This window comes from Dactylosporangium sp. NPDC051541 (assembly GCF_044454505.1).
Lineage (GTDB): Bacteria > Actinomycetota > Actinomycetes > Mycobacteriales > Micromonosporaceae > Dactylosporangium.
In genome coordinates this window covers 1-57,671 of sequence record NZ_JBITDU010000018.1, presented here as the reverse complement: position 1 = coordinate 57,671, position 57,671 = coordinate 1, and the positions used below count along the sequence as shown (strand labels likewise).

The 57,671-nt window shown below is 72.2% G+C and carries 32 protein-coding genes (1 of these 32 running past the window's edge); 16 read left to right on the top strand and 16 right to left on the bottom strand.

Going from position 1 to position 57,671, the window contains the following annotated elements; translation table 11 throughout:
* The 4 genes in view from ACIA8L_RS46945 to ACIA8L_RS46930 are tightly spaced (at most 3 nt apart) and all read right to left on the bottom strand, a layout consistent with a single transcriptional unit that may run on beyond the window.
* Positions 1-2,891: the 5' portion of a 5-oxoprolinase/urea amidolyase family protein gene (locus ACIA8L_RS46945; protein ID WP_395915312.1), read on the bottom strand. Its footprint begins 604 nt before the window's first position; the window shows 2,891 of its 3,495 coding nt (coding positions 1-2,891); its start codon is at positions 2,889-2,891; its stop codon lies beyond the left edge, outside the window.
* Positions 2,892-2,894: 3 nt separating this feature from the next.
* A complete protein-coding gene (locus ACIA8L_RS46940) occupies positions 2,895-3,527 on the bottom strand; it encodes an urea amidolyase associated protein UAAP2 (protein WP_395915310.1) in 633 nt (210 codons plus the stop codon).
* Positions 3,524-4,321 (bottom strand): urea amidolyase associated protein UAAP1, encoded by a 798-nt coding sequence (locus ACIA8L_RS46935; RefSeq protein ID WP_395915308.1) that lies wholly within the window; start codon positions 4,319-4,321, stop codon positions 3,524-3,526. The genes ACIA8L_RS46940 and ACIA8L_RS46935 overlap by 4 nt, the downstream gene beginning before the upstream one ends.
* On the bottom strand, positions 4,318-5,904 hold the full coding sequence (locus ACIA8L_RS46930; RefSeq protein WP_395915306.1) for an amino acid permease: 1,587 nt from the start codon (positions 5,902-5,904) through the stop codon (positions 4,318-4,320). Before ACIA8L_RS46930 ends, ACIA8L_RS46935 begins: the two co-directional genes overlap by 4 nt.
* A gap of 202 nt (positions 5,905-6,106) precedes the next feature.
* Here ACIA8L_RS46930 and ACIA8L_RS46925 point away from each other — a divergent pair, with 202 nt between their 5' ends.
* Positions 6,107-6,739 (top strand): TetR/AcrR family transcriptional regulator, encoded by a 633-nt coding sequence (locus ACIA8L_RS46925; RefSeq protein WP_395915304.1) that lies wholly within the window; start codon positions 6,107-6,109, stop codon positions 6,737-6,739.
* Here ACIA8L_RS46925 and ACIA8L_RS46920 read toward each other — a convergent pair.
* Both ACIA8L_RS46920 and ACIA8L_RS46915 read right to left on the bottom strand, forming a co-directional pair.
* The gene (locus ACIA8L_RS46920; RefSeq protein ID WP_395915302.1) at positions 6,711-8,582 is read right to left on the bottom strand and encodes a hypothetical protein; all 1,872 of its coding nucleotides are present in this window, start codon (positions 8,580-8,582) and stop codon (positions 6,711-6,713) included. The genes ACIA8L_RS46925 and ACIA8L_RS46920 overlap by 29 nt on opposite strands.
* A complete protein-coding gene (locus tag ACIA8L_RS46915) occupies positions 8,570-8,905 on the bottom strand; it encodes a PadR family transcriptional regulator (RefSeq protein WP_395915300.1) in 336 nt (111 codons plus the stop codon). The genes ACIA8L_RS46920 and ACIA8L_RS46915 overlap by 13 nt, the downstream gene beginning before the upstream one ends.
* An 88-nt stretch (positions 8,906-8,993) precedes the next feature.
* Between ACIA8L_RS46915 and ACIA8L_RS46910 the strand changes: the two genes are divergently transcribed.
* Together ACIA8L_RS46910 and ACIA8L_RS46905 are read left to right on the top strand one after the other, a co-directional pair.
* Complete coding sequence (locus ACIA8L_RS46910) at positions 8,994-9,497, top strand: SigE family RNA polymerase sigma factor (RefSeq protein WP_395915298.1); 504 nt, start codon at positions 8,994-8,996, stop codon at positions 9,495-9,497.
* Entirely contained in the window at positions 9,494-10,843 is a 1,350-nt protein-coding gene (locus ACIA8L_RS46905; RefSeq protein ID WP_395915296.1) for a hypothetical protein, read from the top strand. Before ACIA8L_RS46910 ends, ACIA8L_RS46905 begins: the two co-directional genes overlap by 4 nt.
* A 50-nt stretch (positions 10,844-10,893) precedes the next feature.
* Here ACIA8L_RS46905 and ACIA8L_RS46900 read toward each other — a convergent pair whose 3' ends face one another.
* From ACIA8L_RS46900 to ACIA8L_RS46875, 6 genes are all read right to left on the bottom strand, one after another.
* On the bottom strand, positions 10,894-11,595 hold the full coding sequence (locus ACIA8L_RS46900; RefSeq protein WP_395915295.1) for an ABC transporter ATP-binding protein: 702 nt from the start codon (positions 11,593-11,595) through the stop codon (positions 10,894-10,896).
* Positions 11,592-12,410: an ABC transporter permease gene (locus ACIA8L_RS46895; RefSeq protein ID WP_395915293.1), complete on the bottom strand. Its 819-nt coding sequence runs from the start codon at positions 12,408-12,410 to the stop codon at positions 11,592-11,594. Before ACIA8L_RS46895 ends, ACIA8L_RS46900 begins: the two co-directional genes overlap by 4 nt.
* Positions 12,407-13,372, bottom strand: coding sequence for an aliphatic sulfonate ABC transporter substrate-binding protein (locus ACIA8L_RS46890; protein ID WP_395915291.1), 966 nt, complete (start codon positions 13,370-13,372; stop codon positions 12,407-12,409). Before ACIA8L_RS46890 ends, ACIA8L_RS46895 begins: the two co-directional genes overlap by 4 nt.
* A gap of 168 nt (positions 13,373-13,540) precedes the next feature.
* Positions 13,541-13,825: a hypothetical protein gene (locus tag ACIA8L_RS46885; RefSeq protein ID WP_395915289.1), complete on the bottom strand. Its 285-nt coding sequence runs from the start codon at positions 13,823-13,825 to the stop codon at positions 13,541-13,543.
* Positions 13,826-14,047: 222 nt separating this feature from the next.
* Positions 14,048-15,823 (bottom strand): choice-of-anchor Q domain-containing protein, encoded by a 1,776-nt coding sequence (locus ACIA8L_RS46880; RefSeq protein WP_395915287.1) that lies wholly within the window; start codon positions 15,821-15,823, stop codon positions 14,048-14,050.
* Positions 15,824-16,078: 255 nt separating this feature from the next.
* A complete protein-coding gene (locus ACIA8L_RS46875) occupies positions 16,079-18,019 on the bottom strand; it encodes an amino acid transporter (RefSeq protein ID WP_395915531.1) in 1,941 nt (646 codons plus the stop codon).
* A gap of 194 nt (positions 18,020-18,213) precedes the next feature.
* Here ACIA8L_RS46875 and ACIA8L_RS46870 point away from each other — a divergent pair, with 194 nt between their 5' ends.
* Positions 18,214-18,750, top strand: a complete 537-nt coding sequence (locus ACIA8L_RS46870; protein ID WP_395915285.1) for a hypothetical protein — start codon at positions 18,214-18,216, stop codon at positions 18,748-18,750.
* A 287-nt stretch (positions 18,751-19,037) separates the two neighbouring features.
* Here the strand turns inward: ACIA8L_RS46870 and ACIA8L_RS46865 are convergent, their stop codons facing one another.
* Complete coding sequence (locus ACIA8L_RS46865; RefSeq protein ID WP_395915283.1) at positions 19,038-20,093, bottom strand: class I SAM-dependent methyltransferase; 1,056 nt, start codon at positions 20,091-20,093, stop codon at positions 19,038-19,040.
* A 32-nt stretch (positions 20,094-20,125) separates the two neighbouring features.
* A complete protein-coding gene (locus ACIA8L_RS46860) occupies positions 20,126-22,270 on the bottom strand; it encodes an alpha/beta fold hydrolase (protein WP_395915282.1) in 2,145 nt (714 codons plus the stop codon).
* A 108-nt stretch (positions 22,271-22,378) separates the two neighbouring features.
* On the opposite strand from ACIA8L_RS46860, the gene ACIA8L_RS46855 reads away from it, so the two are divergent.
* The 7 genes from ACIA8L_RS46855 (at position 22,379) to ACIA8L_RS46825 (ending at position 49,321) form a co-directional block, all read left to right on the top strand.
* Positions 22,379-22,960 (top strand): TetR/AcrR family transcriptional regulator, encoded by a 582-nt coding sequence (locus ACIA8L_RS46855; protein ID WP_395915280.1) that lies wholly within the window; start codon positions 22,379-22,381, stop codon positions 22,958-22,960.
* 52 nt (positions 22,961-23,012) lie between these two features.
* A complete protein-coding gene (locus tag ACIA8L_RS46850; RefSeq protein WP_395915278.1) occupies positions 23,013-24,230 on the top strand; it encodes a Rieske 2Fe-2S domain-containing protein in 1,218 nt (405 codons plus the stop codon).
* Positions 24,231-24,660: 430 nt separating this feature from the next.
* Entirely contained in the window at positions 24,661-27,423 is a 2,763-nt protein-coding gene (locus ACIA8L_RS46845; RefSeq protein ID WP_395915529.1) for a LuxR C-terminal-related transcriptional regulator, read from the top strand.
* Between the two features lie 109 nt (positions 27,424-27,532).
* Positions 27,533-27,742: a hypothetical protein gene (locus ACIA8L_RS46840; protein WP_395915276.1), complete on the top strand. Its 210-nt coding sequence runs from the start codon at positions 27,533-27,535 to the stop codon at positions 27,740-27,742.
* Positions 27,743-27,882: 140 nt separating this feature from the next.
* Positions 27,883-39,750 (top strand): neuraminidase-like domain-containing protein, encoded by an 11,868-nt coding sequence (locus tag ACIA8L_RS46835; protein ID WP_395915274.1) that lies wholly within the window; start codon positions 27,883-27,885, stop codon positions 39,748-39,750.
* 102 nt (positions 39,751-39,852) lie between these two features.
* Positions 39,853-47,931, top strand: a complete 8,079-nt coding sequence (locus tag ACIA8L_RS46830) for a SpvB/TcaC N-terminal domain-containing protein (protein ID WP_395915273.1) — start codon at positions 39,853-39,855, stop codon at positions 47,929-47,931.
* A 367-nt stretch (positions 47,932-48,298) separates the two neighbouring features.
* A complete protein-coding gene (locus ACIA8L_RS46825; RefSeq protein ID WP_395915271.1) occupies positions 48,299-49,321 on the top strand; it encodes a pentapeptide repeat-containing protein in 1,023 nt (340 codons plus the stop codon).
* Positions 49,322-49,395: 74 nt separating this feature from the next.
* On the opposite strand, the gene ACIA8L_RS46820 is transcribed toward ACIA8L_RS46825, so the two are convergent.
* On the bottom strand, positions 49,396-52,476 hold the full coding sequence (locus ACIA8L_RS46820; RefSeq protein WP_395915270.1) for a glycosyl hydrolase 2 galactose-binding domain-containing protein: 3,081 nt from the start codon (positions 52,474-52,476) through the stop codon (positions 49,396-49,398).
* Between the two features lie 37 nt (positions 52,477-52,513).
* A complete protein-coding gene (locus tag ACIA8L_RS46815; RefSeq protein ID WP_395915269.1) occupies positions 52,514-53,920 on the bottom strand; it encodes a B12-binding domain-containing radical SAM protein in 1,407 nt (468 codons plus the stop codon).
* A 123-nt stretch (positions 53,921-54,043) separates the two neighbouring features.
* Between ACIA8L_RS46815 and ACIA8L_RS46810 the strand changes: the two genes are divergently transcribed.
* The 5 genes from ACIA8L_RS46810 to ACIA8L_RS46790 form a co-directional block, all read left to right on the top strand.
* Positions 54,044-55,180, top strand: a complete 1,137-nt coding sequence (locus ACIA8L_RS46810) for a hypothetical protein (protein WP_395915267.1) — start codon at positions 54,044-54,046, stop codon at positions 55,178-55,180.
* A gap of 113 nt (positions 55,181-55,293) precedes the next feature.
* Positions 55,294-55,812: a SigE family RNA polymerase sigma factor gene (locus ACIA8L_RS46805; RefSeq protein ID WP_395915265.1), complete on the top strand. Its 519-nt coding sequence runs from the start codon at positions 55,294-55,296 to the stop codon at positions 55,810-55,812.
* Positions 55,809-57,023 (top strand): hypothetical protein, encoded by a 1,215-nt coding sequence (locus tag ACIA8L_RS46800; RefSeq protein WP_395915264.1) that lies wholly within the window; start codon positions 55,809-55,811, stop codon positions 57,021-57,023. The genes ACIA8L_RS46805 and ACIA8L_RS46800 overlap by 4 nt, the downstream gene beginning before the upstream one ends.
* Before the next feature lie 199 nt (positions 57,024-57,222).
* Positions 57,223-57,462, top strand: a complete 240-nt coding sequence (locus tag ACIA8L_RS46795; RefSeq protein ID WP_395915262.1) for a hypothetical protein — start codon at positions 57,223-57,225, stop codon at positions 57,460-57,462.
* A gap of 41 nt (positions 57,463-57,503) precedes the next feature.
* A partial coding sequence (locus ACIA8L_RS46790; RefSeq protein ID WP_395915527.1) for a transposase occupies positions 57,504-57,671 on the top strand: 168 nt, incomplete at its 3' end.

The following is a 57,671-nucleotide window of genomic DNA, read 5'->3' as shown; positions in this document are numbered from 1 at the left end:
CACAGGTAGGCGCCGCCGATGCCGACGGCGTTCTCCGGGGTCCAGGTCCGGGCCGGGTTGTACTTGGTGGTGACGAGCCGGTGCCGCGGGTCGAGCGGGGTCGCGACCGGTGCGCCGAGGTATACGTCGCCGAGCCCGAGGACGAGGTAGCTGGCGTCGTAGACGGTGCGGTGGACGTCGTCGACGGAGGCGAGGCCGTTGACCCGGCGGATGAACTCGATGTTCCACGGGCACCACGGCGCGTCGTCGCGGACACCGTTCATGTAGCGGGCGATGGCCTCCCGGGTGGCCGGGTCGTCCCAGGACAGCGGCAGGTGCACGGTCCGGCTGGGTACCGCCAGGTCCCGGGTGGCGGGCAGGTCGGCGTGCAGCGCGCGGAGCAGGCCCAGCAGGGTGCGCACCGGCAGGCGGGCCGGGTCGGCGTGGACCTGCAGCGAGCGGATGCCGGGGGTGATGTCGATGACGCCGTCGAGGCGCTCGGCGCGCAGCCGGTCCATCAGCGCGTGGGCCCGCAGCCGCAGGCCGAGGTCGAGGGTCATCGGGCCGAACTCGACGAGCAGGTTGTCGTCGCCGCCGCGCCGGTAGGTGACGTCCGCGTCGCGGGCCAGGACGCCGTCGTCGGCGGGCCGGATCAGGGGCGTGAAGTCGAGATCGGAGACGGGCACGAACCGGACCGTGTCGCCCGGGGCAAGCTGACCGAGCTTCCACCGCTCGGCGGTGACGACGGTGGCCGGGCAGACGAACCCGCCGAGGCTGGGCCCGTCCGGCCCGAGCAGGATCGGTACGTCCCCGGTGAAGTCGACGGCGCCGACGGAGTACGGGGTGTCGTGGATGTTCGACGGGTGCAGCCCGGCCTCGCCGCCGTCGGTGCGGGCCCACTGCGGCTTCGGGCCGATCAGCCGGACGCCGGTGCGCGCGGAGTTGAAATGCACCTGCCACCGCGCAGCGTAGAACGCGTCGATGTCCTCCCGCGTGAAGAACTCGGGGGCGGCGTGCGGCCCTTCGGTGACCTTGATCAGCCAGTCACGGCCGATCACCGGTCGCTGCGCCGCCGGCACGGGCGCGGGGGTGGCTCCGCTCGGCGGTGCGGTGCGCAGGACGTCGCCGAGGCGCAGGGTCCGGCCGCCGTGCCCGCCGAACTGCCCGAGGGTGAACGTCGCCGCGCTGCCGAGGTACTCGGGCACGTCGAGGCCGCCGGCGAAGAGCACGTAGGTGCGCAGCCCGCCGTCGCTCGCCCGGCCGATGTCGAGGACGGAGCCGGCGGGCACCCGGATCGGCTCCCATTGGGGTGCCGGCCCGCCGTCGACGGTGACCGGCATCGCGGCGCCGGTCACGCAGACGGTGGTGTCGGCGGTGAACCGCAGCGCCGGCCCGTCGACGGTGCACTCCAGGCCGGCCGCGCCCGCGGGGTTGCCGAGCGCGGTGTTGCCGAGGCGGAACGACAGGTCGTCCATGGGCCCGGACGGCGGCACGCCGACCTCCCACAGCCCAGTGCGGCCCGGCCAGTCCTGCACCGCGGTCAGCGTGCCGGCGCGTTCCACGACGATGCGCGGCTCCGTGTCGGGCACGCCGGCGAGGGTCGCGGTGCAGTGCCGGGCGGCGAGCACGTCGGCGTCGCCGGCCGCGGCCCGCAGCAGGCCGAGGTTGGTCTCGATGCCGTCGACGCGGGTGGCGGCCAGGGCGCGGCGCAGGTTGGCGAAGGCCTCGGCGCGGCTCTCGCCGGTGACGATGACCTTGGCCAGCATCGGGTCGTAGGCGGTGCTCACCTCGGTGCCGGCCGCGACCCAGCCGTCGACGCGCACGTCGGCCGGGAACGCGACGTTGGTGATGAGCCCGGCGCTGGGCCGGTGATCCTGGGTGGGGTCCTCGGCGTAGACGCGGGCTTCGACGGCCGCGGCGGCACCGCCCCGGCGAGGGGTGTCCAGCACGGTGTCGTCGCCCTGGGCCAGGCGCAGCATCCACTCCACCAGGTCCACCCCGAGGACCTCCTCGGTGACCGGGTGCTCGACCTGCAGGCGCGCGTTGACCTCGAGGAACGATGCCTGTTCGCGCTCGGCGTCGTAGACGAACTCGACGGTACCGGCCGAGCGGTAGTCCACCGACGCGCACAGCGCCGCCGCCGCGCTGTGCAGCCGCTCGCGGACCGCGGCGGGCAGTCCCGGCGCGGGCGCCTCCTCGATGACTTTCTGGTTGCGCCGCTGCAGGCTGCAGTCGCGGTCGCCGAGGGCGACGACGCGGCCGCGACCGTCGCCGAAGACCTGCACCTCGACGTGGCGGGCCCGCTGGACGAAGCGCTCGAGGAAGACGCCGCCGGTGCCGAAGCTGGCCTCGGCGAGGCGCCCCACCCGCCCGTAGGCGGCGGTGAGCTCGGCCGGTGTGTGGCAGGCCTGCAGGCCGATGCCGCCACCGCCGCCGGTCGCCTTGGCCATCACCGGGTAGCCGATCCGCTCGGCTTCGACGAGGGCCTCGTCGAGCCCGGAGAGCAGCCCGGTGCCCTCGAGCATCGGTACGCCGGCCGTGTGGGCCAGCTCCCGCGCCGTGTGCTTGGCTCCGAACGCGGTGAGCTGCGCGGGTGTCGGCCCGACGAAGACCAGCCCGGCCGCCTCGACGGCGGCGGCGAAGGCGGCGTCCTCGGACAGGAAGCCGTATCCGGGATGCACCGCTCCGGCCCCGCTGGACAGAGCCGCGTCCAGGATCCGGTCGATCACCAGGTAGCTCTGCCGGGCGGGGGCCGGGCCGATCCGGACCGCCTGGTCGGCCAGGCGCACGTGCGGGGCGCTGCGGTCCGGGTCGGAGAAGACCGCGACCGTCTTGAGGCCGAGCCGAGCGGCGGTGCGGATGACGCGGCCGGCGATCTCGCCGCGGTTGGCGACCAGCAGGGTGTCGAACACGCGCTACTCCCCGGTGACGATCATGCGGACGGGAGTGGGGTCGAAGCCGTTGCACGGGTTGTTGATCTGCGGGCAGTTCGACACGAGCACCAGCACGTCCATCTCGGCCCGGACCGCGACCCGCAGGCCCGGGGCCGAGATGCCGTCGACGATGCCGAGGCTGCCGTCCGGGTCGACCGGCACGTTCATGTACCAGTTGATGTTGCTGACCAGGTCCCGTTTGCCGAGCCCCCAGCGGGCGCCTTCGATCAGGAAGTTCTCCACGCAGGCGGGCTGGTGCTTGGTGTGGTGTCCGTAGCGCAGGGTGTTCGACTCGCGGCTGCAGGCCCCGCCGACGGTGTCGTGCCGGCCCACCTCGTCGCTGACGACCGTCATCAGCGCCCGGCCTTCACTGGAGCGCAGCACGCTGCCGGTGGTCAGGAAGATGCCGCCCTGCGCGGCGATGGTGTCCGGCGCCGAGTAGCGCTCGCTGGTGTCGTCGGCGTTGTAGAGCAGGCAGTCGACGGCCTGGTTGCCGTGCAGGTCCACAATGGTCAGGACCTGGCCGCGGCGCACCACGGCGGACCAGGGCGCACGGGCCGCGACGGTCTCGTCGAGCAGGACGCGGCCGGCGGTCGATGGGGCGATGGTGGTCATACGATCCCCCGCGCCGTGAGATAGTCGGCGGTGTTGAGCAGCGCGCGCTCGCCCTCCGGCGAGCGCGACCACAGTGCGTCGGTGGGTCCGGTGGGCGCACCGGGCCGGGCTTCCACGCGGACCGGGGTGCAGGTGTAGGCCTCGTGGGGGCTGAGCGGGTGCGGCACGTTGACCAGCAGCACGATCAGCGGCATCTCCGCCCGCAGCTCCACCGTCGCACCCGGCCCGGCCGACCCGAGCCAGGTGAACCGGCCGTCGTCACCTACGCGGACGCCCTGGAAGAACGAGACGCTCGGCGGCAGGTCCCGGCGCGTCAGCCCGTGCTTGGCGGCGGCCAGAACGAACAGCTCGCGCCCGGCCGGAGTGGCGCTGTGCGGCGCGCCACCACCGTATCGGGCGGTGTTGCCGGCGAGGGTCGAGGTACCGCAGAAGGTGTCCGACCGGCCCGGGTCGCCGACCGGCACCGAGGCCAGGACCCGGCCCTGGTCGGACAGCAGCAGGTGCCCCGCGCCGACGTACGCCTGCCACAGCACCTTCACGGTGTCGGCGACGTTGAGGCGCTCCCACGGCTCGTCGGCGTTGAACAGCAGCACCGAGACGCAGGCGTCGCCGTGCGGATCGGTCAGTCGCAGCGTGGTGCCACGGGCCAGGCGCTTGCTCGTGTAGCCGCCGCCCGGGACGGTCTCGGCCCAGCTGAGGCCGTCGGGGGCGGGGACGGTGGGCATGCACTCCACGACGGTGCCGCCCTGGGCGCGGGCGTGCTGACGCGCACCGGCGGTGGTCGCGGTGCTCATGCGGTCTCGGCGGCCGCGACGGGCGCGATGGGCGCCGTGAGGGTCAGCCCCGTGTGCAGCGCGGCGACCCGCGCGCGGTAGCGAAGATAGGCTGCGGCCCCGGCCAACAGGGCGGCGCCGACGAACAGCAGCGGGAAGTAGTGCAGGTACCAATGCGAACCGGCCGGGTCGTACACCTCCGGCCGGGGCCAGCCGAGGTTGAGGATCATGCCGATGCCGTAGACGACCGCCAGGGCGTTGACGACGATGCCGAACCGGCCGAGGGAGAACAACTTCCCGCCGCGCTCGGTGACGGCGGCGTCCGCCCGGCTGGACCAGCCCTTGCTGCGCCGGACCAGCAACGGGATCGTCACCAGGGCGTAGGCGATGTACAGCATGACGATGCAGACGCTGGTCAGGGCCGTGAACAGTGCGGGCTGGCCGATGTTGACGAGCAGGACGGCGGCCGCGCCGACGCCCACGACGATCGCCGGCCACGCCGGGGTGCCGGTGCGCGGATTGACCTTGCTGAGCGCGCCGGAGAACGGCAGCACTCCGTCGCGCGCCATCGAGAAGATCATCCGGCTGCCCGCGGTCTGGATGGCCAGGGTGCACACCGCGATGGCGATCGCCACGTCGATGAGCAGGACCCGCCCGCCGGTCTCGCCGAGGCGGCTCGTCAGCACGTAGGGCAGGCCCTCGGTGGCCAGCCGGCCGTCGGTCAGGCTCGGCGCCGCCATGAGCGCGACCAGGAGCATCAGCCCACCGCCGATGCCGGCCGCGGCCAGCGCCCGCAGGATCGTGCGCGGCGCGATGTGTCGCGGGTCGCGGGTCTCCTCGCTGAGCTCGCCGGCGCTGTCGAACCCGACCACCACGTAGGCCGCCATCAGCGCCGAGACCAGGAACGGGCCGACGTAGGACAGGCCGCTGCCCATCCCGCCGGTGTCGAAGACGACGCCCGGCCCCCGCTCGACGTTGAACAGCAGCAGCACCACCACGGCCGCGACACCGATGATCTCCAGCGTCACACCGGTGCTGTTGATGATCGCCATGAACCGCACGCCGATGATGTTCACCAGCGTGGTGAGCGCGATGAGGATCGAGCCGAGGACGACGGCGTTGGTGGCACCGCTCGTGGAGGTCAGCGCGGGATCGCCGCCGACGAGCTGGAAGCCGGACCAGATCTGCGGCAGCACGACCTGCAGCGCGATCGCGGCGGCGGAGACGGTGACGATCTGCGCCACGATCATGACCCAGCCCGCGAACCAGCCGACCGTGGCGTTCGACAGCCGCCGCGACCACTGGTAGATGCAGCCCGACAGCGGGTAGCGGGCGGCGAGCTCGGCGAAGTTGAGCGCCACCATGAACTGGCCGGCGAAGACCAGCGGCCAGGTCCAGAAGAAGGCCGGTCCGCCGAAGGAGAACCCGAACGCGAAGAGCTGGAACACCGTCGTGAGAATCGAGACGAACGAGAACCCGGCGGCGAACGACGCGTAGCTGCCGATACTGCGGCGCAGCTCGGGTCGGTAGCCGAAGCCGCGCAGGTCCGCGGCGTCGGCCCGGTCGCTCACCGGCGGTGTCGTCAGGGTGGGGGTAGTGGACACGACCGCCTCCTCGATGCAGGCGGCGGCGGGTGCTGGCTGCCCCGCCGCCTGAATACCTGTCGCGTGACAGATTTGTGGAGGAGGCATCGACCGGCGTTTCCCGGCCGTAAATGTTGCATTGCCACTCGTGTCGGACTGATTACGTCGGCCCCGCATCGGCCGGACGTCGACCGTGAGATCGGCCGCGTGGGACGATGCGGGAGTGAGCTCCGCACCGTCCGTCGGCCGTCCCCGCTCCGGAGCCCGGCGGCTGCCCGCCGGCACTGCCCGCGAGGAGATCCTCGACGCCGCGGCCGAGCTCTTCTCCGAGCGCGGCTACGCGGCCACGTCGACCCGCTTGATCGCCGAGATGGTCGGCGTACGGCAGGCCTCGCTGTACTACCACTTCAGCACCAAGGACCAGATTCTCGCCGAGCTGCTGGAGTCCACCGTCCGGCCGTCGCTCACCTACGCCGGGCAACTCGCGGCCCAGCCCGGCCTGGACCCCGCCGAAGCACTGCACGCGCTCGTCCGCTACGACGTGGGGGTCCTGCTCGGCGCCCGATGGAACGTCGGCATCCTCTACGGCCTACCGGAGATCGCCACCGAACCGTTCGCCCGCTTCCGCGCCGAACGCGAGCAGCTCAGGTCCGCCTACCGCCGCCTGGTCGCCGCCGTCGCCACCCCCGCCGAGGCGGCCGCCGACGTGACCGGCGACCTGGTCTTCGGGCTGGTGGAGAGCGTCATCGGCATGCGCCGCGACCTTCCGGCGCGGCCGCCGCCGGAGCGGCTGCAGCAGTCGGTGGCCGCGGCCGCCATCCGCCTCGTCACCGGCCGGCCGTTCCACGAACGGTGAGGAGCAGCAGCCGGCCCAGGACCAGTCCGCAGACCACGGCCGGCATCGTGAGGATGTAATCGTCGAACGCTTCGGGTCTCGTCGGCCGGCCGGCCAGGGCGGTGATGACGGGGCCGATGCCGAGGAACCGGACGGCGATGATGGTGAGCAGCCCGACCAGCGGCACGATCAGGAGTGCGGTGGCCGCCGCGGCCGGATACCGCAGCCATTGCCATGGCCGCTGCGGGCGCGGCCCGGCCAGGGCCACGGCGCACACCGTCAGCAGCACGGTGAGGCCCAGCACGTGCAGCAGGCGGTCCGAGTTCGTCGGCAGGATGTGCCGCTCGCGCAGCAGCCAGGGTGTCGCGACGGCGACCGCGCTGCTCAGGCAGTAGAGCGTGAACCGGAGCCGGGAGGCGCGGGACGCGACGCTGAACGCGGCCCCGACCGCGATGAGCCCGAGCGCGCCGCTGACCACGGCGCTGCCCACATGAAAGGTCGGCTCGTCCGGGGACGACGGTTCGGCCAGCAGGTTCAGACCGGCCAGCACGGCGGCGACACCGGCCACGACGACGAGCGTGGCCCGGTGCGGGGTGCCCCGGCCGGCGATGCCGCGGTAGGAGCCGAGCACGGCCACGCAGGCCGCGGCGACCGCCAGCGGGGCGTTGGCGTGGGACAGGTCGGCCCGGTCGAGGGCGATGTCGGCGGCCAGCCAGACCAGCCCGCCGACGAGCGCTTCCACGGTCACCCGCCGCCGCCCACGGGCGCAGGCGATCACCGCGAGGACCACCGCGACGATCGCGTCCCAGCGCAGGTCCCGCGCCCAGTTGGCATCGCTGCCATCGGTCCACAGGTTGATCGCCCAGAGCCCCGCGACCCCCGCGGCCGCCGCCGCCAGCACCGCCGGCACCGTCGGCACTGCGGTGAACCGCCGGTCCCGGACCTCCCCGGCCGGCACCGGCCGCCCCGCGGTGGTGGCCGTCATGGCGTCACCCGGAACGAGCCCGGCCGGTCGCGGCCGTGCCGCGGCCCATCCGAATGCCACCGCGCACACGGCCGGCGGCAGCAATTGGCAGGCGAACATCGCGAGCTGCCATCGGGCCGGGGCGGAGCCGCCGAGTGTCGTGCGCGGCATCGCCGCCACGACGGGTAGGACGGCCGCGAGCAGCACCCCGGCCAGACCGGCGCCCCAGCCGAGGCCGAGCTGCCCGGCCGCGACCCGGCCGGTCACGACGACGGCCACAACGAAGGTGACAAGCACCCAGGCCAGGATCATGGTCGAGAGATGCTCCGAGCCGTCCGCGGAGAACCGGGTGTGCAGGCCGGGCGTCCACACGACAAAGGCGGCGCCGAGCGCGACGGCGGCGAGGCCGGCCCGTCCCCAGTTGCCCGCGCCCCGGCCGCCGGCGACACCGCCGCCCAGCCACCAGCCGGCCGCCGCGGCGTAGGCCGAGGTGAGCGCGGCGGACAGGGCCGCGACGACGAAACCGCGCCGCATGAACCACGAATCGTCATGGTCCGCGCCGGACTCCAACAGTACATAGCCCAGCAGCATGTTCAGCGTGGCCCAGAGCCCGGTGCCGAGCCCGCCCGCGAACAGCAGTCCGACGGCGGTGTACAGCACCCGGCCGGGGGCCCGCAAGCGTTCCCACGGGCTGCTCGGCAGGCCCTGCTCGTCGTACGTCACCGGGCTGGCGGCCAGGCTCACCGCGAACCGCAGCCGCCGCCAGGCGCCGTGCGGCTCCCCTTCGAGGGTCGCGAGCTCGGCGAGCCACTCCTGGGCCAGCTCGTCGCGCATCCCAGCCGGCCAGCGACGGCCGCCCGCCCGCAGGCAGCGGTCGATGACGAGGGTCAGGAGTCCCATGTCAGCTCCGGCTTCACCGCACCCGGCCGCCGAGCGTGCCGCTGCCGATACGCGGCGAGCTCCGCGCGGGCGCCCCGCACGCCGTCCGGCGTGAGCCGATACCAGCGGCGGGCGGGCCGGCCCGCCCGCGCCGGGTCGATGTCCTCCCAGCGCGCCTCCAGCCAGCCCAGGCCTTGCAGGCGGATGAGGATGGGATACATCGTCCCGCTCGGCAGGCCGGTGACGCGCATGACGTCGAGACCGTAGCGCTCGGCCGCGGGGTCCTCGAGGAACACCTCGAGGACCTGCACGAGCGTGGTCGTGATCCGTATCGGCGGGGCCATGGCGGCTTATCCTACATAGGTCCGGTGGCTTATTCTACATAGGGGCGGTCCGGTGCGGCCCCCTCCTGAGGGGCGGGTCGATGCGTCTGTGTTTGATGTGGAGGACTTCGAGGAGTTCGTGCGGGCCCGGACCGCGGCGTTCGCCCGGACGGCGTACCTGCTGACCGGCGACCGGCAGCACGCCGAGGAGCTCGTCCAGACCGCCCTGCTCGCGGTCGCCGAGCGGTGGGGACGCCTCGACGACCCCGAGCGATACGTGCGGCGGGTCCTGTACACGCGGGCCGTCTCCTGGTGGCGGGTCCTGCGCCGACGGCGCCGGGAGGTGCTGACCGCCGCGCCGCCCGACCCTCCGGCCGCCTCCGTCGATGACCCGGAGCTGCGCATCGTGCTGGCTCAGGCCCTCGACCGGCTCACGCCGAAGCAGCGGGCGGTCCTGGTGCTGCGCTTCTACGAGGACCGCACGGAAGCCGAGACGGCGGACCTGCTCGGCGTGCGGACCGGCACCGTCAAGAGCCAGACCCGCGACGCGCTGCGCCGCCTGCGCGCGATCGCACCGGAGCTGGCCGACGAGCACCAGGAGGTGCTGCGGTGACGACACTTGGCGACGCGTTCCGGGAACTGGCTGCAGAAGCCCCAGCGGTGACGGTACCCCCAAATCTGCTTGTGACCGCACGGCGGAGACGGAAGTGGCGCCGTCTGGCCGCGCTCGCGGCGGTGGTCGCGCTGGCGGCGATCACCCTCGCCGTCCCGATCGCGCGCCCGCAGCCGCCGGCCGCCCGGGACCCCGGCGACGGCCTCCCGGCGCGCCTCGTCACCGTGCCGCGGGACACCGACACGGTCGAGCGCAGCCCGGTCGGGCCGGCCGCGGCCGTCTACTCGTTCGGCGAGGACAACCCGCAGTCGGACCCGGAGGACTTCGACCTCGCGTGGTGGCGCGGCGGGCACACGGTCGCCAGCAGCACCATCGTGGCCCGCGACCGGGACGCCTACCGGATCGTGCGCAGCGGCTACACCACCGGTGCCGAACTCTCCCCGGACGGCCGCTACCTCGTGGCCGAGGGCCGCGTCCTGGACCTGACCACCGGGCGCGAGCGGCTGCGGCTGGCCGCGGCGCCGCTCGACGCGCACTGGTCGCCCGACGGGCAGACGCCGCCGTACGACAGCACCACGCTCTATGGCCGGTGGACCGAGGACGGCACGCGGCTCATCGCCGCCCAGGACGACCGCACGATGATCGTCTCGTGGCCGTCCGGCCAGGTCGAGCAGCTCGTGCGCCACCCCGGGCAGCGGCCGGTCGACCAGGACCTGGCGCTGTCCCCGGATGGCCGGTCCCTGGCGGTGCAGAGCAACGGCCTGTTCCGGGTGTACGACACCGACGGCGCCCTGCGCTGGTCGCGGACGGTGAGCAACGACCTGCTGCGGATCGGCGGCCGGGCGGCCTGGCGGGCCGACGGGCGGCTGTTCGTCTTCGACCGGGAGGTGACGGGCTGCTCGGGCTGCGGCTGGGCACCGGGCGTCTGGCGGCTGCGGGCGCTCGACGGCGCCACCGGCGATGCCGTGACGACGCCCGCCTACCCGGAGATCCGCGACGCGATGTTCGTCAACGTCGTGACCTGGCGCGGCGACGTGGCGTACGCCGTCGTCACGTACACCAACGGCCGCACCGACGACCGGACCGACATCGGCGGCGCCGCCCTCGTGCGGCTGGCCCCGGGCGCGGCCGCGCCGGAGGTGGTGCTCGCCGGCCCCGAGGGCACCCATGACCTCGGCGTCGCCACCGAGCTCGTGGACCGGGTGCGGCCGGTGGGGCGGCCGGAGTTCGGCCGCAACCCGGCCGAGGACTGGGGGCCGGCGCTGAGCTGGGCGGCCTGCCCCCTCCTCGTCGTGACCGTGGTGAGCCTGGCCTGGGTGACCAGGCGCCGCTGGGCCGCCCAGTGACGCCGATGCCGGCGGGTCGAGGTGGTGGCGGTCCCGGGGTGGCTCGCGAGCTACTCCGGGGTCGCGGGCGCGTTGAGCAGGGCCAGCAGCGAGCGCCGCTCGGCCCCGAAGCCGGGCGCGTCGGTGGCGCGGGGGTGCGGCAGGGGCACCGGGCGGTCCTCGGCGATGCGGCCGCCGTCGAGCACGACGATCCGGTCGGCGAGCAGGAGGGCCTCATCGACGTCGTGGGTGACGAGCAGCGCCGCGAAGTGGTGGCGGGCCCGCAGCGTGCCGAAGAGCGCCTGCATGCGCAGCCGGGTCAGCGCATCGAGGGCCCCGAACGGCTCGTCGAGCAGCAGCAGGTCGGGCCGGCGGACGAGGGCGCGGGCGAACGCGACCCGCTGCGACTGCCCGCCGGACAGCTCGGCCGGCCACGCGCGGCCGCGGTCGGCCAGGCCGACCTCCTCGAGCGCCTCGTCGACGCGGGCGCGCAGGTCGGGGCCGCGCACGCCGAGCGCGACGTTCTGCGCGACGCGCTTCCACGGCAGCAGCCGGTGCTCCTGGAACACCACCGCGGTCGAGCCTTCGGTGGTGTAATGGCCGGTGGCCGCCGCGTCGAGGCCCGCGAGAATGCGCAGGAGCGTGCTCTTGCCGGAGCCGCTGACGCCGAGCAGCGCGACCACCTCGCCGCGCTCGACGGTCAGGTCGACGCCGTCGAGGACGACTGTCGCGCCGAACGCCCGCCGCACCCCGGTGGCCACCGCGACGCTCATGAGGCCACCAGCCCGCGCCGCCACGCGAGCAGCCGACGCTCCGCGGCGCGTAGGGCGAGGTCGGAGAGCAGCCCGAGCACCGCGTACGCGAGCAGGCCGAGCACCACGACATCGGTCTGGCTGAACTCGCGGGCCTCCATCATCATGAAGCCGAGGCCGCCCTGGCCGTTGACCTGCTCGCCGACGACGAGGCTCAGCCAGCCGGCCGCGAACGCCAGCCGCAGTCCCAGGAACAGCGAGGGCAGCGCGCCCGGCACGACGACGTGCCAGACGCGCCCGGCCGCGGTGAGCCCGCACGTGCGCGCCGCCTCGACGAGCCGCTCGTCGATATTGCGGATGCCGGCGTACGTGTTGAGGTAGATCGGAAAGAACGCGCCGAGCGCGACGAGGGTCACCTTCAGCGACTCGCCGATGCCGACCCAGATGATGAGCAGCGGCACGAGCCCGAGGTGCGGCAGCATCCGGGCCATCTGCACGGGCGGGTCGATCGCGTCGTCGCCGAGGCGGACGAGCCCGGCGGCGGCGCCGAGGGCGAGGCCGAGCAGGCCGCCGATGAGCAGGCCGAGGACCGCCCGCTGGAGCGAGTCGAGGAGGTAGCCCCCGAGCGTGCCGTCGGCGGCGAGGCGCCAGCCGGTGCCGAGCACGCTGCTCGGGGCCGGCAGCTTGTCCGGGTCGAGCAGGCCGCCCCGCACGCCGCCCTCCCAGGCGGCGAGCAGGACGAGCGGGCTGACCGCGCGCCGCCACCGGCGGGCCCGGGGCCGGCGGGCGGCGGCCGGTGCTTTCGCCACGGCGCGGACGGCCTCGAGCAGTGTCATCGCAGCAGGTCCGCGAACTGCTCGTCGACGCGGGCCTTGATGTCCACCTTGCCGGGGATGAGCTGGAGCTCGGTGAAGCCGTCGGAGATCTGCTGGAGTTCGTCGCCGATCGCGGGGGTGACCGCGGCGAGCGGCTGCGCACTGCGGTCGAGGGCGCGCTTGGCGGCGTCCTCGGGGATGTTGAGCTCGGGCGCGATCAGCTTGACCCGCTCCTCGGGGTGGGCGATGCCCCAGTCGGTCGTCTCGCGGTAGGTCTTGAGGAACTCGCGGATCTTGCCCGGCTTGCTCTTGAGGGCCTGCGGGGAGACGAGGATGTACTCCCGGTTGTTGACCAGGCCGGTGCCGTCGACGAGGACCTTCACGCCGGGGACCTCGGCGAGGGCGAAGTAGGGGTCCCAGATGATCCAGGCGTCGACCTGGCCGGCGTCGAAGGCGGGGCGCGCGTCGGCCGGCTTGAGGTACTGGACGTCGATGTCCTTGATCGTCATCCCGTTCGCGGCCAGGAGCTTGACCAGCAGCCAGTTGACGTTGGAACCCTTGTTGAGGGCGACCTTCTTGCCCTTGAGATCCTTGAAGGTGCTGTACCCGGAGGCGGCCTTGACCAGCACCGCCTCGCCCTTCGGCACCGGCTGCGAGGTCCCGATGATCTTGAAGTCGACCTTGCCCGCGGCCGCGAAGATCGGCGGTGCCTCGCCGACCTGGCCGATGTCGATGGCGCCGGCTTTGAGCCCCTCGGTGAGGGCCGGCCCGCTCTCGAACAGCGACCAGCTTGTCCCGGCCGCCTCGGTCTTGCGGGCCTTGAGCAGGCTCAGCCCGCCGAAGCGCTGGTAACCGACCTTGAGCGGCTCCTCGGCGGCCCCGGCGGCGGGCGCGGCGGTCCCCTCGTCCTGCTTCGCACAGCCGGCCAGGCCGGTGCCGAGCAGGGCCAGCACCACGGCCGTGGCCACCAAAAGTCGACGCATTGTTCGGCTCCATCGATAGGTTGTGCGGGACTATACCCACAACACCTACCGATTGACTAGGTAATGCCGCTCGATGTGTCGACGAGATGTCCTACCAGGGGCGGCGGCGAGGCGATGGCACGCCGGCCGCGCTCGCCGGGCCGCTCAGCCGAGCAGGGTATCCGCCCGTTACGCGGCCGGGCCGTTGTCGCGGGCCGCGATGGCGAGGGCGATGAACGCGCGGAACTCCGCGAACTGCTCGGCGGTCATCTTCCACCGGCGCCCGCCGGTGATGTCGTTCTCACCGTACGCGGCGCCGAGGCGAACCTTGAACCCGTCGAAGTGTGGCTCCCCGTTGACTCTCAGGAACTCTACGTGGTACCGCTTGCTGTCCTCGCTGAGCCGAGTGAAGATCTCCAGGATCCGGCCGTTGAGGACGAGGATGTCGTCGCCGATCGCGAACTCCGCCGCCATGGTCAACACGATAACCGGCGGGAACCACGAAGAACCCGGCCGCGGCTGACCGGTATGCGACGTTCGGCCGGGGCGGTTCGCATCGGCCCGGCCGAGGTGCTGCCGGCGGTACGGGTCGTGGCCGCCGGCGAGTCGCTGCTGTTCCCGGCCGCGATCCGGCGGCTCGCTAACCGGCGCGTTCGGCGCGAGCTCGTCGAACCGCATGACCGGGCTGCGGTCGGCTCAGGGGCGCACGAGCCACATACTGCCGGCGGCCTCCCGGCGGCCAGCCGGATTGGTGGCGGTGACCCGCACCCGCAGCGCCCAGCCGATCTGGTCCGCGCTCGGCGTGTATGTCGTTCCGGTGCCGACGAGGGTGGGGCAGTTGTCGGCGTCGCCGTCGCAGAGCCACCACTCGTACTCGTACTCGATCGGCTGGAGGCCGGCCCACTGGCCCGGGTCGGCCGTCGCGGTGACACCGGCATGCGGGACATCGCCCGGGCCGGGGTCCGTCAGGTTGACGGGGACGTCGGTGCCGGTTCCGCTCAACGGGATCACCAGCGCGGAGCGGGTGTGCGCGCCGGTGTAGTCCAGACGCAGGGTGCCTGGATTCCCGCCGAGCGCGACGCGCAACTTGAGCAGCACCGTGCAGCCCTGTCCCGGGGCCAGCACGGAGTGGCGGCATCCCTCGGTTATCCGATAGTCGCCGGTGACGGTCGGGTCGCCCAGGTCGAGTGGTTCCGGGCCGACGTTGGTGAGGGTCAACGTCGCGGTGGCGAGATCGCCGGGGCCGTGGAGGCCGAAGTCGAGCGCGGCCGCCGACGGTTGCAGGTCGGGCGGCGTCTGCACGGCGCCGGCGTCACAGCTGATCGTGCCCGCATTGCGCCACGGGAGTCCGCGCTGATCGGCACCGGTGCACAGGCCACTTTCGAACGGCACGGCGGCACGGGCCGGGCTGTCGTGCGGCAGCAGCCGCGTCCGGGTCGGCCCGCCGTTGTCCTGAAGTTCGGCGGTGGTGAGGCCGGGCTCGACGGACACGCCCGGCAGGCTCGTCGACGTCCGGCCCGACAGCGCGCACGACCGGTCGTCGACGACGGTGTCCGAGAACTGTTGGTCGTCAAAATCCATGAACCGGCAGGCGCCGGTGATCACCGAGGCGGCCACGTCCACGGTGCCGCTCAGCGTGTTCTCGGGATTTCCGCGAATCGCGGACGGATTCGCCGTGACGGTGACGTGTCGTAACGTCGTCTGCGTGATGTCGGAGAGGGCCATGCCGTTGGTGTCTTCGGCGCCGTAGTTGCCGGCGATGGTCGAGTTCGTGATGGCTACCGAGCTTCGCCAGAACGTGAGCAGGGCGGTGCCCCAGCCGCGGCCGACCAACCGGTTGGCGGACAGGGTGGACCCGCTGATCGACAGGCTGCCCGAGAGCAGGTAGATCCCGGCCCCGGCGGCATCGTGGTAATTGCTGGCGGCCGTGTTCACGTCGATCACGCTGTCGATGATGGTGAGCGTTGTCGAATTGTCGCTGGCGATGCCTCCACCCCGCACCGCCTGGTTGTAGCTGACGTGGGTGCGCAGGATGGTCAGGTCGCCGTCGGTCAGGATGCCGCCGCCATAACCCGGGCTGAGGCCGCCGGCCACGGCGAGATCGACGAGCTTGACCTTCGTGTCATCCGGCACGGTGAGCACCGTGCCGGCGAGGCCTCCGAACAGCGTGGTGGACGCCGAGCCGGCACCGGCGATCGTGACGGTCAACCCGGCGGGCACCCGGGTGATTCCGGTGAAGACACCGGCGTCGAGGTGCACCGTGCCACCAGAGGCCACCGCGCCGAGAGCGCGCGTCAGTGAGGCACAGGGTGCGGCCGCCGAGCATGGGTTGCCGTCCGTACCGCGCGCGCCGACGTATACCTCGCCCGCGCCGGTGGCGGCCGCGGCCGGACCGGCGCCGGCCGCCACCGCACCGACCGTGAGCAGCAGCGCAGCGCCGACCTGTCCCCATGCGTCAGTCAACGTTTTCACACCGCCGACGGTAGGGATAAGACGACCGTCGCGCATCCGGCGATCGCCCTATTCGGCAATGGCAGCACATCGCGATCTCGGCAAGAGCCTCACCGTCGGCGCACCGCCCTGACGACCCCACCTGGGAGGACCCGGTCGCCCGGGCCGGCGTCACTGTCGTCGTTGGACGGCACAACGACACTGACGACGTCGTGGTCCCGGACGCAGCGCTCCCGGCCGACGCGCACCCTTCCACCGCGTCGCCCGGCCGGTCAGTCAGCCCGCGTGCACATGCGGCCGCCGGCCGCGGTCGGGCTCGTGCTGGCGGAGGATCTCCCGGGTGACCGGCGCCACCTCGCCCTGCCCGAATGCGAGGTAGCGTAGGAAGTTCAGTGCCGGGTTGCCCTCGGTCCACTCGAAGTAGATGTGCGGGCGCCGGCCGGTGCGGTCGCGGATGTGCAGCAGCAGCGCGGCGAGAGCGTTGGGCACCGACGAGCTCTCCATCACCAGGACCCGGTATCGATCGTGGCGGACCTCGCCGCGCACCCGCAGCGCCTCCTCGAACTCCGACGGGTCGGTGACCTCGACCTCGACGAAGATGACGTCGTGGCCCTCGGGGATGTCGTTGTCCTCCGTGATCTGCGCGAGCTTGGCGCGGTATTCGCGGGCGTCGCGGCGGTCGGGCTCGTTGGCGATGAGCCGGATGCCGCGCCGGGCGCACTCCTGGACGAAACGCGCGGCCGCCGGATCGGTGTCGACGTTGGTCACCCGGAGTTCGAAGGCCCGGTACAGCCGCGAGAGCAACGACACCGCGATGATCCCGCCGATGAAGCAGGCCGCGATCTTCACACCGTCGGGCCGCTCCACCACGTTGGCGATCGTCGTGTAGACGAACACCGCCGTGATGACTCCGAACGCGACGGTCCGGCCTCGCTGGCGCCGCCGATGCGCCGAAAGCGTCACCGCGACCGCGGCGGAGGTGATGAGCACGAGCACGCCGGTGGCGTACGCGCCGCCCTGCGCGTTGACGTCGGCGTCGAACAGCACGGTGATGAGGAATGCGGTCCCGGTGAACACGAGCACCAGCGGGCGCACCGCCCGGGCCCAGGTCGGCGCCATGCCGTAGCGCGGCAGGTAGCGCGGCACCAGGTTGAGCAGGCCGGCCATGGCCGAGGCGCCGGCGAACCACAGGATGGCGATTGTGGCGATATCGTAGACGGTGCCGAAGCCGCCGCCGAGGTTCTGGTGCGCCAGGTAGGCCAGCGCCCGGCCGTTGGCGGCGCCGCCCGGCTCGAACTGCCGGGCCGGGATGAGCACCGTGGTGACGATGCTACTGGTGATCAGAAATACGCTCATGATCACGGCGGCGGTGGTCAGCAGCTGCCGGGCGCCGCGGATCCGCCCGGCGGGACGGTCCTCGGTGTCGCTGCGGTCGCCCTTGATGTGCGGCATGACGGCGACACCGGTCTCGAAGCCGGACAGGCCCAGCGCCAGCTTCGGGAAGACGAGCAGCGCGATCGCAACCATCATGAACGGGTCGCCGTGCTGCGTCGTCAGTGCGGTGGTCCAGTCGCCGACCGCCGCCGGGTGGCTGACGACCCGCCACAGCCCATCCGCGACGACCACCGCGTTGAGCACCAGATAGACCCCGACGAGGCCGACGGCGATGCCGATCGCCTCGGTGAATCCCTTGAGGAACACCGCACTCAGCAGCCCGAGCAGCGTAAGGGTGACGATGACCTCGTGGCCCTTGAAGCTCGCCGGCCAGAACGGGTTCTCGTCGATGTGCGCCGTCGCGTCAGCGGCGGACAACGTCATGGTGATGATGAAGTCGGTGGCCGCGAACCCGAGCAGCACCAGCACGAAGAGCTTGCCCTGCCAGTACGACAGCAGCCGCACCAGCATCGCGATCGACCCCTCGCCGTGCGGGCTGTCACCGGCCACCCGCCGGTAGACCGGCAGCGCGCCGAGCAGCGTCACGACGACCAGCACCGCGGTCGCGATCGGCGAGAGCACCCCGGCGGCGAGCGCCGCGATGCCGGGCTGGTAGCCCAGCGTCGAGAAGTAGTCGACGCCGGTCAGGCACATCACCTTCCACCAGGCGTGCGTCCGGTGCTCGGCCGGCCTCGCGTGCGGCCCCTCATGCTGCAGCGACTGGTCGGCCAGGCCGGACAACAGCCAGGTGCGCACCGGGCCGCTCCGCGGCCAGGTGCGCACCGGGCCGCTCCGCGGGCGTTCCGGCGCGGCGGTCGTCGAGGCGCTCAACCGCTTTCCTTTCAGGTCGTCACAGCTCGCTTCCCCATTCAGCCATACGGCAGCCCAGGGCGGGCATCGGCAGGCGTTAAGAACGCGTCAAGAAAGTCGGCCGAACGTCAACCTCCCCGCCCGACCGGGCACTGCGTAGCTGAGCCGTGGCGAGCCGGCGGGCGTGCGCTCCGTCTGCTGCTCGCCGGGGCGAGGGGCTGCTCGGCCGCACGGGCGGGGCGCCCGCCGCCGTGGCGCTGCGGCGCAACGCGGCCGTCGGCCTCGGCGCGCTCACCGGAGTTGGGCACGCCGCGGGATGCGTCAACGGCATCCCGTATCAGCGCCATCTGGACCGGCCTGGACGCGACGCGACCTTCCGGCGTCGTGAGAGCATCATGGATGGATGGGCGACTGGCTCGCTGCGGCGCGCGTCCCGGTGGTCGGCCGGCTCTGATCCGCGCCGGCTGGTCGAGGTCATCGTGCGTGACCGCAACCGCGCGGCCCGCGAACAGGCGCTGGCCACACTCGAACGGCTCTGGACCGACCAGCCTGAGCGGCGGGCCGATATCTGGTGGGCCCGCTACGACGCCGCCGACCCTGACGGCTCACTCCTGCGCGCGTACGCCGACACCCTGCAGTTCTCGGACTTCAAGCGCGACGACCTGTGCGAGGCGGCCGCCGAAGCAGGCCGTCCGATGCCCTGAGACCCGCAGGAGTTCAGCACGCCGGACCGCTACCGCCCGGGCGGCACCGGCATCGCCGGCACGGGCGGCTTCACGGCGCACCGCTGACCCGCTGTTGTCGGCGCTGGCGCACCGCACCGTCCTGCCGACGGCGGTGGAGAGGACGCAGCTCCTGCCACATCCTGACCGCTCCAGAGCTGACGAAACGGCCCGACTCGCCAAGGTCCGCACCGCCAAAGGCGCGCGAGTTCGTCGTGGCAACAGGCCCGCGCGCCCTTCCCCTCGGCCCTGTACGGGCATGGTGCGCGTCAGGGCCGCAGTTCGAGGACCACGTTGACCGCAGTCTCGGCCACCTTCCGGACGTGGCTGAAGCCGGCGTCGGTCGCCAGCCGGCTAACCACGGCCGGGCCGGCCTGGGCGCCGAGGGCGAACCCGCCCGCCTGGGCCAGGGCGGCCGGCGTGCACTGGAACGTGGAGGCGGCGTAGCTGAGCGCGGCGAGCGGGTTGGCCAGGTTCGCGGCGTGGTCGTCGGCCGCGTTGGGCTCCACTACCAGGACCGTGCCGTCGGCGGCGAGCGCCTTGCGGGCGTGGGCCAGGGCGGCCGCCGGGTCGCCGAGGTCGTGGAGGGTGTCGAGCAGACAGATCAGGTCGAAGCCAGCGGCCGGGTAGCCGGTGGCGTCGAAGGTCTCGAAGTGGATGCGGCCGTCGAGGTCGGCCTGGGTCGCCCGCTGTCGGGCGATCTCGACGGAGCGCTCGTGGAAGTCGTAGCCGTGGACGCTGGCCAGGGGGTAGGCCTGGGCCAGCAGGATGGCGGCCGCGCCGTGGCCGCAGCCGACGTCGGCGACCCGGCCTCCGGCGGCGAGCCGGTCGGCGACCCCGGGCAGGGCCGGCAGCCACTCGGTGGTGAGGTTGGCGGCGTAGCCGGGGCGGAAGAAGCGCTCGGTGCCCAGGAAGACGGCCGGGTCCTGCTCGTGCCAGGGGATGCCGGCGCCGGTGCGGAAGGCCTCGGCGAGCCGGTCGATGCCGGCGAACCAGCCGCGGGTGATGGTGGCACCCCCGGCGAGGAAGGCCGGCGAGGTCTCGAAGGCGAGCACCGCGGCGGCCTCGGCGGTCAGGGTGTAACGCCCGTCGCCGGCGGTGTAGTCGAGGAACCCGGCCGCGGCCTGCTGGGACAGCCACTCCTGCAGGTAGCGCGCCGCGGCGCCGGTGCGGGCGGCCAGCTCCGGCGGTGTGGCCGGTCCGCCGTCGGCCAGCGCCCGGTACAGCCCCAGCCGGTCGCCGACCGCGACCATGGCGGTCGTAGCGGCGCCGGTCATCGCGCCGAGCAGGCGGTTGGCGTGCTGTTCGATCAGTTCGGGATTCATGGACAACCTCGCAACGTGGATGGGTGTGGCCGTCACAGCAGTTCGGCCAGCAGGGCGGCGGCGCGCGCGGCGCCGTCGGTGGCGACCGGCCGGTACTGCGGGGCGGTGCCGATCTCGGCGGCCACCACCGCGGCCAGGCGGTCGGGCGTGATGTCGTCGTAGTCGAGCCGGCGCCCGGCCCGGTAGCGGCGCAGCCGGTGCGGTACGTGGAAGTTCTGCTCGTAGTGGTGGCGCAGCGGGATGTACACGAAGGGGCGCCCGCACGCGGTGAGCTCCATGCACGTCGTCAGGCCCGCCTGGACGATCGCGAGATCGCTGGCCGCCAGGTGCTGCTGCAGGTCCGGCACGTAGCCGAGCACCTCGAGGCCCGGCGCGGCGGGCAGGGACGCCGGGTCGATGCGCGGGCCGGTGACCAGCACCATGCGCAGACCGGGTACGCGCCGGGCGATCGTGGGGTAGGCGTCGCGAACCTTCCGCAGCAGGTGGGTGCCGACGCCCGAGCCGCCGACGGTCACCACGCACACCTGCTCGTCGGGGCGGTACCCGAGCCGCTCGCGCAGCGCCGCGCGGTCGCAGTACGGCGCCGGGTCGAAGCCGGTGACATAGCCGGCGAAGGTGTAGTTCGCCTGCGCCCAGTCGCGGATGTGTGGCAGCTGAGTGCCGAACCGGTCGGGCACGATGTCCTGCGGGTCGCCGACGAAGACGGCGCGGTCGCGCAGCCGCGGGTAACGGGCCACGTGCTCCAGCATCTCGGCGTTGTAGTCCGCCGCGAGCAGCTCCTCGCGGCGGCCGCCGTCCGGCATCGGCAGGTGGCCCACGAAGTCGGTCATCCAGGCGTACTGGAAGCGCTTGAGCTCCGGGTTCTCGTACAGGAAGTGGTCGACCTCCCACGCCTCGTCGGCGATGACCAGGTCGTAGGCGCGCTCCTGGACGACGTCCTGGAAGAGCATGAAGTTGGCGACGAGGATCTCGTCCATTCGCCGCAGCGCCTGGAAGCAGTGCAGATCGTGCTCGGTCGCCTCGCTGTCGATGTGGGCCGACTCGCTGGACAGCCACCGGCTCGCCGGATGCACCCGCTCGCCGGCGTGTCCCAGCGCCCGGCTGACCGGGTGCTGGGCGAGCCAGTCGACCTCGACGCCGGGCGCCTGCCGGCGCAGCTCCTGGGCGATCGCGAGGTCGCGGCGGGCGTGCCCGAGCCCGATCGGTGAGGAGAGGTACAGCACCCGTCGCGGCCGGCCGGTCCACCGGGTCCAGGTTTCGCGCAGCGGCCGGGGCGCTCGCAGCCGTTCGGCGAACTCGTGGATGAGTACGTTGCTGCGCACCGGATCACCGGCGACGGGTACGTGTCCGGCCCCCTCCAGCACCACCAGCCGCCCGCCGGTCAGCCGGGCCAGCTCCTCGGCGACCGGCAGCGGGACGATGCGGTCGTCGCTGCCGTGCACGTGCAGAGCCGGGCAGCGCAGCCGGGCGCTCCAGCGCGCGATGTCGTTGTATCCGGGCGCCGGCCAGGCGGCCTCGGCCAGCAGTACTTCGGGCGTCGTCTCGCCGGCCCAGCCGACGGCGTCCTCGATCGCCTTGGTCGAGTGCGGCTCGGAGAAGCACTGCCCGAAGAAGAACGCGGCGAAGTCGTCGAAGTGCTCCAGCCAGTACCGCCGGTTCCACTTGGCCCAGTGTGCCGGCGGGTCCTGGCCGAGCTCGGGGACGCGGGAGGGCGGCAGGTCGGGCGGCGCGGCCAGGAACGCGTCCTCGGCGTCGGTGTCCGGGCCGGCGTCGCGCAGCGGTATCGCGCCCGCGATCGTCATGATGCCCAGCACCCGCTCGGGATGGTCGGCGGCCAGCTCCAGCACCCAGCGCGCCGCCATCGACAGGCCGCATACCAACGCCCGGTCGGTGCCGGGCGCGTCGAGTACCCGCAGCGCGTACCCCACCTGGTTGGTGTGGTGGTAGGCGGCCGGCTGCAGGGGCCGGTCGGAGCGGCCGTTGCCCGGCCCGTCGTAGAGCACGACCCGGTGGTGGCGGGCCAGATAGGGGACCTGCATCTTCCAGGTCTGTGCGTGCACGATGGTCCAGCTCGGCATCAGCAGGATCGTCGGCCCGCCTGTGCCGTGCCGCTCGTAGTGGAGTTTCAGTCCGTCGCATTCGACGAAGCCCTCGTCGTCCGGCTCACGTGCCCGCATGCCGCTCGGCTCCCTTACCCGGAATTCGGTCGATCGACCGACTTGCGGTAAAGTTAGCAGTCGGTCGACCGACCGACAAGCGTCCGCTCGAGACGGGAACCAGACACGTTGTCCGAACGCACCGCAGGCACCTCGGTCCAGATCCTGGAGGCGGCGCGCGGCTGCCTGCTCGCCGAGGGCTACGCGAAGCTGTCCACCCGCAAGGTCGCCGACGCCGCAGGTGTGCCGCTGAGCCAGATCCACTATCACTTCGGCGGCAAGCAGGGGATGGTGCTGGCCCTCCTCGACCACGAGAACACCCGCCTGATCGGGCGGCAGCAGCGGATGTACGCCACCGACGCGCCCCTGTGGAAACGCTACGAGCAGGCGTGCGACTTCCTGGACGACGACATCGCCTCCGGCTACGTCCGCGTGCTGCAGGAGATGATCGCCGCCGGCTGGTCGGACACCAGGGTTTCCCAACAGGTACTTTCGCTGATCCAGCGCTGGCAGACGGTGTTGGAGGAGGTGACGCGCGGCACCGAGGCGCGGCTCGGCCCGCTGACGGCCGAGGACGCCGCGGCCCTCGTCGGCATGTCGTTCCTGGGCGGCGAGGCGCTGATCCTGCTGGGTGACGAGACGTGGACGCGGCGGACGCGGACCGCGCTACGCGCCCTGGTGGCGCTGATCCGGCACATCGAGGAGGACTGATCGGGGGTACTGGGCGCAGGCCCGGCGGCGGCGTTTGGCGCAAGATGGTCGGGTGAGCCAGTGGACGCCCGTCGCGCGTAGCGCCGACGTCACAACCAGACCCCTCGCGGTCGACCTCGATGAAATGCCGTTCGTGCTGGTCCGGTTCGCCGACGGCGGACCGGTTCGGGCCTTCGCCGACCGATGCCCGCATCGCTTGGTGCCGCTGTCGGCGGCGACTCCGACCGGCGGGACGCTACGCTGCGCCTACCACGGCTGGGAGTTCGGACCGGACGGGCGCTGCGTGACCATCCCGTCGGGGCCCGGCCAGGCTGTCCCGCCGCGCGCCGACCTACCGCCGGGGCCCGCGGTGCGGGAGCACGACGGCCGCGTCTGGCTCGACCGCGCGACGTTGGTGCCCGACGAACCGCCCGTGCTGTGCACCAACGAGGACCCGGCCCTGCGGCGGGCGTGGCATCCGGTCGGACTGGTCGCCGAGCTGCCGTTCACCGCGGAGCTGCTCGGCGAGACCTGGAGCGTGTACGAGGACCTGCACGTCGAGCCGGTCCCGCACGCGGTGACGACGCGCTGGGGGCTCGTCTGGCTGGCCCCGCAGGAGCCGCTGACCGAGCTGTTCGACGATCCCGACCGCGAGGACCGGCAGTTCGTGGGTGCCTGGCTGCCGCCGGCCCGGACCAGCGTCGCGGCGGCCGTGGTCGCGGACAACTTCCTCGACGTCGCCCACTTCCCGTTCGTACACGCCGGGACGTTCGGCGCGGGGGAGGAGCGGGCCGTGCCGGAGTACACCGTGCGCGGCGATCCGGACGGGTGCCGCAGCGTGCAGGAGCAGTGGTTCGACAACCCGGAGGACCCGGGCGTGCTCGACGGGACGCGGCCGGTGCGGCAGCGGCGCCGGGCCACGTACGTATACCGCGCACCGTTCCAGCTGATGCTGCGCCTCGAGGAGCTCGACGCGGGCGCGGTGAAGACGATCCTGTTCTTCGCCCAGCCCGAGTCGCTCGCCCGGACCCGCATCTACACGAAGATGCTGCTGTGGGGCATCGGCGGGGCCGAGCGGCCCGGCTCCGACGTCGTGGCGCGCGAGTGCGCGTTCGAGGAAGCTGTCCTGGCCGAGGATCTGGCGCTGCAGAGCGCGATGACGCTGACCGGCCTGCCGCTGCGGATGCGCGACGAGCTGCACGTGCGGGCCGACCGGCTCGGCGTGGCGCTGCGCCGCGAGCTCGTGCGGTTCCGTGAGCGGGCGGCGAATCCGGGACGAGCTGGCGAATGATCGACCTCAGGCTGGACAACGCACACGTGGCCGGTGAGACCAGCTTGTCCCAGCCGGTCAGGATGAGCTTGCCGGCAGCGTGACCGCTCGCGCTCAGCTCCCGCGCTTTCGCGGCGTCCTCCAGCGAAAGGCTCTGCGCGATGAGCACCGTGAGCTTGCCGCCGGCCCGCGCTCCCACCGCCGAGTGGAAGATCAACGACAGCGCTTGCGCCGTCAGGTGAGCAGAATCCGATGAGACGAACTCAGGGCCGGCATGGCCGGCGTCGGGTCCTGGACTTCGCGCGCGGTGGACGTTGCCGCGAGCGCTGTCCTGGTGCCCGGTGCGATGGCGATGACGGCCCGCCTGCTCCGCCCTTGGGACCTTACGGTGGCCGGTGAGCCGCCCCGCTCGGCGATTTGATGACCCGGAGGTGGGTCTGGCGTGCCGCAGATGCTGGAGCGGTCGGCAGTGGCCGCGGCGACCGACCGTTTGCTGGCTGATGCCGGCGCCGGCCGCGGCCGTGCTCTTTACGTTCTCGGGGACGCCGGTCTGGGTAAGACCGCGTCGGTGAACGCGGCCTGCGCCGCCGCGGCGCAGGCCGGTTTCCGGGTGGTACTGGCGACGGCGGATCCGATGGAGTCGATGCTCCCGTTCGGGCTGATGTACCAGTCGGTGCGTGCTCTCGGCTGGGAGCCGGTGCCGGCCGCGGCCGGGAACCCGGTGAGCGCGGTCGACGCGCGGGCGGGCAGGTTCTTCGGGGTCCTGGATTGGCTGGAGGCGCGTGTCGAGGGTCCTCTGCTGTTGGGGTTCGATGATCTGCACTGGGCTGATCCCGACTCACTGGCGCTGTTGTCGTTTCTGGTCCGGCGGATCTCCGAACTGCCGGTGGCGGTGGTGGCGGCGTTGCGCCCCTGGCCGTCCGAGGCACAGGACGTGGCATCGGCGTTGACCCATGACGGCTGGGCCGCGCTGGAACGGTTGACGCCGCTGAGCGAGGCGGCCGCGGGAGTCCTGCTCGGCGCGGTGGCCGGGCGACGGCTGCCGGATCGGGTCGTGTCCGAGGCGTGGGTGGCGTGCGCGGGGAACCCGTTCCTGTTGGAGCAGGTGGGCGCGGCGCTCGTCCGGGGAGAGGCCGGTGACCTGAGCGAACGCGGCGGTCGGCAGTTGGCGCAGGCACTGTTGTTGTCCCGGTTCGCGGGATTGCCGTCGACCGGGTTGCAGATCGCGCGCGCGGGTGGCGTGCTCGGTGGGCGCTTCCGGGCTGAGATCGCCGCCGAGCTGGCGGGTGTGTCGGGCGGTGAGCGGGACGCGGCGCTCGACGCGCTGGCCCGCAGCGGCCTGGTCCGGGCTGCGGTCGACGGCGGCCTGGAGTTCGTTCATCCGCTGCTGCGGCAGGCGCTGTACGAGGACACCAGCCCGCCGGTGCGGACCCGGATGCACGCCCGGGCGTTCGGCCTGTTGTGTTCCCGGGGGCTGTCCGTCCACGCGGCCGAACACGCGCTGCGCGGGGAGATGGTGGGCGACGCCGAGGCGGTCGCGGTGCTGTCCGGCAGCGGGCGGGCCGCGTTGGCCGCCGGGGCGCTGGAGGTCGCGGCCAGCCACCTCGGCGGGGCGGCCGATCTCGCCGGTGACCGCGCCGGAACCGGGCTGCTGCTCGCGTGGGCGCGTGCGCTGCTCAGCCGCGGCCGGTCGGCGGAGACGGTCGCGGTGTGCCGACGGGTGCTGGCGCGCGGCGGGCTACCGGTCCCGGACCGGGTCGAGGCGCTGCGAATGATGGGGCTCGCCCATAGCACCACCGCGGCGCACGATGCGGCTTCCGACTGCTACGAGCAGGCGACCCGGGTGGCCGAGCCGGACCATCCGGGGCTGGCCGCGATGGCGCTGGTTGACCACGCGCTGACCATCTGGACGGTCGCCGGACCGGCGCGAGCCCTGCCGCTGGCCACACGAGCTCGCGACCTTGCACGTGACGCCGACCCCACGGTGCGGACCCGGGTGAACGTGGCCTGGGGCAACACCGCGCTGCAGGCCGGCGACCGAACCGGACTCGACGCGTTGGCCGAAGCCGCCGAGCCGCTGCTGGCCGATCCGGCAGCGCACGCCGCCGATCTGTCGCTCGGACTGGCCGGGACCATCGCCTCGTACGCGATGTGCGCGGCGATCACCGAGCGCCTCGACGAAGCCGAACGGGCCGCCTCGCTGGCCCTGTCCGCCGCCCGGCGGCTGGGGGCCGCCCAGACGTTGGCCTCGCTCCCCACGATCCAGACCTACGTCCTGTACCGGCTCGGCCGGCTCGACGAGGCCCTCGCCGCTATCGAGCAGGCGCGGACCTTCACCGACGTGCTGCCGATGAACGAGCCGTACGTCGCGGTGTGCGAGGCGTTCGTCCAGCTCCACCGTGGCCGGTTGGACGAGTGTGAACACGCGTGCCGCCGCGGCGAGCGGACGGCCCGCCCGCGTGGCGAGTTGTACGCGCTACTGTTCCTGACCGACGTCGAAGGTCAGCGCCGGCTCCGTGAGGGCGACCTGTCCGCCAGCGACGTTTATCTGGAGACGGCCGATCTGGCGCGCCGCGGCCGATTCAACGAGCCGTGCGCGGCGCCGTGGGGCCGGCATGCCGTCGCGGCCCATGTCCGATCCGGCCGCCTGGAGGAGGCACAGCGGGTCGTCGACTGGCTCGAACGATCGGCGGAGTCGTTGCCCTGCCGATGGCCTCGCATCGCCGCGTTGACCGGACGCGCGCTGATCGCCGAACAGGCCGGCCACCGCGAGGACGCGAACACTCACTTCGGCTGCGCCCTCGAGCTGCACAAAGGCCTGGACCTACCGTTGGAACGGGTCGAAACGCTGCTGGACTACGGCGCGTTCCTGCGCCGGGGCGGGCAGTTGACCCAGGCCCGGGCCCTCCTCGCCGAAGCGGCGAGCACCGCGGAGTCCACCGGCGCCCACTGGCTGGCCGGCCTGGCCGCCCGCGAGCTGACCGCCACCGGGGGCCGCCGCCGGCGCGTTCAGTCACCCGAACACCTGACCCCGCAGGAGGAACGGATCGCCGCATCGGTGGCGACCGGAAAATCGAACGCCGAGATCGCCCGCCAGTTGTCGATCTCCGTCAACACGGTCGAGACTCACCTGCGGCACATCTATGCCAAGTTCGGCGTCCGCTCGCGATTCGAGCTGGCCACCCGGATCAACCCGCGCCCGGGCCGTCCTTAACCGTCACCGCTATCCGGGATGCCAGGCCCGCCGGGACCGGCCAGACTCTACATCGTCCCCGACAGGCCGGCCCGGAAACGTCGGGCCCGCCCGGACCCGGAGGTGACGTATGAACCCGGCCGCCGACGGCGACAGCGGGACCGAGACCGGTCCGGCACCTGCGCTGCGCCTGCTGCTGACGCTCGACGCCGGCGAGCGTTTCTCCGGTACCGTCGGCGTGCTCGGCACCGCCACCGGCCGGACGTTCCACGGCTGGGTGGATCTCATCGGCGCCGTCGAGGCACTCCGCGCATCCACCGACCGGCCGCCCGGAGCATGACGCCTGTCACTGTCAGCACTAAATCTCACCGGCTTCCGTGATACCCGCACCGGCGCCGACCCGACACAATGGCGCGGGGAGAACGGCCTTGGGCAGCGCCTGTCTGGTCTCGCCCGTCGTCAAAGGGGGGCGTGAGCGGGATGAGCGCAAGTCCACCGTACGTCATCATCCGGCTGGTGCCGCAGGCTCCCGTCGACGGCGCCGCCTTCGCCACCTACCTGGAGAACCTGGCGCTGCAGTTGTTCGACGCGAACAGCTCGCCGCCGGTACCGCTGAGCGACTACGCCTATTCGTCGCCGCTGATCTTCACGCAGTGGCCCGGGGCGCCCGGGTACTACTCGACGGTCTCGGTCGCCACCGCCCAGCCGACGCACTACAACAGCGCGAACAGCAACTACGGCTCGACCCTCACGTTCCACTCCACTGTCGGGATCTCCGTCGGCGCCTACGTGTTCAGCTCCGACCAGCAGACGCTCCCGGCGAACCAGGGCCTACGGGTCACCGCCGTCGACACCACCACGGTGAAGCTCAGCGGAACGCTCACCACCTACGTCCCGACCGCGACGGTGTTGACCTTCCTGGGCTCGCCGCGCAGCGACGACCCGAACGCAGCGACACCGCTGACGTTCCCCCTGGATACCAGCGGACCTGCCTCGACGGTCGCCGGCGAGCTCATCCGGTTGAACTTCGCCGACACCAGCGGGGTCACCGTCGGCATGGACGTGGCCGCCGCCAACGTGCCCGCCGGTGCGACCGTCACCGACGTACAGCCCGACTGCGTGCTGGTATCCCGGCAGTTGACCGGCCAGGGCCATCCCGAGCAGGTCACCTTCACACTGCGGCCGCCGTTCGTCACATTTGCCATCACCCCGCAGTCCGCGACACCGACCGCCAACCCGGACACCCTGCAGTTCGCGGCGGGCGACACCGACGGCGTCGCCGTCGGCATGACCCTGGTGCCGGTAATCGGGCTGATCGGGCCGGGTACGACGGTGACCGCCGTCGACGCGACCGCGGTGCGGCTGTCTACGCCGATGCAGGCGAGCCTCCCGGCCGGCCGGTCGGTGCGGCTCGCCTTCCGGCTGAGCTCTCGGATCGCCCAGCACCTCAGCCCGCAGTTCAAGTACAACTTCTTCACCGGTGTGGACTTTGCGTTGGTGCCCGCGGCGGTCGCGACCGCCGTGGTGCCGTTGAACGCCACGCCGCCGGACTACCTGGACATCCCGAATTACCTCGATGTCAAGGTCAGGGCGACCCGCGGCACCGAGATCATTCCGCTCACCACCACGTTTTACAACGTGAAGGTGAGCACGGACAGCATGCCGAGCGAGCCTCTGCAGTACCAGAACCTGGCGGCGACCAGTACGAGCCTGTATGTCGCGCTGCCCCCGCCGCCCGGCGCCAACCCGATCGCGCTGGCCCTTCCCGGCGACGGTGCCGCGCCGCCGTTCGACGAGCTCCGCGACGTCATCGAGGCCACGCTGGCCGCCGAGAAGGAGCACGCCGCGATCGGCGACCCGATCACGACAGCGACGATCAGCACCCTCATCGCCTCGCCCCGGCTCTGCCGCCGGGTCGCCTTCGACATCGCCTGGAGCTACGGCGACACGCTGCCGACTCCGCCCGACTCGCTCGAGTCGCTTTACACCAACCCGCCGAACCCGGGCGGCGGCGGTGGGAACTCCTCCGGCAGCAAGGACAACAACCTCGAGCAGGACCGGCAGAAGTTCGAGGGGGCGCTCAGCAGCTTCTACTCGACCCACAACGCCACAGCCGAGCGGCTCGCGAAGTTCATCGCGGCCGCGTCCGCCGCCGTCGTCTGCGAGCAGGCCAGCCGCAACGCGACGACCGCGCTCGTCGACTTCCCGGTCGACCCGGACGCGCCGTTCGCCGCCGCCGTCGCCGTCGAAATGCGGCTGGCTGGGCTCGGCGCGGGCGGCCCGGGTGGCGTCAGTTTCGGCGTGCCGGCGGCCTACTTCTACGCGCTGGGCGCCCACCTCGACAAGACCACCACCGCCGCGCAGCGTTTTTCGATGGCGACCGGCGACGCGATCGAACGGCTGTTGCAACAGTTCGCCACGGCTCAGAACATGAACGTCATCGCGGCGAGCGAACTGTTCGCCACGGCGCCTGCACTGCCCACGGTCACCGCCTTCCAGGCCGCTCGCCGGCTTTCCGCGCTGCGGGTGTCGGCCGCCTCGACCAGTAGCTCCGTCACGGTCTTCGCCGGGACACCGCTGGCCGCGCTCACCACCGGCTGGCTGTCGGCCACCGACCCGGACACCTCCGGTGCCGGAACGCCGCCCGTCACGTACCCGGAGAACGACTTCCAGGTCTGGACCCGACACCTCGCCGGCGCCGACCCCGCCGGATACGCCGCGCTCGACCTGGACGCGTTGACTCGCGGCTACGTGCTGCCGCCGATCGCGGCCAGCCCCGACACCGATGCCGGCGCGGGCACCACCGTCCTGACGTTCGGCACCGCCAGCGGCATCGGACCCGGCATGACGGTCAGCGGACCCGGTGTCGCCGCGTCCACCACGGTGACCGGCGTGACCGCCGTGGCGAACGGCCGCACGGTCTCCCTCAGCACCCCGCTGGCCGGCAGCGTCACGACGACCACCCTGCTGATCTTCAACGCGCCGCTGCCACCCATCGCCGCGACCACCACGGCGGACGCACAGCCCGGTGCCACCCTCACGTTCGGTGGCGGCCTCCCGGCCGGCGTCGGCCCCGGCACGGCCGTCTTCTGTCCCGGTGTCACCGCCGGCACGACGGTACTGGCGGTAGCCGGAACAGCGGTCACGCTCAGCGCCCGGATCTCCGCCGCGGTCCCGACCGGCACCGAGGTCGTCTTCGCCGCGCCCCCGGTCGCCCCGCTCGCCGCGGTGACGACCGCGGACTGTCCGGTGAACACCGACGTGTTGACTCTCGGCGATCTCGCCGGTACCCACGGGATCCACGCCGGGATGACCGTCTTCGGCACCGGGATCCCCGCCGGTACGACGGTGCAGGCGCTCGCCGGCGGCACGGTGACGATCAGCACGGCGGTCACCACCGCCCTGCCGGCCGGGTCGGTGGTGACCTTCACCGCCCGGTCGAGCACCCTCGCCGAGCAGATCGCCGCGTGGCTGCCCTCGACGGTGACACCACCGGCCCCCGGACCCACGGTCGGCCTGCTCAAGCAGATCACAGCCGCACAGTGGACGGCTTTCTTCACGGTCGCCGGCAGCCCGGCCTGGCTACCGCCGTTCACCGAACCGCCGGGGGCCGGCACCGGCGGGACGGCCCAGAAGGCCGGCTACATCGCCGGCCGGGTCCGCGCCTTCGTCCGGACCGTCCGGGAGTTCTTCACCGTCGCGGCGGCCACCACCAGCGCCCAACTGCCGGCACCGGACGCGCCGGCGGTCTTCGACCGGCCCGCCGACGACCTCGTCACCGCCGCCGTCGCCCAGCTCCCGGCCAGTTTCGCCTTCGGGAAGGGCGCGCTGTCCACCGACGACGCGGCGGCAGCGGCGCAGACAGTCGTCTCGGATGACGCCGACGCCCAGGCCTGGCTGGTCCAGGCGCTGACGACGGTCAACGAGCTGTACTGGACCAGCTCGGTGGTGCCGAACCCGCCGGTCACCCTGCCCGGACCGGTCAGTCTCGCGTTCTCGGTGGCCGAGGCGCTGTTCGCGCGTGGCTTTCGCGCCGCCGCCGAGATCACCGGCCTGACGGCCGGAGACTTCCAGCTGGCCCTGACCGGCACGGTGGCCTATGACCACGCCGCGGCCTTGTACGCCAAGGCTCAGACCCTGGCCGCGCAGAGCCCGGACCCCGGCGCCGGCGACAGCGGATTCCAACCGGTGAACCCGGACGGTTCGCTGATCAGTTGCGCCCCGCCGCCGTCGCTGTCACCCACCGGGCCGATCGCGTACCTCCAGCAGATGTTGGCGGTCACCGGGTTGGCCGACGGCACCGACCCGGCACGGACCCAGCTGACCCGGCCGACCGCGGCCGGTGCCGACGAGGCCGCCACCGCGCTCACGTTCACCACCACCGACGGCGTCCGCGTCGGGATGGGCGCCGACGCCGCGCCGGTCGCGGCGGGAACCACGGTGACCGCGGTCGCCGACACGTCGGTGACCCTGAGCAGCGGACTCACCGGCGGGCTGCCCGCCGGGACCCCGGTCACGTTCACGGCGCCGGCCCTCGGCGACGTCCTCAGCGGGCGCCGTGGCCCCCTTGGCCGGCACGCCGCGAGCGCCGCGAACCTGACGACGCCGCTGCCGCTGGTCGACCTCGTCAACGAAAGCCTCGAACACCTCGCCGCGGCGGGCGCACCGAGCGGCGGCACTGTTTACGACACCGACCCGGCGCTGCCGCCGTGGTTCCCGCCGGACCCCGACGGCGACGACGCCGCCGCGCGGCTGCTGGCCGCGCTGCCCGCGCACTCGACCCCCGCCCCGCCGGACGCGGCGAACGCCGCCGTCGAACCGGCCGCGTTCGACAAGCTGGCCCATGACTTCTCCACCTGGCAGCTGCCGTACCCACAGTCCGCCGACATCGCGCGGACCTACCTGCGGGCGATGGGCAGCAGCCGGTTCGAGGCCATGCGGACGTTCCGCCGATGCATCACTGAGTTCGTGCTCGACCCGCAGCACGAACCCAACGGATTCGGGTCCTGGCTGTGGCGCTATCCGGTCCGCACCGACCTCGCGATCGAATACCTACACCTGTCGCCGCCGGAGTATGCGCAGCTGTTCGGCGGCTGCACCGTGCCACCCTGCGCGGGCGGGACCGACGCGCCGGTGGGCGACGGCGAGCCCCCGGCGGAGCCGGCCGAGGCGGGCACGTCCCTCGCCGACGTCGCCGCCGCTGCGGTAGCGGCCGCCCGCCGGCGCAAGGGCGCGCCGGCCGACAGCATCGGGCTGCCGGCGTTGCTCCAGTTGACCGGTCTGAGCTATGCCGAGTTCTACGACCTGTGGTCGTGTGGGTATGTGCCCTTCCACAACACCACCGGCGGCACATTCCCGTCGTGCGCGCCGTGCTGCCCGGAGGACCTGTCGGTGGGCTTCGACGACGGGCAGCTGGAACAGGGCCTGTCCGTGCTGCTCGTGTTCGTCCGGCTGTGGCGCACGCTGCGCGGCTGCGGTGAGGGCTACTCGTTCGCGCAGCTGGCCGACGTGTGCGCCGTGCTCAGGTTGAGGTTGGACGGCGCCCCGAATCCGGACTTCATCCGCCAGCTCGCGGCACTGCAGATGCTGCGCGACGACTTCGGGCTGCCGCTGAACGACCCGCACGCGCCGATCGACCCGCAGGCGTCCGGCGCCGAGCGCACGCCGCTGCTCACGCTGTGGTCGGACCCGGCCGGCGGACCCGGGTCGTGGGCACTGGACCAGCTCATCCGGCAGGTCGAGCGGCACGCCCAGCACCGGCACGGCTGCGGCCGCCGCCCCGCCGAGGCCGTGAAGCTGCTGGTGGACAACCTCGATCCGCTGTCGCGGCTGGCCGGCTTCGACCCGACCTCGCCCACCTTCTCGTGGCACGCGCGGCCAACCCACACGCTGCGCTTCGCAGAGGTACTGGCGAAGATCTACGCGTCGGCGTTCACGGTCGGCGAGCTGCTCTTCCTGTTCACCGCCGGGCCGCATCTCGACGGCGACGACCCGTTCGCGCTGCCGGACATCAACGAGGCCCGGGATACACCGCTCGAGGTGCCCGAGGACGACCCGCACCACGGGCTGTGGCGGCTGCGCCGTGACCTGCTCGACGCGCAGGTCGACGCGGACGAGGCCGAGCAGTGGCCGTGGCACCGGGTCGAGACCGCGCTGCAGACCGAGTTCGGGTTCGCGGCCGCCGACGTCACCGCGCTCGGCGCGCACTTCTTCCCCGGCCGGGCCACCCCGCGCGGCGGCGGGCACTTCGCGCGACGGTTCGTCTGCGCCCTGCCCGCCGCCGACACTTCGCCGGCCATGTGGAACGGCCCCCGCGACTGGCCGTGGCACTACGACACGACGACACAGCAGCTGGCCACCCGCATTCCCGTGACCGATCGGGCCTTGCTGGCCACGCTGACCCACGTCCGTGCGCTGAACGACCGTGAACGGCAAGCCGTCCAGGACCTGTACTTCCAGCCCCGGGCACTGCTGGCCCGCTTCGCTCTGCTGCTGGGCGATGTCGCGGCCGCCCGACGGGCGCTGATCGAGGAACACGACGAGAACCGGCGGTTCGCGTACCTCCGCGATCAGTTTCTGCTCGGCCGCCACCGCAGCCACCTGATCGCCCGGCACCTGTCGCGCCATGTCGCCACGATCAGCGGCGACGACGACCCTCCGGACGAGGCGGTCGCCGGGCTGGTCCTGCGGACGCTGGTCGGCGACGGGAACCGGGCCCGGTCCGGCTGGGAGGACGACACCGGCGCCCCGCCGGCACTGACCTGGCCACAACCGGCCGGCGGCGCCCTCGCAGCGCTGCTCGGGCTGGTCGGCACCGGACTGCACGTCGAGTACCGGCCGGACGGCGGCTGGATCGTCTGGCGCGACGCGGCGGCCTCGCTGGGCGGCTTCGGGACCGAACCGGACCGGCGCAACGCCCCTGTACCGACGGTCCTCCCGGCCTTCGACGCGGCGTTGACCACTGAGCAGATGCGGCACACCAGCGTCCACAACGGCATGCTGGTCACCGACAGCACCGGCGCCTGGCTGGGTGGGGCACAGGGCTTCACCGCGACCTGGACCGGGACGATGCTCATCGAGCAGCCGGGGACCTACGAATTCTGGGCCGGCCCGCCCGCGCACGGCGCCGAGCCGTGCGACCCGGACTGCGGCCGAGGCCGGCAATGGCAGGTCACGCTGCGCCGCGGCCAGCGCACCTGGGTGCTCCTCAGCGCGGATCAGCCGACCGGCGAGGTACCGCTCAAACGGGGCGCCTACGAACTGCGGGCCCAGCTGGTACAGCCCAGCCCCGAGTTCGACGACGAGGACGACGTGCGCCCGGTACACACCGGCCTCCAGATCGACTACCGCGGCCCGGACAGCGGCGACCGGCGCACCGAGATCCCGTTCCGCGCACTATTCACCGCGACCAAGGACCACCCGCTCAGCGCCGGGATCAAGCGCCTGAGCCCGGCCGCGGCGGCGTACCTCGATGACCTGTACGTCCGCTCCCTGCGCGACATCCGCCGCACCTACCAGCGAGCCGTCAAAGCCGTCCTGCTGTACCACCGGTTCCGGCTCTCGGCGCGGCGCCGGCCGCACGGCACCTCCGAACTCGGCTACCTGCTCAGCCAGCCGCAACGCTTCGCCGGCACCGGCTACTACCACCTCGGCGGCGTCTTCACGCGGCACCAGGCGTTCTTCGACCCGAACCTGTTACCGGTGCGGGACACCTTCCACGCCCCCGCGCCGTCGGACGACGCCCGGGTGGACCCGTCACCGCAGCGCACCCAGGCGATGTTCGACTGGTGGGAGCGGCTGTTCGACTACGCCGCCGCCCGCGACGACGTCCAGCGCCGCGACGGGCGCGCGCTGTGGCACCTGTTCGACGAGGCGCAGGACAGACAGCCCGCCCACCCCGGCTATCTGTTGCGCCATCTCGGCGCGGACTCCCGCCGCTGGGCGCTCGACCTGCGCTACGCCCAGGACCAGAACGCGCCCGTCTACCTGGTGACCGCCGACGACCTGGCCGACGACCGGTGGACGTTGCGGGCCTGGCACGCCGAGCACTGGCTGCGGGCGATGCAGCGGCACAGCAGTGTCGCCGATATCCGGGTCGCACGGCCGGACCTGTGGGCAGCCACCGAACCCGCCGCGACCCTGCCCGGCGAGACCGGCACCGGCAACGCCAACCTGGTGCTCTTCGTCGCCGCCGGCTGCCTGCCGGCCGGCGCCCCACGCCGCTACCGGGACCTGCGCCGTATCAATGACGAACTGCGGGACCGGGGCCGTCGCGCGTTGCTCGCCTACCTGTGCGCCGAGGACCGTGTCCCCCTGCCGTGGCGCCCCGGGCAGTTCGCCGCCGCCCCGGGCGACCTCAGCGACTTGCTGCTGCTGGACGTCGACGTCATGCCCGGGCGCACCGCCAGCCGGATCGAGGAGGCGATCACCGCCACGCAGTCGTTCATCCGCCGGGCCCGGCTCGGGCTGGAGCCGGACTGGCCGGTGACGCACGCGTTCGCACGGCTGTGGGACAGCCGGTTCGAGACGTACCGGACCTGGGAGCAGGCCCGCTACCGCGAGCTGTACCGGGAGAACTGGATCGAATTCGACGAACTGCGCCGAGCCCGCCGCATCGAGGCGTTCCGCTTCCTGGAGGACCGGCTGCGTACGTCGACGCTGACGCTGGCCGCGCCCGGTGGCCTGGACTGGTGGCTGGACACCGACACGGACCTGCGGGCCGCGCCCGAACTGCTCCAGCGGCGCGTGCCATCCCAGGTCCGTGCGCTCACTCCACCACGGCAGGGGTTTACCACCCTCGGCTCCCCGGAATGGGCCGGGCAGCCGTCGTGGCTGGCCGCGGCCCCGGCCGCACCAGACACGCCCGGCGACGGCAACGGTACGCCCGAGGGCTACGGCGAGCACGGCGGCCGGGACGATCCGCCGGTTCTGGAGGCCGCGCCGGCGCGTGCCCCGGATCCGGGCCAGGCACCGGCCGCGGATCAGGCCCGGGCGGTGGCGACCGCCGACGCGCAGCCGTCGTCGCTGCCGCTGTGGATGGCCGCCGCGATCAGGCTCGGCACCCGCTTCCTGCGGGTCGCGGCCGCCGGACCGCCGCCGGCCGCCGCCCGATTCGCCGTGTCCCGCGACGGGCCGGCTTGCTGCCCGGACTGTGGCGACGACCACCCGCCCACCGTCGACGAGTACTACTTCTGGCTGGTCAGCACCCAGGTATACGCCTATACCGCCAAGACGGACGCCTCCGAGGACGGCGACGCCAGTTTCACCGGCAGCTACCAGTTCGGCTTCCAGGACTCCTACTACGACCGGTCCCAGCAGCAGTCGGCCGACTGGAACGACGAGGGACCGGCCGCGCGGCTCCAGGCGAAGTGGCAGCCCGACCCGGCGGTCCGGCTGGCCTGGTGCCGGCTGCACAACGGTCAATTCGGCCAGCCCCGCCGGTCCGCAGGCCACGTCACGGTCGCGGCGCAGCCGGACCTGGTCCTGCTCGGGCGGGCCTGGGACTCGCTGTACTTCCAGATCACCAACAGCGCGCCGGCGCCGGCCGGATACGGCAGCGGCGAGGACAGCGATCCGTCGCCACCAGGTTTCCGGTACGACCTCGCCGCCGACGAGGCGGTCGCCGTGCCGGAGGTGCTCAAGCCGCCTCCACCGCCGGGCACCGACCCCGGCGGCCTGGGGTCCTACCCGCTGTTCGCCTACCACGCGCCCGGCGCCCGCCTCTTTCCCACCTCGTGGTTCTCACCCGCGCTGGCGGTGGCCGACGCGTTGCGGACCCGCTGCGTCCACGACCTCGCGCTGCGCTGGTACCGACGGGCATTCGACCCGTGGAGCCGCGACTGCACGTGGGCCCGCTGCCCGGGCGACGACCTCGAGCCCACCGACGGTGGGCACCAACCCGGATCCGTCGCCTGCTGTGACGCCTCCGCGCCCACCGACGAGGTCGCGCGCAACCGAGCGGTGCTGCTGCGCTACTGCGCCACCCTGATCGAATGGGGCGACACGCTGATGCGCCGCGGAAACTCGCCCGAGGCACATCAGCAGGCACGCGTGCTCTACGACACCGCCGAGCGGATCACGGGACCGCGTCCGCGGGCCCACATCCTGCCCGAGCCGGCCAATGTGGCGACCGTCGCCGCGTTCGAGCCGGCTCCGCCCCCGCTCAACCCGCGCCTGATGGAGCTGTATGACCTGATCGCGGACCGGCAGGACCTTGTGCGCCGCGGCTTGGACGCCGGCCGGATCCGCGCCGAGCTGCCCTACTTCAACGACCTACCCGCGGACCCGGGCGAGTGGTGCCTGGACGAGGCGGACCGGTGCGGCCGGCGGAGCCCCTACCGGTTCACGGTGCAGATCGCCAAAGCGTCCGAGCTGGCCGGGCGGGTCCGTGAGCTCGGGGGCGCGCTGCTCGCCGCCTACGAGAAGGGCGACGCCGAGTACCTTGCCTCGCTGCGGGCCGAACAGGAGCGGGAGATGCTGGCCCTGGGCATCCGCGCCCGCCAGGACCAGTGGCGCGATGCCGACTGGCAGGTCCAGGCGCTGCAACAGACGAAGGACCGCAGCCAGGCCAACCTGCTGTACTACGCCGGCCTGCTGCAGAACGGCCTGATCAACACCGAGATCCAGAACATCGGTCTGACCACGTCGGCGTTGCAGACCCGCACCGGCGCGACCGTGACCGAGATCCTCGGCGAAGTCATGTCGATCATCCCGGACTTCTTCGTCGGCGCCGTGTCCACCTTCAGCCAGATACCGGTCGGCACCAAGCTGGCCGGGCTGTTCCAGGCGATCGCCAAGGTGATGCACTCGGCCGCCGACATTCAGTCGACGGTCGCCTCCATCGACGGCACCCAGGCGGGCTGGCAGCGCCGCGCCGCCGAATGGCTGCACGAGGTGCAGACCCTGCCGATCGACATCGAACAGACGGAGATGCTGATCCTCGGCGCCCACCGGCGCCGCGACCAGGCCATGACCGAGCTGAACAACCAGCAGCGACAGATCGAGCACTCCACCGAGACCCTCGACTTCCTGCGCGATAAGTTCACCACGGCCGAGTTGTACCTGTACCTACAGCGGGAAACGGCCGCGATGCACCGGCGGATGTACGAGCTGGCGCTGCGGGCGGCCCGGGAGGCCGAGCACGCATTCGCCTACGAGCTGGGCCGTCCGAGCCCCAGGGTCCTGGCCGACATCGGCTGGGACAGCCTGCACAGCGGTCTGCTCGCCGGTGAACGCCTGGACACCGCACTGCATCACCTGGAGAAGGCATACCTGGACAACAATCGGCGCGAGCTTGAACTCACCCGGCAGTTCTCGCTGCGGCTCGACTTCCCCGCCGCCTACCTGCGGCTGCGCACCACCGGCAGTTGCGAGGTCACCCTGCCCGAGTGGCTGTTCGACCTGGTCGACTATCCGGGTCACTACCTGCGCCGGATCAAGAACGTCTCGCTGACTCTGCCGTGCGTGGTCGGCCCGCACACCGGCGTGCACTGCCGGCTGACCCTGCTGCACAGCAGCCTCCGGTCCAGCCCGGAGGTACGGCCCCCGGCCGGGCACTGCTGCCCGGACGAACTCGACCGCGACGACTACACCACCTGCGCCGCCGACCCGCGCCTGACACGTGACTACGCTGCGCACGAGTCGATCGCGACATCCACCGGCCAGAACGACTCCGGCCTGTTCGAGCTCACCTTCCACGACGAGCGGTACGTCCCGTTCGAGTTCCGCGGAGCCGTCAGCCGGTGGCGCATCGAACTACCACCGGAACACAACTACTTCGACATCCGCTCCCTGACCGACGTGATCATGCGGCTCAGTTACACCGCCCGGGACGGCGGCACACCGCTGCGCACGGCCGCCGAGCGGGCCTGCCGGGGCCGGCTGCCCGGCGACGGGCTGCGACTGTTCGACCTGCGGCAGGACTTCCCCGAAGCGTGGGCGATCCTGGGGGGTACCGATCGGGGCCGCCACCGCAGGGTCCGGCTGGCCATCACGCAGGCGATGTTCCCGTACATTCCCGGCCGGCGCGCCGAGCGGATCGGCCGGTTCCTGCTCATGTTCGCCGCACCCGACGCCGTGCCCGGACGCCACCACCAGATCCGGTTCTGGCGGGCCGATCACGACGACCGGGACTGCGACGTCGAGGCCACCTGCGTCGCCAGCGACGCCTGGCCCGGCCACTTCTGCGGCACGATCGACCTGCACGACGAGCCGCTCGGACCGCTGAGCGACGACCGGCCGCAGGTGTGCGTCGTCGAGTTCCCGCCGGACACCGGGCCGATCGGCGACGTGTTCCTGGTCGCCCAGTACGACGCGTCCAGCCCGGCGTACCGGCGCGACGAGGGCTGACCGGTGGCCGACGCGACCGCCCGCGGCCCTGGCCCCGTCACCGCCTCCGACGACGGGTCCGGCCCCCAAGCCCCACCGGCCGGCGCCGCTACGGTGCCCGTGTTGACGCTGCCCAGAGGCGGCGGCGCCATCCGCGGCATCGGCGAGAAGTTCGCCGCGAACCCGGTCACGGGCTCGGGTGCGATGTCGGTACCCCTCGTCATGAGCCCGGGACGTTCCGGCTTCGAACCGCTGCTGTCCCTTACGTACGACTCCGGGGCCGGCAACGGGCCATTCGGTTTCGGCTGGACGCTGGAGCTCGCGTCGATCACCCGGAAGACCGACAAGGGCCTGCCCCGCTATCTGGACGCGGTGGAGTCCGACGTGTTCATCCTGTCCGGGGCGGAGGACCTGGTACCGCTGCTCGAGCCCGACGGCACCCGCGCGCGGGACGACACCAGCGCGCCGGGTTTCATCATCCACCGCTACCGCCCCCGGATCGAGGGGCTCTTCGCCCGGATCGAGCGATGGACCAGGGCCGGTGCGCCGGGTGACGTCCACTGGCGGTCGATCTCCCGGGACAACGTGCTCACCATCTACGGTGCGGACGCCGGCTCGCGGATCGCCGACCCGCTCGACCCCAGCCGGATCTTCTCGTGGCTGATCTGTGAATCGCGCGACGACAAGGGCAACGCCATCCGCTATCGGTACAAGTGCGAGGACGGCGGCCATCAGCACGGGCCGGGCCAGGACGACCCGTTCCAGCTGGCCCACCAACGCAACCGAGGTCCCGCCGACGACCCGCGGCGCACCGCGCAGCGCTACCCGCAGCGCGTGCTCTACGGCAACCGCACCCCGCTGCTGGACGCCCAGGGCCGACGCCCCCGGTTTCTGGCCGACCTCCCGGACCCGCCGTCTGACACCGGTGCGGACTGGCTGTTCGAGGTGCGCTTCGACTACGGAGAACTCGACGCCCACGACCCGACCGGGCAGCCGGAGACCCCGTGGCGCTACCGCCCGGACGCCTTCTCCAGCTACCGCTCCGGCTTCGAGGTACGCACCTGCCGGCGATGCGAGCGGGTGCTGATGCTGCACCACATCCCGGACCGCCCGGCCGGACCGCAGCACGCGGCACAGCCGGGCTACGACGGGGTCGTGCGCGACACGGCGTTCGGCTACGCCGACGAGGCCGACCCCGCCCTGGCCACCCGGCCCGTCTACAGCTTCCTGTCCACGGTGGTGCAGACCGGGTGGCGGCAGGACGGCGGCTCGATCCACCGTCGCAGCCTGCCACCGGTGGAATTCCGGTACACCGAGCCCGTCGTGCAGAGCGACGTGGAACACCTCGACCCGGCGAGCCTTCGGAATCTGCCCGCCGGCGTGGACGGCGGCACCTACCGCTGGACGGACCTGCACGGCGAAGGCATCGCCGGAATCCTCACCGAGCAGGCCGGCGCCTGGTTCTACACCCGCAACCGGAGTCCGCTGCCGCCCGGCAAGGCCCACTTCGGACCGTTGGAGACGGTCGGGGCGCGGCCGAACGTGTCGCTGGCCGCCGGCGCGGACTTCATGGACCTCGCCGGCGACGGCCATCCGGACGTCGTCGTGCTGCACGAGCAGCCGGCAGGGTTCTACGAACACGATGACGGCGAAGGCTGGCGACCCTTCCGGCCCCTGGTCCACGGCCTGCGCCGCGACCTGCGCGACCCCAACGTCAGGTTCGTCGATCTCGACGGTGACGGTCGGACCGACGTGCTCATCACCGAGGACGATGCCCTGGTCTGGTATCCCTCGCTGGGCGGCGAGGGCTTCGGCCCGCCGGCCCGCGTCGTGCGGGCACTGGACGAGGAGAAGGGGCCCCGGGTCGTCTTCGCCGACGGCACGCAATCCATCTACCTGGCCGACCTGTCCGGCGACGGCCTCACCGACCTCGTGCGGATCCGCACCGGCGAGGTCTGCTACTGGCCCAACATGGGCTACGGCCGCTTCGGCGCAAAGGTGACGATGGACAACGCGCCGTGGTTCGACAATCCAGACCAGTTCGAACATCAACGCCTGCGCCTGGCCGACATCGACGGTAGCGGCACCACCGACCTCATCTACCTGCACCGCGACGGCGTGCGCCTGTACTTCAACCAGTCGGGCAACGCCTGGAGCCGGCCACAGGTGCTCCCGGTGTTCCCTCCCGTCGACGACCTGACCAGTGTCGTACCCATCGACCTGCTCGGCAACGGCACCGCCTGCCTGGTCTGGTCCTCGGCCCGGCTCGGGGACGCGCGCCGCCCGATGCGCTACGTCAACCTGATGGGCGGCGCGAAGCCGCACCTGCTGATCCGGACCGTCAACAACCTCGGTGCCGAAACCCGCGTCCAGTACACCCCGTCGACCGCGTTCTACCTGCGGGACAAACAGGCGGGCACACCATGGATCACCCGCCTGCCGTTCCCGGTGCACGTGGTCGAACGCGTCGAGACCTACGACCACATCAGCCGCAACCACTTCGTCACCCGATACGCCTACCACCACGGCTACTTCGACGGGGTCGAACGCGAGTTCCGGGGCTTCGGCATGGTCGAGCAGTGGGACACCGAGCAGTTCGCAGCCCTCGCTGACGCCGCCGACAACGTCGACGCGGCCTCCCACATCGCGCCGGTACACACCAAAACCTGGTTCCACACCGGTATCGAACTGGGCCGTGAGCACGTCTCCGACTACTTTGCCGGCCTGCTCAATGCCGCTGATCCCGGCGAGTACTATCGCGAGCCCGGCCGCACCGACGCCGAGGCCCGGGCCCTGCTGCTGGCCGACACCCCGCTACCGGCCGGTCTCATCGGGGAGGAGGTTCGCGAAGCCTGCCGTGCCCTGAAGGGCTCGATGCTGCGTCACGAGGTGTACGCCGATGACGCCGACGACCCAGGGGCCACGCCCGTGCAGCGCGAACGCGCCCACACGCCCTACACCGTCACCGAACAGAACTTCACCATTCGCCTGCTGCAGGGCCAAGGCCCCAACCGTCACGCCGTGTTCCTCACCCATCCGTGCGAGGCGATCACCTATCACTACGAACGCGACCCGGCCGATGCCCGCGTCGAGCACATCCTGACCCTGGACGTCGACGACTACGGCAACGTCCTCAAAGAGGCCTCAATCGGCTACGGCCGGCGCAACTCGCCGCTGCCGCAGCCGTGGGACCGCGACCGGCAGAGCACGCCGCTGCTGACGTACACGGAGAACCGCGTCACCAACGCGATCGACACTCCCGCCACGCACCGCACCCCGCTGCCGGCGGAGGCGATCACCTACGAACTGACCGGCTACCCGGCGACCGCACCAGCCGGCCGCTACCGGGCCGCGGACCTCGTCGAGCCCGACCCCGCCGCACCGGGCCGGCTACGCTACCGGTGCGCCGCCGCGGACGTCCCCTACGAAGCCGCCGCCTCCGGCCACCAGCGCCGGCGGCAGATCGAAGCACTGCGTCTGCTCTACCGCCGCGACGACCTGACCGGCCTTCTCCCGCTCGGGCACCTGGAGCCACTCGCCCTGCCAGGGGAGACCTACAAGCTCGCCTTCACCCCCGGCCTGCTCGCCCAGGTCTTCCGACGTCCACGCGAGGGCCACGCCGCCGAGCAACTTCTGCCCGATCCGGCCGCCGTGCTCGGCGGCGACGGCGGCGACCGGGGCGGCTACCTGCCCAGCCAGGCTCTCAAGGCTGACGGCCGGTTTCCCACCGTAGACGCCGACGACCATTGGTGGATACCCTCCGGGCAGTCGTACTTCAGCCCGAACCCCGCACACGACGCGGCCACCGAGTCGGCGCGCGCCCGGCGGCACTTCTACCTGCCGCGCCGCTACCGCGACGCCTTCGGCCACGACACCGTCGTCGATTTCGACGCCCACGACCTGCTGATGGCCCAGACCCGCGACGCACTCGGCAACCGCGTCACCGTCGACGCTGCCGACTACCGTGTGCTGCAGCCGCGCCTGCTCAGCGACCCCAACCGCAACCAGACCGAGGTTATTTTCGACACGCTCGGCCTGGTGGCCGGCACCGCCGTGATGGGCAAGCCGCGGCCCGCGCCGCCGGAAGGCGACTCGCTGGCCGGCTTCGTCGCCGACCTGAGTCAGGCCCAGATCGCCGACTTCCTCGACGCCGCCGACCCGAACGCGACATCGGCCGCACTGCTGGCCGGGGCCACGACCCGGGTCGTCTACGACGTCGACCGCTTCCGGCGCACCCGGCAGGCGTATCCCGACACCCCGCGACGGTGGCAGCCCGCATGCGCCGCCACACTGGTCCGCGAAACGCACCTCCATGCACCGCCACCGCCGCACGGCCTGAGGATCCGGCTCGCCTTCAGCTACACCGACGGCTTCGGCCGCGAGATTCAGACGAAGGTCCCGGCCGAGCCCGGACCGGTGCCCCGCCGTGATCCGGCGGGCACCGTGATCGTCGGCGTCGACGGTCGGCCGGTGATGACGACGGCCGCCGCCCGGCCACGCTGGGTCGGCACCGGCTGGACCGTCTTCAACAACAAGGGCCGGCCGGTCCGCCGGTACGAGCCGTACTTCACCGACACCCACCGCTTCGAGTTCGCCGTACGCGTCGGCGTGAGCCCGGTGCTGTTCTACGACCCGGCGGAGCGGGTCGTCGTCACACTGCACCCCAACCACACCTACGACAAGGTCGTCTTCGACGCCTGGCAACAGACCACGTACGACAGCAATGACACGTGCGCGCCGCGCAACGCGCAGACCGGCGACCCCCGTACCGATCCCGACATCGGCGGATACGTCGCGGCCTACTTCAGCGGTCAACCGGCGACGTGGCAGACGTGGTATGCCCAACGCGTCGGCAACGCCCTCGGTTCCGACGAACGCCACGCCGCCCAACGCGCCGCCGCCCACGCCGACACTCCGACCACCGCCCATCTCGACGCGCTCGGCCGCCCGTTCCTGACCGTCGCCCGCAACAGGGTCGTCTGCGCCGGTCACGACCTGGACGGCACCGAGGAGAGTGTCGCCGCACGCGTCGAACTGGACGTCGAAGGCAACCAGCGCACCGTACGCGACGCCGTCGCGCAGGCCGGCGACCCGCTCGGCCGCGTCGTCATGCGCTACGCCTACGACATGCTCGGCAACGGCATCCACCAGCACAGCATGGAGGCCGGCGCCCGCTGGACGCTCAACGACGTGGCGGGCAAGCCCGTCCGAGCCTGGGACAGCCGCGGGCACAACGTCACCACGACCTACGACCGGCTGCGCCGTGCCGTGGGGCAGACGGTACGCGGCACCTTCAGCGACACCGACCCGCTCAAATCGAACTCCGACCGGCGCACCCTCAACCGCGACATCCTGGTCGACAGAACCGAGTACGGCGAGCCGCCCCGCGACGTCACCCCGGAACAGGAAACCCGGGCGCAGTACCTCAATCTGCGGACCCGCGTGCTGCGGCGCTGCGACGGCGCGGGCATCGTCACCAACGCCCGGCTCGACACCGCCGGCAACCCGACCGAGGCGTACGACTTCAAGGGCAACCTGCTGCACAGCACCCGGCGACTGGCCAGCGACTACACCGCCGTCCCCGACTGGCGGCACAGTCCCGGGCTCGACGCGGAGTCCTTCGAGAGCAGCACCCGGTACGACGCGCTCAACCGTGCCGTCCAGTCCATCGCGCCGCACAGCAGCCTGACCCGCCCCGACAGGCCCGGCACCGTCACCGTCGTCCAGCCCGTATTCAACGAGGCCAACCTGCTGGAGCGGGTCGACGTCTGGCTGGAGCGGGCCGCCGCGCCGACCGGCCTGCTCGACCCTTCCGCCGACGCCCCGTCGCCGGTCGGCGTGGCCGCCATCGACTACGACGCCAAGGGCCAGCGCACCCTCATCGACTACCGGACACGCGACGCCACCGCCATCCGCACCACCTACGCCTACGACCGGGACACCTCCCGCCGGACGGACGTGTACACCCACCGGGGCGTACCGTCGACGCCGCCCGCCGCATCGCCCGCGCCACCGGCGCCGGCCGGCAGTCTCCAGGACCTGCACTACACCTACGACCCCGCCGGCAACGTGACGCACCTGCGCGACGCCGCGCAGCAGAGCGTCTATTTCCGCAACCGCCGCGTCGAACCGAGCAACGACTATGTCTACGACGCGCTCTACCGGTTGATCCAGGCCGACGGCCGTGAACATGTGGGGCAGAGCGGCGCCCCGACGGCCTACACGCCGCACGACGCCGGGCGGACCGGGCTGCCACAGCCCGGCGACGGCAACGCCTTGGCCACCTATATCGAGCGCTACGTCTACGACGCCGCCGGCAACATCCTGCACATGCGGCACCGCGGCGGCGACCCGGCGCAGGCCGGCTGGACACGCACCTACACATACGCCGAAGCCAGCCTTATCGAACCGGCCAAAGCGAGCAACCGGCTCAGCGGCACGCGGATGGGCGGTGACGACTCCGCCGCACCTGCAAGCTACCTGCACGACACGCACGGCAACATGCTGCGCATGCCTCACCTCGGAGCCGGTGGCACCGCCCCGAACATGCACTGGGACTACAAGAACCACCTGCACCAGATCGACAAGGGCGGCGGCGGTACGGCCCACTACGCCTACGACGCCGCGGGTGAACGCGTCCGCAAGGTCTGGGAGAAGGCGCCGGGGCGGGTCGAGGAGCGCATCTACCTCGGCGGCTTCGAGATCTTCCGCAGGCACCACGGGGCCATCGGTGTGGACACGGCCACATTCGAACGTGAGACGCTGCACCTGGCCGACGACGAGCGACGCATCGCCCTGGTGGAGACGCGAACGCTCGACACCGAGGCCGATGACCCGTCGCCACGGCAACAGGTCCGCTACCAACTCGGCAACCACGTCGGCTCGGTCAGCCTCGAGCTGGACGATCGTGCGCAGATCGTCTCCTACGAGGAGTACGCACCTTACGGCAGTACCAGTTACCAGGCCGTATCCGGCCGGACCGAAGCACCCAAACGTTACCGGTACTCGGGGAAGGAACACGACGGGGAGAGCGGGCTGTACTACTTCGGGGCGCGCTACTACGCGGCGTGGCTGGGACGTTGGTGTTCCTGCGACCCGCTCGACGTGGCGGTCGGACCGAACCTGTTCCGGGCGGTCGACGACAACCCCTCCACCCTGGTCGACAAGACCGGAAAGTGGCCCGAAATCCTGCCCGGCCTGCGCCGTGCCGTCGACCGCATGGCCCAGGACCCGGTCGGTGCCGCCGTCGGGGGCGCAATGGCATTCATCGACAACACGACGTTCGGGTTGGGCACCATGGTCAACGACGCCATCCAGGGCGAGAAAGGCGCCACGGCCCGCGGCATCGGCAGCCGCCCGGGCGCCGCGGAGGCGTACACCATGGTCTCGGTCGCCCAGCCGCTGATCGAGATCGGCATCGGTGGCACCGTGCTCATCGGCGGTGGCGGCGGCGGAACGGCACTCACCGTCGGCACCGGCGGCCTGGGCGCACCGGTCGGCGTGCCCGTCGTGGCCGGATCGGTCGTCGTCGGCGTGGCACTGGCCGGCCACGGAGTCCTGTCACTCGCCTCCGCCCTGCCCCGCGTGCAGGCCGTCCGCGCACACATGGCGGCCGCGACGGACAACGGCGGAGGCGGTGGCACACCGGCGAAGCCGCCCGACGAGCCACCGGACCCCGCCTCGAAGCCGCAGCAGAAGTCCGGGCCGGCCGACAAACCGTCGGAGCCTTCAGAGCCCAGCACCGCGAAACCGTCCGAGGCGCCGGCGAAACCCCGTCTTCCCGACCCCAGCGTCGCCGACCACATCGCGCGCGAGGGCGGACTGACCGACCTCGCGAATGAGATCAAGGGACTCGGTCAAGGCAAGGGCGCCACGGTGGAGATCGTGCTGGCCAAGACGAAGGACGGCCAACAGATCCTGGTGGCCGGGATCAACTCCGGATCGAAAGGCGGACTGAACGCCGCCCAACGCGCCCAACTCAAGAAGTGGGGCGTGAACATCGCACCGCGAGCGGCCAAGGGGATGAAGGGCGCACCCCACGCCGAGGAGAACATCGCCGCCTACCTGTCCGGCATCAAGGCCCGTGGAGTGCGATGGAGCAAGGCGGTCGTGGGCAAACACAAACCGGGTGGGAGTTCCTACGTCTGTAGAGCCTGCCGGAAGATCATCAAGGACATCGGCGGCCGGATCGAGGGCGATTAGCGCCCGGTCCATGCAGTTGTGCGTTCACCATCGGGCGTGCGCCTCGCCGCACCATCGTGCTCGTCGTGGGCACTCGCGGCTCGGCCGATGGCGTGGCACTCCGGCGTGATGGTGCAATAGACGGATGGTGACGATCCGCGCTCGATTCGCCGCGGCCCGGGCCGCGTGGTTCGGCGCCGGGACCGCGGCGATGCCGGCCAGACGGCCGAGGGCGCTGCGGCGGGCCGGGCGGCCGAGCACAGCCCGGGCCGCGGCGCTCGTGGTGCGGACACGGCAGCAACGGTACCGGTCCGGCGGCGCGTCGGAACCGGTCCAGCTGCACGTTCGCCAGGACTGGCCGCAGACCGTCACCGCCTTCGCCGGGATCGTGTCGGTCCTGCTCGTCGCGGCCGGGTTGATCTACACCAACGACGCCAATCGCAAGCAGCAGCGCGCCACCCAGGACCAGATCCGCATCGCCCAGGACGGGCAACTCACCGAGCGCTTCAGCAAGGCCGTCGAGCAGCTCGGGCAGGAGGGGCCCGGCAACGTCGGACTCCGGCTCGGCGGTATCTACGCCCTTGAGCGGCTCATGGCCGACTCACCCCGCGACGAACCCACCGTCATCGAAGTGCTGTGCGCGTTCATCCGCACCCATGCGGCGCCACCGGCGGGTGTGGAACCGGCGGCGGCCGCGCTGCCGGCGTCGCCGCCCGATATCCATGCCGCCGTCACCGTCCTGGGCCGCCGTCCGGACCCCGGTGACCGCAGGAATGTCCGCCTCGACCTCGCCGGCGCCCGGATTTCGATGCCAGCGGCCGGGCTGGCCGGCGCGCACCTCGGCGGCGCCGACCTCAGCGGCGCCAACCTGCGGGCGGCGGACCTGAGCGGCGCCGATCTGCACGACGTCGATCTGACGGGTGCCGACCTGCGCGACGTGCGCCTGGGCGGCGCAAACCTGCGCCGTGCGCGCCTCAGCGGCGCGGACCTCAGCGGTGCCGACCTGCGCAGCGCCAACCTGGTCGAGGCGGACCTGAGCCTCGCCGGCCTGCGCCGGGCGACCCTGCAACAGGCGAACCTGACCTTCGCGGCAATGCGCGGCGCGGACCTCGGCGGCGCCGACCTCAGCGAGGCGAACCTCAGCGGCGCCTTCCTGCGCCTGGTGAACCTCAGCGGCGCGAACCTGAGCCGCGCGAACCTGTTCAACGCCGACCTGACGGATGCGGACCTGCGCGGCTCGGACCTGCGCTACACGGACGTGAGCGTTGCGATCTTCGGGCAGGTCGAGCACAACGCCGAGGTGGCCGGCCGCGCGCTGCGCTGCACACTGGTGAACGATTCGACCAGGCTGCCACCCGGAGCGGCGCGCCCGGCGAACGGGGCGAGCGTGGACGACCCTGCCTGCCGATGAGGCAGGGCTGACCCGACTCCGCGGGCCGGGGCGGGAGGGCCCCGGCCATCGACCCGCGGTTTCCGTGCGGCAGGTCAGCGGACGTCGAGGTAGTCGACGTTCGGTCCGCCGTTGGGCGTCGTGGCGGTGGCGCGGATCGTGTTCGTGCCGGCGGTCACCGGTACCGTCACGGTCACGTCCCGCCACGTGTCCCAGTCGGCGGTCGGGTCGAAGGCGACGCCGGGCGCCACCACCGTGGCGTTGACGGCGATGTTCATCGGCCGGTTGACGGTCGTGCCGTTGGCGATGCGGTACGTCAGCGTCGCCGTGCCGGCCGCGGCCGCGGTCACCGACCATTGGACGTAGCCGCCGGTCACGTTGGCGTAGTCGACGAAGCCGGTGCCGGAGTAGCCGCTGTGGTTGTTCGTCGCCGAGCCCTGCGAGATCGTGGCGTTCTCCGCCTCGTACCGCACCGGCTGGTTGTCGGGGCCGCCGGCCGGGACCGTCTGGGTGGCCACGTTCCAGCCGGAGACCCGCACCGAGGGGGCCGCGCCGGCGAGGTCGGCGGTGCGGTACTTCGCGGTCAGCGTCTTCGACTCGCCCGGCCACAGGCTGATCTCGTTGTCGTCCCACTGGATCGGCAGCACCGGGCGGCCGGCCGCGCCGAGCACGTGCGCGTCGACGTAGAACGCCGGGGTCTTGCCGGTCGAGGTGTTGCGCAGGGTGACGGTCGTTGTGGTGGTACCGCCCGCCGCGCTCGACGAGGCCGAGACCGACACCGGCGCCGATGCCATGCCCGCGAGGCCCTTGAGGTTCGCGTAGCTGGACGTGGGCGCGTAGTACCAGTCGTTGTTCGCCCAGTCGACCGTGTCCGGCGCGGTCGACAGCCAGTAGACGTTGCGGCTGACCTCAACGCCCGAGGAGTCGAGCAGCACCAGCTTGGCGAGGTAGGTGGTCGCGATGCCGCTGATCGACGACGGCACCGTGAGGGCGGTCGCCCGGCCACCGTCGCCCGGCACCGTCAGCGCGGCCGCCGTCTGGGCGAAGACCTGGGTGCCGTCGGGGTTGTACAGATTCACCTTGGCGGTCAGGCCGCTCGCCGCGGCGTGGCGCTGGTTGACCACGACGACGGAGCGGTTGTCGTAGGACCATTGCACGTGCAGCGGCTCGTTGGCCTTCTTGGCACCGTAGTAGGCGCCGTTCTGGTCCAGGTAGTAGTCGAACAGTTGCCAGTGCAGGGAGGTCCAGCCGCTGTTGAGCATCCAGTAGATGACGCCGTCGGCCGGGTTGGAGGTGTCGGTGAAGTTGCGCCGGTAGGACTCGAACTGCGCGCGGACGTTCTCGTACTGCGCCAGCTGCGCCTTACGCACGTAGTCGTCCAGGCTCGTCGCAGTACCATATCGGCCGGTTATGGCATTGTCGAAAATCTTCAGCGTGCTGAACGTGCTCGAGGGCGAGCGGTGGTACTGGGCCGCGTTCGGGCTCTGCCACAGCGTGTTGAGCTCATTGGCCGACATCATCCGCTTGAGCGTGTCCATCGTCGGCACGTCCGGGCCGGCGCTGGTCTCGCCGTTGAAGCCCCACGCGCCGCCGCTGTCCGAGTGCGCCTTGTCGTACCAGTAGTTCGGCGGAATCCAGTCGTACGGCCCGGTCATCTTCATCCCCGACGGCCCGCTGCGCGGCGACGAGTTGTCCGAGGCTGCGGCGATGACCGGCGTCGACCAGTCGGCGGCGTTGAGCGCGTCGAGGTAACCCTGCTCGATTGTCGCGTCGGGGGCGAAGTCGCTGCCGATGAGGAACGAGATGACGCTCGGGTGGTCGCGCAGCCGGGCCGCCTCGGCCGCCATCGACGCCTTCGCGATCGGGTAGTCCGCCGCCGTCCAGGGCTCGCCCGTCTCGTCGCCGTTGACCTGGCCCTCCCACTTGTCGCAGCACTCCCAGCCGGGCAGCGTGAGGATGCCGAGCCGGTCGGTGAGGTCGAAGAACTCGTCCGCCTCGATGTGCCCCTCCAGCCGGACCGTGTTGAGCCCGAGGTCGAGCACGTAGCGCAGCTTGTCCTCGACGTAGCCGGGATTCCAGCGCAGGAACAGGTCCGGTGACCAGCCGCCGCCGCGGATCTGCAGGGGCCGGCCGTTGATGGTGTAGCGGCGGTGGCCGCTCGCGTCCAGCGGTGCCTTGACGTCACGCACGCCGAACCGCTCGTGGGCGGCGTCGCTCGCGCCGCCGGCGACGGAGGCGGTGAGGCTCAGGTCGTACAGCGGCTGCCCGCCCATCCCGGCCGGCCACCAGACCTGCGGGCCGGTGAGCGTCACCGGACCGAAGGTGACCGTCTTCGTCTCGTGCGCGGCCAGGCTCACCGACTGCGACAGCGCCGTCCCGGCGACGGTGCCGGAGACGGTCGCGGTGACCGCGGCGGCGGAGTCGTTGCGCACGTCGGCCTTCGCGGTCAGCACCGCGCTGTCCAGCGCCGGGGTGCTGAGCCGGGTGACGACGTGGGCGTTGCGCACCGCCACGGCGCCGGAGCGGCGTAGCTTCACGTCGCGGACGATGCCCATGTTCTTGTCCGGCGGCGTCTGGACCCAGTCGATCCACCCCATCGTCAGGTCCCGGTTGGGATCGTTGGGGTACACCTTGACGGCCAGGCTGTTGACGCCGCTGTGGACGACCGCGGTGAGGTCCAGCTCGTGGTCGGTGTAGGCGCCGGCGATCGTGGCGCTGGTGGCGACCTGCGTCCCGTTGATCCAGACGTCGGCCTTGGACAGCACGCCGGTCACGTCCGCGAAGGTGTGCAGCCCGGTTTCGGAGCCGAGCGTGAAGTCCGCCCGGTACCACCAGGGGACGGTGAAATCGGCGGTGGGGATCGACTTCATGTTGGTCGAGTAGAAGGGGTCGGCGTACACGTTGTTCTGCAGCAGGCCGGCCAGGACGGTCGAGTGGGCCGACACCGGATACCAGCCGGAGGCCGCGTAGCCGGGCTGCGAGATGGTGCCGCCGGTGTCGCTGGTCCGGCCGGAGGACTGGATGGCGAAGCCGGGGATCGCGGTCGACTCGCCCGGCGTGGCGGAGATCTGAACGGCGGCGGCCGCCGGTCGGGCGATCGCGGGTGCCGCGCCGCCGGTCAGCACGAGCGCCGTAGCGGCCGCGACGAGCACGCGGATCTTGGATCTGAGCGGCACGGCACCTCCCGTTGCATCTGTTAATGAGTCTTACAGTTTAACGACGGTCGATGTCAAGGGCGTGATGCATCGCCGCGCGCGATCGGACCTCGCCCGTCAGGCCGCGCATGTAGCCGACGTTTCGCGGGATGTTCCACCACAGCCCCGTCCGGCTCTTGAGCAGCCGCTTCATGATGTGCTGAGGTCGGTAGAACTGGGTCTTCGCCCACTCGTAGCCGGCGAGCAGCTCGTCGGGCGACATGAGCAGCGGCCGGTGCACGACGTGGGTCTTGCCGTTGTAGTGCCGCCAGTCGTGGTCGACGATCCGGCCGTCGGCCCGTAGCCGGGTGTACGCGGGTGTGCCGGGGTAGGGCACCATCAGGCTGATCGTCGCGTTGTCCAGGCCGATCTCACCCATCACGTCCACGGTTCGGGCGAAGATGTCCTTGGTGTCACTGTCGAACCCGAACATGATGCCCGCCTGGACGGCGATGCCGTGCGCATGGAAGCGCTGCAGCAGCCGCTGGTATTCGGCGACCCGGTTGTGGGCCTTGCGCGCGCCGGCGAGGCTCTCCTGGCTCACGCTCTCGAGGCCGAGGAAGAGCGCTTTGCACCCGCTCTCGGCGGCGAGGCGCAGAAACTCGTCGTCTCTGACCGAGGCCATGGTCGTCTGGCTGGTCCACCACTTGTTGAGCGGTGCCAGCGCCCGGAAGAGCGCTTTGGCGTACCGAGGATTGGCGCCGATGTTGTCGTCCCAGAACACGATGCCCTTGTCGGGGATGGCGGCGACCTCCGCCGCCACCTCCTCGACCGGCCGGAAACGCATCTGGCGGGCCTCGGGGTAGAGCACCGGAATGGTGCAGTAGTCGCATTGGTGCGGGCAGCCGCGCGTAGCGATGATCGCCCCTCTGGTCGCCCACCGGCCATTCCAGCCGCCGTGGCGGATCAGATCGCGCCGGGCCCACGGCAGACCGGCGAGGCTTGCCGGCTGCGGACACCGGTAGATCCTGGCGCCGTTCGGCCGAACCTCGACATTCGCGCCGGTACCCTCGTCGATGACGTGCCGGCCGACGGTATATCGAGCCTCCTGCTCGATGTCCTGCAGGACACGCGGCCACACCGTCTCGGCCTCACCGACCACGACGATGTCGGCGAACTCCGCGACCTCCAGAGGCATGAGCGTGGCATGCGGGCCGCCCATCGCCACCATGACGCCGTTCGCGCGGAACGCGGCGGCCAGTTCGTAGGCGTGCGGCGCCCCGGGCGTGGCGGCGGTGATACCGACCAGGTCGTAGCGTTGTCCGGTGTCGACGGGATGGGTGATTTCGTCGGTGTGCGTCACCGTCCAGGGCTCGGGCGTGAGCGCGGCGAGCAACGGCATGGTCAGCTGCGGGAAGCGGATGAGCTCGCGGGCCCGGGCCTGGAGCGTGAGCGGGTCTTCCGCTGTGACCAGATGGACGTGCATGTCCCCTCCTCGATCAGCATGTGGGCCCGTGCGACGTCAGGACCGAGCCCGCTGGTATCTAAGCCGGAACGCCCCCGCACGCGCGAACAGTTCCCGCGCGGCGGCCGCGTCTACAGTGGCGCGGTGGCCCACAACATGCCCGGTGACCGGTTCCTGCCGCACCCCGACGCCGAGTGGTACGACCGCCGGATCGGCAGCAGCGGCGGTGACCTCACGTATGACGAGCTGTACGCGGCCACCCCGGGGCAGCACCGCTCCTACCTGCGGTACGTCCTCGCCGGGCATCGCGGTGAACGAGCCTGGGCGGTCCGCGATCTGGCCGAGTGGAAGCCGCAGTGGCTGGTGCCGTGGAACGACGCCGTCACCACCTTCGACGACGCCGCCCTGGAGCACCTGTGGAGCGTCGAAGGCCGCGACTGCTGGTTCGCGGCCCGGGGTGCCTCGGACACGGCCGTCGACGCGCTCGCCGACCGGATCGGGGCGGGGCCGCGGCCCGGGCGGGCGGAGGCCGGCTTCTTCAGCGGCGTCCACCGGATGCAGCTGCTGGTCGGCGCGGACACCGACCACGCACTGGCCCGGCTGGCCGACCTGGCCCGGGCCGATCCGACGGTCGCGCGAATCGCCGAGGAGCACGGTGTCTGGGTGCCGCCGCACGGGCCCGGCGTGCGCCGGTATGTGTCGCAGCCGTGGCTGATCGTGGCCGACCAGGACGATCCGGAGCCGGGGCTGCGGATCGACCCGCCGATCGGGGAGTACCTCGACGACCCGCGCGGTGTGCGCTGCGCGTGGCCGCTGTCGGTCGTCCTCGACGTCGACCTGAGCCTGGTCGGCCTCGGCGCGCCCGGCGAGCGGCGGCACCCGTTCTTCGGCAGCCTCTGTGAGGATTGCGAGGCCGACGAGGAGATGGCCGACTGGCGGGGCTGGTCCGCCGCCGGCGGGAGGCTGGTCTTCGACGAGGAGCGCGAGGACCACTGCCCCGGCAACGAGCCGGACCTGGGGGACTGGCCCCTCCCCGCCCGGGTCGGGCTCGCCCACGACGACCGGTTCGAGCCCGATCGGGTGTGGCGGCGCTCCAAGCGGCTCGGCCGGGTCGGCGGCCGGCCCGTCTTCCAGCAGAATCCGCACTGGCCGGGCTGCTGCGGCCGGCCGATGGTGTTCGTCGGGCAGACCGCGCAGAGCGTGCTCGGCGGGTTCGACCAATACCTGTACGGCTTCGCGTGCGAGTGCGGCGCCGGCGCCCAGGTCGGCCAGCACACCTGACGGTCCACGCGGCCGGGCCCGGCGGACTCGACGATGTCCACGGCAACGGCACGGACCTTCGTGACAACCGGACCGGGAAACGTCGCGTCCTTCCCTGCGTGACAATGCGTGGAATGGACCCGGCCGCCGAGGACGCGTTCCGGGCGTTCGTGACGGCGCGCTCGCCGGCGCTGCTGCGCAGTGCCTATCTGCTGGTCGGGGACCGGGGCCGGGCGGAGGACCTGCTGCAGGTCACGCTGCTCAAGACCTACCTTCGGTGGGCCCGGATCAAGGACCCCGGCGCGGCCGAGGGGTACGTGCGCCGGGCGATGGTCAACACGGCCACGTCGTGGTGGCGCGGGCGGCCGTACCGCGAGCGCCCCGTCGACGCGCTGCCCGAGCGCGACGCCGCCGACGACATCGGCGCGCACGTCGAGCAGGTCGCGATGTGGCAGCACCTGCTGGCGCTGCCGGTGAAGCAGCGCGCCGTCGTGGTGCTGCGCTACTACGAGGGCATGAGCGAGGCGGAGATCGCCGACACGCTCGCGATCTCCCGCGGCACGGTCAAGAGCCACGCCGCCCGGGCGCTGGACGCGCTGCGCCGCCGGCTGCACGAGGACGAGCCCGGACTTTCGGAGAGGGTGACGCTGTGATGGACCGTCTGGACGAGCGCATCGGCAACACGCTGGAGCAGCGGGCCGCGACCCTGGTAGAGGCGCCCGGGTTCACCGCCGAGGACATCGTGCGGCAGGGGCGCCGGGCCGTGCGCCGCCGGGCCGCCGCCCGCCTGGGCCTGACGGCCGCGGGCGTGGCCGCCCTGGTGGCGGTCATCCCGGTGCTGCGGCCGGGGGCGCCACCGGTGGTGACCCCGTACGAACAGCCGGCGACGTCCCCGGCCGCGCCGGTCGCCGGGCCGCCCGCGAGCTGTGCGGTCGAACGACTGTCGGTGGGCGGCGGCAAGAGCATGGTGATGGCGATGGACCCGGCGGGACGCTTCATCGCCGGCCGGTCCGAGCACGACGGCGCTCCGGCCCGGTTCGACCTGCTGCTCTGGCACGACGGCGCGCTGAGCATCGCGGACCTGCCGGGCCGGCACCCGGTCCCGGCCGACGTCAACGCGGCCGGCGTCGTGGTCGGCACCGATCTCACCGGCGGCGGCGACACCGGCGTCGACACCGCCGGCGCGGACGGCACCGCCCAGGCCTGGATCTTCCGGGACGGCCGGGTCACCCAGCTGCCGGGCACGCGCTTCACCGAGGCCCGAGCGGTCAGCGACGACGGCGTGGTGGCCGGCACGGACGACGAGCGGCCGGTGCTGTGGCGCGACACCACGCGAACGCCGATGATTTTGCCGCCGCCCCCGGGTGGCAAGGAGGGCCGGGCCGACGACATCAGCCCCGACGGCCGCACGGTGGTCGGTACGGTGCGCACGCCCGGCAACCGCGCCTACGTCTGGGTGGGCGACGCCCCGCCGCGGGAGCTGCCGCGCCCGGTCGTCGGCGGCACCGAGGCGGTCGGCTGGTCCGCGGTGGCGATCAACGGCGACTGGGTCCTCGGCGCGGCCGAGGTGGCCACGGGCTCCGTGCCGGTCCGCTGGAACCTGCGCACCGGCGAGGTTCTGGTGTTCCCGGACGCGCGAATCCCGGGCCTGCAGCTCAGCGCCGGCGGGTGGCTGCCCGCGACCACCGCTCGCGGCGCCGGGACGCTGCTGCTCAACGGGCAGGAGTCGGTGCCGCTGCCGCGCCTGCCCGGGCCCGGTGCGGCCGTCGACGTGCCCAAGGCCATCAGCGACGACGGCCGCCTGATCACCGGTGACGCCTCGCAAACCGTGGGCACCGTGCCGGCCGTGTGGAAGTGCCGCTGATCCGGGGCCCCGGGCGTGCGAAAAGCATCGTCTTCGGACAGCGGTGAACCTTTTGCCACCACCCTTCCGTACCCCCGGCTGACAGCGACCTGGCACGGAAACGGCCCGAGACGGTCCTCGGGTATCCCGTAGCCGTCAACGCCCCGCTCCAGCGAAGGGTGGTTTCGTGGACCCGTTCCCCACACCAGCGAGACGACGGATGTCACGCCGCACCGCACTGACCGCGGCCGCCGGAATCGGCGCGACGGTCGCCTTCTCGAGCGTCACCTACATCGCGTCGGCGAAGGAGCCCAAGGCCAATGCCGTCCAGGGACCGGTCGTGGTCCGCGTCCGGGACGTGGGCTCCGGAATGCTCGAGATCTTCACTGGCACGACCCGGATCGAGGTCCACGACAAGGACCTGGCGGCCCGCCTCATGCGGGCCGCCGCAAAGGGCTAGGCCGTGGCTAGCGGATCTTGGTGTTGGGTCGTTGTTCTGGTGTGGCGCGTTTTGAGTTGACGGACCGTGAGTGGGCGATTCTGGAACCGTTGCTGCCTGAGCAGGGCAGACGCGGTGGCCGGTGGCGTGATCACCGGCAGGTGATCAACGGGATCTGCTGGGTGAAGCGAACTGGTGCGCCGTGGCGGGATATGCCGGAGCGGTACGGA

Excerpts from the sequence above, each read along its gene's own strand:
- ACIA8L_RS46805 (WP_395915265.1), top strand. The coding sequence starts at position 55,294 with ATGGACCCGGCCGCCGAGGACGCGTTCCGGGCGTTCGTGACGGCGCGC.
- ACIA8L_RS46815 (WP_395915269.1), bottom strand. The coding sequence starts at position 53,920 with ATGCACGTCCATCTGGTCACAGCGGAAGACCCGCTCACGCTCCAGGCC.
- ACIA8L_RS46895 (WP_395915293.1), bottom strand. The coding sequence starts at position 12,410 with ATGACACTGCTCGAGGCCGTCCGCGCCGTGGCGAAAGCACCGGCCGCC.
- ACIA8L_RS46890 (WP_395915291.1), bottom strand. The coding sequence starts at position 13,372 with ATGCGTCGACTTTTGGTGGCCACGGCCGTGGTGCTGGCCCTGCTCGGC.
- ACIA8L_RS46795 (WP_395915262.1), top strand. The coding sequence starts at position 57,223 with ATGTCACGCCGCACCGCACTGACCGCGGCCGCCGGAATCGGCGCGACG.
- ACIA8L_RS46860 (WP_395915282.1), bottom strand. The coding sequence starts at position 22,270 with ATGCGGGCACGTGAGCCGGACGACGAGGGCTTCGTCGAATGCGACGGA.
- ACIA8L_RS46885 (WP_395915289.1), bottom strand. The coding sequence starts at position 13,825 with ATGGCGGCGGAGTTCGCGATCGGCGACGACATCCTCGTCCTCAACGGC.
- ACIA8L_RS46845 (WP_395915529.1), top strand. The coding sequence starts at position 24,661 with ATGCTGGAGCGGTCGGCAGTGGCCGCGGCGACCGACCGTTTGCTGGCT.
- ACIA8L_RS46940 (WP_395915310.1), bottom strand. The coding sequence starts at position 3,527 with ATGACCACCATCGCCCCATCGACCGCCGGCCGCGTCCTGCTCGACGAG.
- ACIA8L_RS46900 (WP_395915295.1), bottom strand. The coding sequence starts at position 11,595 with ATGAGCGTCGCGGTGGCCACCGGGGTGCGGCGGGCGTTCGGCGCGACA.
- ACIA8L_RS46915 (WP_395915300.1), bottom strand. The coding sequence starts at position 8,905 with ATGGCCCCGCCGATACGGATCACGACCACGCTCGTGCAGGTCCTCGAG.
- ACIA8L_RS46935 (WP_395915308.1), bottom strand. The coding sequence starts at position 4,321 with ATGAGCACCGCGACCACCGCCGGTGCGCGTCAGCACGCCCGCGCCCAG.
- ACIA8L_RS46840 (WP_395915276.1), top strand. The coding sequence starts at position 27,533 with ATGAACCCGGCCGCCGACGGCGACAGCGGGACCGAGACCGGTCCGGCA.
- ACIA8L_RS46920 (WP_395915302.1), bottom strand. The coding sequence starts at position 8,582 with ATGGGACTCCTGACCCTCGTCATCGACCGCTGCCTGCGGGCGGGCGGC.
- ACIA8L_RS46865 (WP_395915283.1), bottom strand. The coding sequence starts at position 20,093 with ATGAATCCCGAACTGATCGAACAGCACGCCAACCGCCTGCTCGGCGCG.
- ACIA8L_RS46835 (WP_395915274.1), top strand. The coding sequence starts at position 27,883 with ATGAGCGCAAGTCCACCGTACGTCATCATCCGGCTGGTGCCGCAGGCT.